Below are 57,671 nucleotides of genomic sequence, written 5' to 3'. Positions count from 1 at the left end.
TCCTTTCGTCATAGCAACCGCTCCCCACAGGCATTGAACGACTCGACCAGATGATCGATCCACGCGCGCACCGCCGGCATCACCCCGCGACGATGCGGGTACACCGCTTGCAGCCAGCCGCCTGGCAGCGACCACTCCGGCAGCATCTGCACCAGCGTGCCGTTTTCCAGTTCGCTTTCGCAATACATCATCGGCAACAGCGTAAAGCCCTGACCGGCCAGTACGCAGGCCTTGCGCACCACAAAATCGTCAATCCCCAGCCGTGCCTCCATACTCAGCTCGAAGCTCTTGCCGTGTTGATCGAGCAAGCGCACATGCACCATGCGATCAGCTTCCAGCGCGCCGAGCACCGGCAGATTTTTCAGGTCTTGCGGATGTTCGATCGTCTTGCCTTCAAGAAAAGCCGGGCTGGCGATCACCACCATTTGCGCCTGACGCAATCGTCGAGTCACCAGCAATGGATCTTCGTCACCCAGTTCTCTGACGCGCAACGCGACATCAATCCCTTCGGTGACCAGATCCACCCGGCGATTGAGCAGCACCACTTCCAGTTGTACCTGCGGAAATTTGCCAAGAAAGTCGCTGATGACCATCGGCAGCATTTCATGGGCCAACCCGGTAGGGCATGACACACGCAATCGCCCGCGTGGCTCGCTGGACATGCTCGCCACGGCCTCGTCAGCCATTTCCGCTTCCAGCAACATCGCCTGACAGTGACGCAGATAACGCTCGCCGACCGCAGTGAGATTGAGCTGGCGTGTGGTGCGCTGCAGCAGACGCGCGCCGAGTCGCTCTTCGAGTTCGGCAATTCGCCGCGACAGTCGTGACTTGGGAATGCCCAGCAAACGGCCCGCCGCCGCAAAGCCACCGGCCTCGACGACTTTGGCGAAATAGTAGAGATCGTTGAGATCTTGCATCAGGGAAATCCAACTGTTCTATCAGTGGGACAAACTATCGCATTGTCGGCGGCTAATCATCCATTGGTTTCTTGCGTAGGATTGTCTCCATTCAGTCGCCACAGGCGATGCATTCCAGGAGATTCCGCATGAAACTGCTGCATATCGATTCGAGCATTCTGGGCGACAACTCGGCCTCCCGTCAGTTGAGCAGCCAAGTCACCAAAGCCTGGCAAGCCGCCGAGCCGAGCGCCGTGGTCACTTACCGCGACCTGGCCGCTGACGCCATCAGCCACTTCTCGTCGACTACCCTGGTTGCCGCCGGCACCACCGCTGAACTGCGCAACGCCGCACAACAGCACGAAGCCGACCTGAGCGCGACCACCCTGGCCGAGTTCATCGCTGCTGACGCGATCGTCATCGCCGCACCGATGTACAACTTCACCGTGCCAACCCAACTCAAAGCCTGGATCGACCGCATCGCCGTTGCCGGCCAGACTTTCCGTTACACCGAAGCCGGCCCTGAAGGCCTGTGCGGTGGCAAGAAAGTCGTCATCGTGTCGACCGCTGGCGGCATCCACGCCGGTCAAGCGAGCGGCGTTGCTCACGAAGACTACTTGAAGCTGGTGCTGGGTTTCCTCGGCATCACCGACATCGAAATCGTTCGCGCTGAAGGTCTGGCGTACGGAGACGAAGTGCGCAACAACGCGATGACCGCTGCTCAAGCGAAAATCAGCGAGCAACTGTTCGCCGCTGCGTAAGGCTTGCGTAAAGAACAGCTGTTGTTCAGGTAACACCCAAAAAACTCTGTATTCTGGTTCTGCAAGGGCCGAATACGGAGTTTTTTGTTTCAGGCTGTTACATAATCTGGCCCGGGTTATGCAGTTAAACGAACAGCGTCTGAGTGTATTGCCATCGCCTAAGGCCGAATCCTCGGCGCTTCGGCCTTCGCAACACGGCGGATCTTTCGATTGAGTAACAACAGGGTGGGGCATCCGATGATGCGTCTTTGTGCAACGTTACTGATTTGCCTGCTAGGCAGCCTGAATACAGTGCACGCCGCCCCCGGGTTGCATCCACGCTGGAGCGTCGGCTATCACGAAATGACGTTCCTCGATCCACTGGATCTGCAACCGATGCGCGCCATCGCTTTCTATCCTTCCAGCGATCGCGAGCACACCGCGCTGATTGAGGGCTACACAGTCGAGGCGGGTGAAGACACCAAAATCGCCATTGGCCGTTTTCCCATGCTGATGTTGTCCCATGGCAACACCGGGACGCCGCTCGCATTGCATGACCTCGCGACCTCACTGGCGCGTAAAGGCTTCGTCGTCGTAGCGGTCATTCACCCCGGCGACAACTCCAAGGATCACAGCCGGCTCGGTACCCTCAGCAACCTCTACGGGCGGCCGATCCAGATATCCGAAGCGATTACCGCCACGCTTGGCGACCCAATGCTTGCGCCATTCGTCAACGCCGACCAGGTCGGGGTGATCGGCTATTCGGCAGGCGGTGAGACCGCGCTGATCCTTTCGGGGGCGCAGCCGGATCTGGATCGCTTGCGTCGCTACTGCCAAGAGCGTCCTGACGATCGCGACGCCTGCAACACTAAGGGCGAGTTGATTGTGGATCGCGATGATTTGCAGCCTGTCGCCGATCCGCGCGTACATGCCTTGCTGTTAATGGCGCCGCTGAGTCTTAAATTCGGCCGTCATACCTTGGCCGACGTGCACGTGCCGGTGCTTCTTTACAGCGGTGATGGCGACAAACTGGTGGCTTTCGACAAAAACGCCGCCGCGCTGGCGCGCAAACTGCCGACCGCGCCGGACTTCAAGTTGCTGGCCGGAGCAGGGCACTTTGTGTTTATGGCGCCGTGCACTGAAGAGCAGCTCATGGCGATGCCGGCGTTGTGTACCGATGCTGATGGCGTGGATCGAGAGGATATTCACCGCAACCTGATCTCCGAGGCAGGCCGGTTTTTCTCGCATGCGCTGGGTAAACCGACGCGGGCGGGGATGCAGACCGCGGATCAATAACCCGATAGATCAAAAGATCGCAGCCTTCGGCAGCTCCTACATGAGAGGGTATTCCTTGTAGGAGCTGCCGAAGGCTGCGATCTTTTGATCTTGATTCAACCCATTGCTCGGCGTTTAAGCAGTAGGGTCAGCCCCAACCCGATCACCGACAGTAGCGCCGCACTGAAGAAAATCCACGAATAGCCCAGATTCAACGCCACCGCGCCCATCAACGGCCCGGCAATCGCCAGCGCCAGATCGAAGAACACTGCATAAGCCCCCAGCCCCGAACCTCGGCTGGAACTCGGCACGCGCTTGATCGCCTCAACCCCCAGCGCTGGATACACCAGCGACAGGCCAAACCCCGCCAACCCGGCGCCAATCAAGGCGAACGCGGTGGAGGGCGCGAGCCACAACATCACCAATCCCACAGTCTCGATGGTCATGCAGGCAATCGCCGAGGTAAAACCGCCGAAACGACTGATCGCCGAGATAAACAGCAGTCGCGACAGAATGAAGCACACGCCAAACACCGTCAGGCAGTACGCCGCGCCACTCCAACCACGGTTGAGGTAATAAAGCGTGATAAACGTGGTGAGTGTGCCGTAACCGATCGACGCCAAGGTCAGGCTCGCGCCGAACGGGGCAATGCGCCCGAACACTGCCCAGAACGGCAGGCGTTCGCCACGAATCACCGGTACCGAAGGTTTGTTGCGGATCAACAGCAACGCGCCGGCGGCCAATACCGACAGGGCAATTCCGAGGCTGGCGAAGCCGTATTCAGCGACCATAACCACGCCCAGCGGCGCGCCAATCGCAATCGCGCCATACGAGGCGATGCCGTTCCAGCCAATCGATTTTGCCGTGTGTTCGACGCCGACCTGGCCCATGCACCAACTGATCGTGCCGACACCAATGAGGCCCTGCGCGACGCCCAACAGCAAACGCCCGAGAATCAGAATCAGCAGGCTGGTCAGTGGAAAACTCTGCAACAGCGTCGAAATCAGGGTGAGCACGCCACTTAGCACAATCCCCAGCAAGCCATACACGATCGCCCGTTTGGTGCCGATGGTGTCCGACATGCGCCCGGCCATCGGGCGGCTGAGCAGGGTGGCCAAGTACTGTGAACCGATGACCAGCCCGGCAATGATTGCGCTGAAACCCAGTTGTTCGTGGACATAGCCGGGCAACACCGCGATCGGCAGACCGATGCAGAGGAAGGCAATAAAGGTATAGAAAACGATGGAAACGATCTGCAGGGTGATCGCCATGGAGCTTTGCGGTGGCAGTTGCTGCGCAGACATGAGGACTCGTTCGCGGGCGGCGGTGGGAGAGTTCGCATGATGGCGTGGCTGTGGGATAAAAGGAAGCAGGCTAACTATTTATCCTTGGATTGATGGCGCTGCTGACGGCCCCTTCGCGAGCAAGCCCGCTCCCACTTTGGAACGCATTCCCCTGTGGGAGCGGGCTTGCTCGCGAAGAAGTCCGCACCGGCCAATCCCTGGCCTTGAATACAAAAAGCCCCGTCACATGGACAGGGCCTTTAACTTGCAGCTAGCAGCTCAAACCTCGCAGCTGCTTTTAAAACACCACACCCTGACTACGCAGGTAGTCATCGTAGGTGCCGCTGAAGTCAGTCACGCCATCCGGGCTCAGCTCGATAATGCGCGTGGCCAAAGACGATACGAACTCACGGTCGTGGCTGACGAAAACCAGCGTGCCCGGGTAGTTTTCCAGCGCCAGGTTCAGCGCCTCGATCGATTCCATGTCCAAGTGGTTGGTCGGTTCGTCCATGATCAGCACGTTCGGCTTTTGCAGAATCAGCTTGCCGAACAGCATGCGACCTTGCTCACCACCGGAAATCACTTTGACCGACTTGAGGATCTCGTCGTTGGAGAACAGCATGCGGCCCAAAGTACCGCGAATCATCTGCTCGCCTTGAGTCCACTGACCCATCCAGTCGAACAGGGTGACGTCGTCTTCGAAGTCGTGCGCGTGATCCTGGGCGTAGTAGCCCAGTTCAGCGGCGTCGGTTCAGCTTGACGCTACCGGCATCCGGGGTCAGTTCGTTGACCAGAGTGCGCAGCAGGGTGGTTTTACCGATACCGTTCGGGCCGATGATCGCCACGCGCTCGCCGGCTTCAACCTGGAAGCTGAAATCTTTGAACAGGGGTTTGCCGTCGAAGCCTTTGGCCATCTTCTCGACGATGACTGCCTGGCGGTGCAGCTTCTTGTTCTGATCGAAGCGGATGAACGGGCTCACGCGGCTCGAAGGCTTGACCTCGGCCAGTTGGATCTTGTCGATCGCCTTGGCACGGGAGGTCGCCTGCTTGGCTTTCGAGGCGTTGGCCGAGAAGCGGCTAACGAACGATTGCAGCTCGGAAATCTGTGCTTTCTTCTTGGCGTTGTCCGACAGCAGTTGCTCGCGGGACTGGGTCGCCACGGTCATGTACTCGTCGTAGTTGCCCGGGAACAGGCGCAGCTCGCCGTAATCCAGGTCAGCCATGTGCGTGCACACGCTGTTCAGGAAGTGACGGTCGTGAGAGATGATGATCATCAGGCTGTTACGCTGGGTCAGGATGTTTTCCAGCCAGCGAATGGTGTTGATGTCCAGGTGGTTGGTCGGTTCGTCGAGCAACAGCACTTCCGGATCGGAAAACAGTGCCTGAGCCAGCAACACACGCAGCTTCCAGCCTGGCGACACTTCGCTCATCGGGCCGAAGTGCTGCTCGATGCCGATACCCAGACCCAGCAGCAATTCACCGGCGCGGGACTCGGCGGTGTAACCGTCCATCTCGGCGAATTCGGTTTCCAGCTCGGCCACGGCCATGCCGTCTTCTTCGCTCATTTCCGGCAGCGAGTAGATGCGGTCGCGCTCGGCCTTGACCTTCCACAGCTCTTCGTGACCCATGATCACGGTGTCGATCACGGTGAATTCTTCGTAGGCGAACTGATCCTGACGCAACTTACCCAGGCGTACGTTCGGCTCAAGCATGACCTGACCACCGGACGGATCGAGATCACCGCCGAGGATTTTCATAAAGGTCGACTTGCCGCAACCGTTGGCGCCGATCAGGCCGTAGCGGTTGCCCGCGCCGAATTTGACCGAAACGTTTTCGAACAGCGGCTTGGCGCCGAACTGCATCGTGATGTTAGCTGTAGAGATCAAGAGTTATTCCTGCGAAGCATTCTGAGTAGCGAGGGTGCGGCCGGAGCGCTTGGCCCGAGTCAAAGTGCGCTGAGGCGGGAAAGTCCCGGCATCAACCAAGGGGGCGCGTAAAGTTTGGCGGCAATTGTACTGGTCTGGCGCTCTTAACGATAGGGCGAACACGCCATGACCGCTGATTGGCGCACACCCGGGACAGTTTTTAACACTTACAGGTTCACTATCGGATACAAAGTGTGGCTAAAATGCCATCCATTCACCCAGCGGCCTTCAACGGCGCGGGCTCAGGGACGTGCCATTTGTAATCCGACCACTGCATCAGACGCCGGGCCAGAGGCCTTCAGGCGCGCAGTTTGTTCACTACTGACATGTGACGATTTCCGTGAAACTCATCATTGCTGCTATTTATGTCATTTCCATTGCATACGTTCATCTTCGTGGACGGGTGCGGCACAAACTCGGTCGTCAATTGAGCGATCATTCGTCGTTTCTCGCGCCGATCAACTGCTTCCTCTACCTGTTTTCGAAAAAACCGAACAAGCCTTATCTGGATCCGTCGGAGTTTCCCGATCTGAGTCCGTTGCAGGAACATTGGCAGGAAATCCGTGAAGAAGGCCAGAATCTGCTGCGTGCCGGCGAGATCAAGCGTTCGGATCAGTACAACGATGTCGGCTTCAATTCGTTCTTCAAAACCGGCTGGAAGCGCTTCTATCTGAAGTGGTACGGCGACAGCCATCCGTCGGCCATGAAATTGTGCCCGCGTACCACTGAACTGGTGCAAAGCATCGGCTCGATCAAAGCGGCGATGTTTGCCGAACTGCCACCGGGCTCGAAACTGGTGCGCCACCGTGACCCGTACGCCGGTTCGTACCGTTATCACTTGGGTCTCGATACGCCAAATGATGCCGGTTGCTACATCAACGTCGATGGCGAAAACTACCACTGGCGTGACGGTGAAGCGGTGATGTTCGATGAAACGTTCATTCACTACGCGGAAAACACCACTGATAAGAACCGCATCATCCTGTTCTGCGACATCGAGCGTCCGATGAAATATCGCTGGGCGGCTGCGTTCAACGGCTGGTTCAGCCGTAACGTGATGTCCGCGGCAGGTGCGCCGAACGATGCCGGTGACCGGACTGGCGGCATCAACCGGCTGTTTGCCAGGATCTACAAGATTCGTTTGCGTGGTAAAGAGCTGAAAAAACGTAATCGCAAGCTTTACTACATGGAAAAGTGGGCGATCTTCGGTAGCTTGTTGGCGATCTTTATCCTGATCTGATGCATTTTTAGCAGTCGCGGACTCCGGTAGGAGCTGTCGAGTGCAACGAGGCTGCGATCTTTTGATCCTGTTCTATAAGGTCAACGGATCGCAGCGTGCCGCAGCTCCTACATCGCTTTTGCTCGGCCGGGTCAAATGACTCTCGCAAAAGCAACCTGTCAGTTGGCTGACGCTTTCTTCGTTTTCTTCGCTGGCGCAGCTTTTGCCTTCGGCTTCGCCGCCGCTTTCCCGCCCAGACTGCGTTTCAGCAGCTCCGTCAAATCGATCACATCGGCCGTCTTACGCTCTTCCTCGCCACCCACCGTTTCGACATCCTCGATCTTGCCTTCATGGGCTTTCTTCTCCACCAGCGCCATGATCTTGTCTTCAAACTCGTCGTTGTAATCTTCAGGCTTCCAGTCCGCGCTCATGTCCTGCACCAGCCGTTTGGCCATGTCCAGTTCACCCTTGGCCAGTTGCGGCTTGGTCACTTCACTCCCAAGCTCTAACGTATCGAGGCTGCGCACCTCCTGCGGCCAGCGCAGCTTCACCAACACCAGCGCTGACTCCAGTGGCATCAGCGCCGCCAGGTACTGACGTGTATGTAAAACGACGCGGGCAAGGGCAACCTTGTTGGTTTTGCTCAGCGTCTCCCGAAGTAGCGCATACACCTTGCCGCCTCGTTTGTCGGGCGCCAAGTAGTAAGGTGTGTCGATGTTTTGCAGGGGAATCTGCTCGGCATCAACAAAAGAAAAGATATCAATGGTTTGCGTAGAAACCGGGTGCGCCGAACGGATTTCCTCTTCGCTGAGCACTACGTAACGACCTTTTTCATAGGCCACACCTTTGACGATATTTTCTTTGGTGACCTCTTTGCCGGTGACCTTGTTGACCCGTTTGTAGCCCACCGGATCCATGCTGCGGCTGTCGAGCCAATCAAAGTCCACGCCTTGGGACGATGTCGCTGAAACCAGCGCGACGGGGATGTGAACCAGTCCAAAACTGATCGCGCCTTTCCAGATTGCCCGAGCCATGGTGATGATCTCCCAAGTGATGATCAGGTGACCTGTGGCCCAGCGTGAAAGTTTCCAGTGATTGCGCGGGCTCTGGGGCCAGCGGTCGTGTCTGATTACATGTTGTTTAAAGCCTGTGACTTAACAAATGCGAACCCTGGGCGTAGCGTGGACTCGAAGGCTCTAATCCACTTGCATCGAGAGGCTGCCCCATGAACCGAATTCTGCTTGGCATCGCCGTCCTCGGCTTGAGCGTGGGTTGGGCTCATGCGGGCGTCTCGGTGCCAGCCTCGACGCTGTTGCTGGCGCAGAGTCCGTCCGGCAACAGTAACAACCCCTACAACAGCCCGATCCGCCGGGCCAACCCCAACAGCATGCAAGGTACTCAGCCGAGCAACCCGCCGATTCGTGGCCCGAGCACTGCGCCGACGCCGCGTACGCCCACCGTGGAAAACCGTGGCATCGGCAACGGCCAGCCGATTCGTTCTGTGCCCAGTACGTCGCCGACTTTCATTCCCAACCCTCCCTCACGAGGCACCGATAGCAACCGTTGAACGGCAGGACTGAAGTTCTGTCAGCCCTTCAAGCGAACATAAGGAAACGTGCATGTTGCGTAAAACCCTCTTGGCCAGCATCTGTGCCGGCATTCTCATCAGTGCTCCGGTATTCGCCGCAGCGCCCAAAGAGCTGAAAAGCGAGCAGGGCATCCTCGAAGTCACCACGATTACTCAAGGACTCGACCATCCTTGGGCGCTGGCTTTTTTGCCGGATCGCCAAGGCATGTTGGTGACCGAGCGGCCGGGCAATCTGCGTGTAGTGGGCACGGACGGCAAGTTGTCCGAGCCAATCAGTGGCGTACCGCAAGTCTGGGCCAAGGGGCAGGGCGGTTTGCTTGATGTAGCGCTGTCCCCGGACTTTAAACAGGATCGCATGGTGTACCTGTCTTACGCCGAAGGTGGTGGCAAGGGCGACAAGGCCGGCACAGCGGTCGGGCGGGGGCGTCTGTCGGATGATTTGAAAACGCTGAAGGATTTCAAAGTGATCTTCCGCCAGGAGCCGAAGCTCTCGGTTGGCAATCACTTCGGCTCACGGCTGGTGTTTGATCGCGACGGCTATCTGTTTATCACCTTGGGTGAAAACAATGATCGATCAACCGCTCAGGATCTCGACAAGCTGCAAGGCAAGGTCGTGCGCATTTATCCCGATGGCCGAGTGCCGGACGATAACCCCTTTGTCGGGCAATCCGGTGTGCGTCCAGAAATCTGGTCTTATGGTCAGCGTAACCCGCAGGGTGCGGCGCTCAACCCTTGGAACGGCACGCTCTGGGAAAACGAGCACGGCCCACGCGGTGGCGATGAGGTGAACATCATCGAACGTGGGAAGAATTACGGCTGGCCGCTGGCGACTCACGGCATCAACTATTCGATGCAGCCGATCCCTGAAGCGCAGGGTAAAACGGCTGAAGGCACGGTTGCACCGCACCATGTCTGGGAGAAATCACCGGGTGTGTCTGGCATGGCGTTTTACGATGCTGACCGGTTTAAACCGTGGCAGCACAACGCGTTTATTGGTGCATTGGTGACGCAGGAGTTGATCCGGTTGCAGTTTGATGGCGATAAGGTGGTGCATGAGGAACGTTTGCTCGGCGAGCTTAAAGAGCGGATTCGGGATGTGCGCCAAGGGCCGGATGGTTATTTGTATGTGCTTACGGATGAGTCGAAGGGTTCGTTGTACAAGCTTGGCTTGAAGTAAGTCGCTGAGAGCGCTCTATACCTGTGGTGAGGGGATTTATCCCCGATGGATTGTGCAGCTTCTCTAGGAAGAGCGGGGCTGCTTCGCTGCCCATCGGGGATAAATCCCCTCGCCACAGGGGTTTTGGTGGCTATAGGTTTTGGGGGAATAGCACCACTGCGGCGCGTAATTTTCCTCGGCCAAATCGGCACATTTTTTCAAACTCGCCATGGCTGACTGGCACGTGCTGGCAGTCCATCGGTTGTCGGTGCTGGCTGTGATCGACATCGGGATCATGCAGGTAAACGAAGTCCTCATCGCAATCGGTTACTACAACCCAGTGCGGTGATTTTGAGCGGGTCAGACGATAGCTGCTGATCAGCACCAAAGGCTGGCCACAGGCGTCGAGCAATCGCGGCAAATCCACTGTTGCGCCGATCACACGTTCCACATCGGTTTCTGCCAGTTGCGCAGTGAACTCTTCATGCACCAAACGCATGACGTCTTTTTTATGCGTATCGCGTACGCCATCAAGGAACAGCGGCCCCTCCAGGCTCAGCTCCAAACGCACGCGAAAACCTCTACGCCACGCCGCCAGTGCCAAACCTTGAGGGCTGCAGCCGCCATGGCCGGAGGTCATGAACACGGTCGTCGCCTCACGCCAGATCTGTAATTCCTCACGACGCTCCAGTAAGCGTCCGGCCTGCAAGGCGCCCATGGCCATCAACAGACAGGCCGGGCCACAGGTGAAGTCGGTGGTCTGCGCGTAGTAAGGCACCGTGATGCTGCGTGAGTCGCGGTGCTGGAGAATGCGTTTCTCCAGACGCAACGCATCGGCGTGGTCTTCGTAGTAATCGTGGATCAGCGCAAAACGTCGGTAACCGTTGCGCTCATAAAGGGCAATGGCGGTGGGGTTGTCGGTACGCACTTCCAAACGCAGATACGCGCAATCATGTTCCAGCGCGCAGGCCTCGATTTTTTCCAGCAATTGCTTGCTCAGCCCTGTGCCGCGAGCCTCGGCAGCCAGGGCTATCGAATACAGCCGCGCCAACGAGGTGCCGCGATGAAACAGCACCAGCGCGTAACCGAGCAGATGTTCATCGCGTTCTGCGACCAGCAACTGCGCATGGGCGCGCGTAATCATCCAGTGAAAACTGCGACTGGTGAGCCGATCCGTGGTGAAACATTGCATTTCCAATGCCAGCAACGCCGGCAAGTCTTCAACTACGGCCAGGCGAAAAACAGTACTCATATGACCACCGTAAAAGTTGCGTAACGAAACGAGACTTTCGTAAAACTTCGTGCTTAATAGAAAAGGTCTTGTTCTCCAACGGATCAATCTCTATGTCAGCGGTACAGGGTCATTGGCGCGAAGTATCCGAGCAAAGTTTGCCGACGGCAACTTATTTAAAACCAGCGGTTAGAACCTCCAGTCAAGTGTTGATCATTGTCGAGCGCAAGGAAGATTGGGCCTCTTATTTTCCCAGCGAAGACATCGTCACCGCTCAGGAATACCTCGAGCAAACACGCGAAACCGAGCCCGGCAAACGGGTTCAGGTGATCAACCTGTGCCGCAGCTACAAGTACTTGGGCCATGGCTATTACTGCTCGCTGCTGGCGGAAGCCCGTGGACACAAGGTGATTCCGTCGGTGCGCACCATCAGCGAACTGACAAAAAAATCACTTTATGGCCTGGCACTGGATGACCTGGATAAAACCCTGGAAAAAGCCCTTAGTCACCACCTCTACAGCGATACCGAAGGGTTTACCCTGACACTGTACTTCGGCAGGACTCATATCGAGCCTTTACAGGATCTGGCGCGGCAGTTGTTTGAAGTGTTTCCTTGTCCGATTCTGTTAGTTGAGTTTCGCCGAACTAACGGTTGGCACATCGAGGGCGTGAAGTCCGGTGCGTTGCACAAGTTACGCGATGATCAGGAAGATCAGTTTGCCAATGCGCTGGACGGTTTCAGCCGTAAAGTCTGGCGTGTGCCGCGCTCGCCGCAAGTTGCGCGTTATGACCTGGCTATTCTTCACGACCCACAGGAAGCCTTGCCGCCGTCGAATCCCAAAGCACTGGAAAATTTCGTCCGGGTCGGCAAAACCATGGGCATCGATGTCGAGTTGATCGAGCGCAAGGATTACGCGCGATTGGCCGAGTACGACGGGCTGCTGATTCGCGAAACCACCAACGTCGACAACCACACCTACCGGTTCGCCAAGAAGGCCGAGAGCGAAGGGCTGGTGGTGATGGACGATCCGACGTCGATCCTGCGCTGCACCAACAAGGTCTACCTGACCGACCTGCTCAACAGCCATCAACTGGGCATGCCCGCCACCGAAATCCTCTACAAAGAGCGACCCGAAGACTTCGAGCGGGTCGGCGAACGCCTCGGTTTTCCCTTGGTGTTGAAGATCCCCGACGGCTGTTTTTCACGCGGCGTGATCAAAGTCGAAAGCCAACAAGCGCTGCTCGAAGCCACCGCCGAATTGTTCGAGCACTCGGTGTTGTTGCTGGCCCAGGAATTCTTCTATACCGAATACGACTGGCGCATCGGCGTGCTCAATCGCAAACCGATCTTCGCCTGCCAATACTTCATGTCCAAGGGCCACTGGCAGATCTACAACCACAAAGCCAAAGGCCAGGACGTCAACGGCGAATGCCGAACCATGGCGATCCATGAAGCGCCGCGTGCGGTCGTCGACCTCGCGGTGAAAACTGCCAACCTGATCGGCGATGGCCTCTACGGCGTCGACCTGAAACAGGCCGGCGACAAAGTGGTGGTTATCGAAGTCAACGACAACCCGAACCTCGATGCAGGCATCGAAGACGCGTATTTACAGGACGATTTGTATTCGCTGGTGCTGGAAGAGTTTGTGCGGCGGCTGGAACTCAAACGTCGCGGGCAAGCGTGGTGATCTGCCGATGATCAGCAGTTTCTCACTGAGCCACGGCGCGTTACAGCAGGTTGAACGATTGGACGCCGAGGTGATGCTGTTCAGCAATCCCGACGCCGCCGAGCGCGATTTGCTGCACAGTCATTTCAAGGTCGATGAGCATGCGTTGGCCTCGGCGCTCGACCCGGATGAAGTCTCGCGCATCGAGTTTCACCCCGACCATTTGTTCCTGATCTGGAAGCGCCCGGAAAACTATTCCGGTGGCGGCAGCCTGGCCTTTGAGGTGTCGTCCTGCGGCTTGCTGTTCGCGCCGGGGCAATTGCTGGTGATCGCCACCGACGACACGCCGCTGCATGGTCTCGGCACTCGGCAGCCATTAACCACGCCGCTGGATGTGCTGCTCGATCAGCTGTTCAACAACATCCATCACTACCTCGGCCACTTGAAGGTGATCAAACTGGTCGCCCGCGAGTTGCAGCAAAAATTCAACGCCTCGATGCAGAACCAGCATCTGGTGCAGATGTTCAACCTCAGCGAGAGTCTGATCTATTACATCAACGCCCTGCACAGCAACGGCGCGGTGCTGACACGGCTGCGTAATCACGCCGAGAAACAGCATTTTTCCAGCGAGGCGCTCGGCCTGATCGACGACCTGATCATCGAAAACAACCAGTGCTACAAACAGGCGGAAATCTACTCAACGGTGTTCTCCGGGCTGATCGACGCGCGCGGTAACCTGATGAACAACAGCATGAACAACCTGCTGCGCAAACTGACGTTGATCAACGTGGTGTTTTTGCCGCTGAACCTGATCGCGAGTATTGGCGGGATGTCGGAGTTCAGCATGATGACGGCGGGGACGCCGTGGTGGGTGTCTTATCCGGTGTTTTTGCTGGTGATGTTGATGGGGGCGGGGGGGATGTTGTTTGGGCTGAGGCGCTTGGCCAGGTGATTTGTGTTGTCTGAGCTGGCCTCTTCGCGAGCAAGCCCGCTCCCGCAATGGATCTGCGCAATGGCATAGATCCCCTGTGGGAGCGGGCTTGCTCGCGAAAGCTATTTCCCAAACGCCAAAAAATCCGGATCAGCCCGCATTCGCCGAACTGCTGATCTTCCTACGCTCCCAAACCCCACGAACCACCAGATACAACAACGGCCCCACCGACACAAACACCGCCGTCAGCAACAGATACGGAACCACCGACCAAACCGACTGCCCGCGAGCCTTGGCATCCTTGACCATCCAAACCCCGGCCAACGTCGCCAGCAGATACAAATCAATCACCACCTGCGCTGTGTCGGGCCGCGACATCAAGCTGATCCCAAAATCAATCAGCGACTGTTCAGCCTGGAGCATCACCGAAACGGTGTAACCGGAAAAAGCCAGCAAAGCCGTGAGGGGCAGGGCGACAGACATCATGCATTCCTTCCTTGAATTGATGAGCAGAATCGCCAGATTACCCGCGCCACGCAAAATTGGCCATTGACGTGCCAGCGGCGTCAGGCTAATTTTCAGGCCATGACTACCTACGTATTGCGCTGCCAGCCAAGCATTATTATTACCGCCATTCCTCACTTGGCGGGCTAGCTCACGACTGCAGCACCCAACCCGCCCTAGAGGCGGGTTTTTACTTTCTGTCTCCAGGGTTCGAAACACCGCTCATGTAGGAGCTGCCGAAGGCTGCGATCTTCAGGATCAAAAGATCGCAGCCTTCGGCAGCTCCTACGCAGGGTGTGTGAAATCGCTATCAAGGAGATCAGCATGAGTTACACCAAAAACCAGCAAGCCCTGCTTGAGCACTACGTGAAAAGGATTCTCGCCGCTCCCGTGTACGACCTGGCTGTGCGTACGCCATTGCAGGCAGCCCCGGCGCTGTCTGAAGCGCTGGGCAACCGCATCCTGCTCAAGCGCGAAGACCTGCAACCGACGTTCTCTTTCAAGATCCGTGGCGCCTACAACAAACTGGTGCAACTGAGCGATGCGCAGAAGGCACAGGGCGTCATCACCGCATCGGCCGGCAACCACGCGCAAGGCGTGGCACTGGCGGCGCGCGAACTGGGCATCGCTGCGACCATCGTCATGCCGTGCACCACCCCTGAACTGAAAGTGCTGGGCGTACGCAGTCGGGGCGCTGAAGCGCGGCTGTACGGTGAAAGCTTTCCCTTTGCGTTGGCCTATGCCCTGCAATTGGCCGAAGAAACCGGCCGCACCTTCGTGTCCCCCTTCGATGACCCGGACGTGATCGCCGGACAAGGCACCGTGGCCATGGAAATCCTTCAGCAACACCAAGGCGTGCTGGATGCCATTTTCATCCCGGTAGGCGGTGGCGGCTTGATCGCCGGCATTGCCGCGTACATCAAATACCTGCACCCGGAAGTGCGGATCATCGGCGTTGAATCCGAACATTCCGCGTGTCTGAAAGCCGCTCTGCACGCAGGCGAACGTGTCGTGTTGCCCAACGTCGGTACCTTCGCCGACGGTGTGGCCGTGGCGCAGATCGGTGAATACGGTTTTGAAGTGTGTCGTTTCTGCGTGGACGAGGTGATCACCGTCAGCAACGACGACCTATGTTCCGCGATCAAAAACATCTACGACGACACGCGCTCAATCACCGAACCCTCCGGCGCCCTGGCCGTCGCGGGCATCAAGCAATACGTGGCGCGAAGCGGCGTGCGCGGTCAAACCTTCGTGGCGATCGACTCAGGCGCCAACATCAACTTCGACAGCCTGCGTCACGTCGCCGAGCGTGCCGCTGCGTGCGGCGTCCCGGCGTAACGGTGTTCAGGGCAGCAGCGGGCGCAGGAACGTGCGCTCGTAGCTGACAATGAACTTCTTCTCGACCAAAGAGCCGACCAGCGCGGTGCTCTCTGGGTCGGTCATCGCGATATGCCGATAGCTTTCGTAATCCGCCAGTGACGGAAAACTGAACAGGCAATACGCAATGTTGCTCGCACCCTCCGATGGCAAAAAATAGCCATGATGGCTGCCGCCCAAGCGTTCAACGATACCGAGCCAGGCCTTGGCGTAAGCCTCGAACTCGGTCAGTTGGTACGGGTCGATCACGTATCTGACGTGGCAAGTAATCACTGCACGTGCTCCTTGCCCGGTTATTCCTGAATGGCTGTGTTGACCTTGTCCGAGGCCGACCAGATGCGGTAGCGCACTTCGACGTCCGTTGGGGCGTAGACCACGATCGGCAATTTGCTGTTGTAACGCACGGTGAAACCATCACCGACGACCGGCACGAACGCGCGCTTCTTCTTGCTGCCGGGCGGGCAGGCCATCAGCGTGCTCATCGGGCCAATGACTTTCTCGAGGCGATAATACGGATAGCCCCAGCCTTGCAGATTTTTCTCGTCGAGCACGCCGCCGAGCTTCGGACGATTGCAGTCCACCTCAAGGGTCTTGCCGGCAAGAATCTCGACCTGGAAGTTTTCTTCATTCTCTTGCTTCGGCAAATGAATGACCTGGCGGGTAAAGCCCGCCTCAGCCTTCGGGTAAGGTGCGACGTCTTCAAGTTTCGCCGCGTGGGCGAGGGTGGACAGGCTGGCGATAATCAGCCCGGTGGTCGCGTAAGCGCGTAAAGAACCCATGGATGCCTCCTTGCGGGTGTAGGGTGGTTTGACAAGCATTCTTACCCTCATGGGTGATGAATGCAAACCCGCAACAGATTGCAAAATGCAATGCGCAAAAGGGATCAACCGGCATTTTGCACGTAGCGAAATACTGGCCTTTGCGCTAAGTGATTGATTTTTATGTGGGTCAGAATGACCCAATGAAAGGCACGCTTTATGCGTCTTTTCAGTGCGGCGCACCGGGTTTGGGCGCCTACACTCCAATGGGCATTTCGCCGTACCACCGTTTGCCGCACCAGGGAAACAGCGGGGACACACCCGTGCAGGCGCAGCAAAGGTCAGCGTGAATACTTGATTGGCAATCTCACAGTAAGGAGAGGGTTCGCCATGTTTCTGTCTGCCTTAGAACTTCGTAACATCGTTGAAAGCAGTTTCCTGCCAAAGCGCTGCCAGTGCACGCTGTCGCCGGACTTGTTGATGACCGTCAAAGTGTTTGGCGATCACCAAACCGATCAGGTCGATCTAATGGTTCGTGACATCGACGCCAGCCACCTCAACGGCTGTCGCGAGATCAATGAGCTGATCGCAGGGCTGCGTTCGGATCTGAACAAGCAAAGTACACCGCACCACTACAGTCCGCGATCCAGAGCCGTTTAACCCACTGTTTCAGCCAGTTCGACCGTCACGCGCCGGGCCTGCACAAAACCAAGGCCCAGCGCGAGCTCGACCAGCACCGCCAGCAAAATGCCGGGGCCGGCATGGCCATTGAGCCATTCGCCAAAACCCAGCACAGCCAAGCCAAAACAACCGACGATAAAGCCGTTACTCAGCGCACTGCGCGCCACCGACGGCGGTGCATGGCGCACCAGAAAAAACATCACCCCCAACGCCGCAAACAACACCGCGCTGCGCCGCGCGACAAATCCGACTGCGGTCGAATACTCAATGCTCCAGATCGCCAGCAACACCTCGGGGAAAAAGCCCCAGGCCAGCGCCAGTAAAAAACACAATGAAGAGGTAATGCCCGACAACGCGCGAAACGACAACTGCATGGCTAATCCTTGCGGCAGTGAGGAGGGCCCCGAGCATAACCCCCGAAACACCCCACGCCTACCGCAACGCCAAAAATCAGAACGTTCTGTCAGTTTTGGAAACTGCACGCGTCAGACATTTTCCGATAACTGATCTCCTCAGGCTTGCCGGCGTTATCGATGTACTTCATATCAGCCGTAATCACCTTGCATTGCTGAGTGGCCGGCTCAGTCAACGAAATCACCTTCGCCACATGCAGCGGCATGCCGTACTCATAAGGCACCGCTTTCGACGTGGCTGACGTGTCATTGGCCTGCGCCAAACCGGCAAAAGCCGTGCAGGCGAGGGCGGTGGTGAGCAGAAACGGACGAATGTTCATGAAAAGACTCCCGTGCGACGCAAAGAGAGTTCGGTGCTATACAAACCGAACCTGCCGCACTGGGCGTCAGCCAACGGCTGAGGGCGTGCGGTTCAGTACAGTTTTCGACCACGGCGTTAAGCGATGGTTAACCCGGCTGAACGCCGGCTGTCAGGGAGTGAGGCGGTTTTCTTCGCGCGGTTTGGCGAATTCCTACAAAGGCTGCTGCTTTGTCTGCTTTCGGGGTCTGGAGCGGGGCGGGTATTGTCGGGTGTCGCTGCAAAATCAGCGCCTCAGGTTTGGTCACTTGAGAATAATCCATTGCATATGTGCCATCATTTGCGCTGCGGATTTTTACGTCCGTGAAGTGCATTGCTGTGGCGGCTGTGTGCAGGACGCCTTCGGGCGAGCTGAGTTGGATTGTTCTCGGTTGACCAAGCCTGTACACGGCCGCCTCCCACCGTTTGGTCACGGTTATGGCGGTTACTTTCGAAACAATCGAGTAATCAAAATGCCAAAACTGAATCCGCTGCCAAACCGCTACCACCCACTAAACAGCAACATCACTGAAAGCCCGACGCTGCTAATAGACACCGAAGCCAACCCCAAAGACATCCTTGAAGCCGCTGTCCAGCGCATCCGCGCCTGCAGCGACCTGCTCGAAACATTGCACTGTCTGTGCTTCAAGCAAGCCGACGTGGAAGACATTCCGCACATTACCCATGCGCTGTATCTGCTGGCGCAGGATGGCAATGATTTGCTGCAGGTCGCGCAGCAACAGATGGTGAGCTGGAAGGCGCCGGTTTGATGGGGTAGGGAATTTGGCAGGAGTGAATGGCTGATAAATGTAGGCTGATTCACTGCTGCCGACTGGCAAAGGCAAGGCGCTGCGCGTTGAAATATTGAATCCCGATTACCTTCCGAGCTTGTCAGGGAAAAAAGACAGGGGCGGGTGTGTTGCTTTCCATTCTTTCGCAACGGTCTCTGCTTCTTTGATTTGTTCTGGAGTCATTTTTTCGCCAATTTTCTCGATTTTTCGGTCAACGTAATCTTGTACTCCACCGCTATCACCCAGCTCTTTCAGCAATGAAATGAGTGCGTAACCTTTAACCAAGTCTAATGGGTAGCTAATTTTGTCTGGAGTGTGCGAGATATAGGCGCCGTAATTACTGATTGCGGCTTGGCTCCCGGTGGCAGCCGCCACTTCAAGCCAGCGGCGAACACTTTCCATGTCTCCCTCGCCATACAGGATTTCCAGATAATCCATCATTGCTTTCGGATTACCCCCCTCAGATGAAAGCATAAGCCATCGTTTTACGGATGCTTCACGCTTTCCTGGGATTAAGAAGAATCCTTCCCCTTGTCTTTCATTTACAGCCATCCAGTATTGCGCAAGCGGATAACCAGCGGTTGCAGATTTCTTCAACCACTCAAGATCTAAGGTGATTTCATACATCATATATAACGATTCAGGGTCACCTTTCTGTGCCTTTGGTTCTACTAGCTTTTTGGCTAAAGCGAACCACTCTGCTTGGGTTTTTTGATTCGGAGGGCAATTTCCCATTTTTACACAAAGGTCGTTTTTTGTTCGTCCAAGTTGGATCATTGCATATGTGTTGCTGTTGTCTGCGGCGGACTCGTACCAATATTGAGCTTCGGGTGTCATGTAGCGATTTTTTTTCTTAGGGCTTCGCCTAGATAATATTGCGATTCAGCATCGCCCATTTTTGCTTCTTGCTCTAGTTGGGGGATGGCGGCATCTATTTTCAATTGATTGTAGAGTACGATGCCTTTTTGTTCATTTTTGTCGTTTTCCGATTCTGTGTTGGCGATGGCACTGCACGTTACTATGGATAGACTAAAAAGCAGGGCGATTTGGTTTAGTTTCATCTTTAATATGCTATTCATTAGTAATTCTTCAAATATGGCGTCGCACCGCTAGGTGAGTAGCTTGGCTGCGGGATGTAGTTTTTTTGACAATAATCGGCCAGGTTGGCGCCGAGCAGTTTAACGTGGGATTTGTAGTTCTCTCGCGCGTCTATACCGGTGTCATCAAAGAGGCTGCGAACGCTTTCAGCCATGAAACTGTCCAGTATCGAACGATTTTGGCAGTAACTTTGCTCCGCATCGGTTTCCTTGATGCCGAATTCGTTCATTGACATACAAGAGAGTTCGAACTGACTTTGCGCCTTGTCAATGGTGTTGGTTTTCTTGGCGTTGCTCACTATCCAACGCAAAATTCGTTCAATGGCTTTTTGCTGCAATAGGTGTGCTTCTGCCTGGCTATAAGCTCTTGTTTTTTCCGTGGTTCCATTACTTTCTGAAGCAGAAACAGTGACGGTAAATGATTCAGGTGGACTAGCCAATGTCTTAAGTAAGGGGCCAAGAGCCCCGGGGATAGCATTGACGCACCAATCCTGTAGCTCAGCGTCATTAACGTAATTCATAATCGCATCCGCAATCGGCCCACCTTTACCACTACGCGTCAGCGCGTGATACAGGTTCATCACAACATCCCAACGCAGCATGTACGCCATCGCCACATTCAAGCCGGCTGCACCCAACGCATTAAGCGCAGACGCATATTCACTCGCCTCAGGATCCATCCACTCTACATTTCGCCCCTTAGTCTTATGCAGTTCCTTGCGATAAAGGTTAATGATATCAACCACCGCCTCATACCCAATCTCAAACTTGAAGCTCCCGTTGGCACCAGGCCCAAGTACCACGGTCGCTTTCAGGTTGAGAATGAATCGTCCTTATATCCAAAGAAATCTGCGCAGTGCCCTGGAACCCGGCACCCAACGCCACCCCAACGGATCCACTTAACTTGGCGAGCGTCAGCCACGGGTTCGTGCTTTTCGCATCTTTGTCGCTGCCAACTCCCATCGTCGGCGCAGTGCGCAGTGCGACGAGATCTTTTGGTGGAGCCCAATTCAATGCGCCGGTCAGTTCGATGGCGCCTTGCAAGCCTCCGAATACGTTGAAGGTCGCCTTCGCCCCGTTTTCGACCTGGACGTTGGCCAAGCGCCCGGTGAGGACTTGATCCGAGCTTTTAGTGGCGACAGCGGTGCCGGACTTCGACTTGTGTTCAAGGTCGGGGGTAGGGCTGGTGTCGCCGCTGTCGGTCTTGGCTTTCTTCGCGGCTTCGTGATCTGCGCGTTCTTCTTTGGCTGATGCGTCTTCGCGCTGTGCGCGTTTGACGGGGCTGAGCGTTGCGCCGTATTTGACGTTGCCGAGGATCGGGCTCAATTCGACGCTACCGGCCAGCAACAACGATGCGCCGGCGTAGCCCCAGGCCCTTACGCCAAAATGGAAGGAGAAGCGGCCAAAACTCATGTGTTCGGAACGAGGTAGTAGCGCTGTTTTTATCAGAGCCTTCAGTAAAGTTTGTATCGTTCAAGAAAATAAAATTCTTTTCGATAGATCAATATCCGAATTTTGAGCCCGTAACAAGGTATGCCTCCTGTTACGTCGATACATCCGAAAACTCTGTTGATGGTTTTCGCATCATCTGTTCCATATAGTCTGGCGCCATTCCTTTAGTTTTGTTCAAGTCAGGGGTGTCGAATTCTCTAACTAAAAAGTATTTTATCGAGCTTGGAGATTGCGATATTTGGCTAATCATGAATTTGTCATTCACGTAAAACTCAAGTAGATCCTCAATGTCGAAGCTGAGACTCGTTGGCTCAGTTCTAAACCATTCGTCAAGCAACACTTTTTCAGGTTTTGTTGCAAGACCAATGCTCAAGCGCTTGGCTTCTCGATCAACCTCCTCGAGCCAACCAAGTTCAGCGCAAAGTCGTTCTTTGCTCTTTCGCGTTTTTCTGAGCGCTGAATCACGCTTATTTGCTTGGATTTCAGATTCACTGCCCATACCCAACATGCGTTTAAATGATCCGGTGGCACCCAGAAATGGCCGCGACAAGCGATCCTCTTCATTGCTATAGGCACGGTGTTGTTCACTATACAACTCCCACAGTCCGCGGAGTCTTTGAATGTACAGGCGGCGATGGGCGAGAAAGGCGTCCGCGGAAACGTTATTATTGCCAGCTATGGAAACGTATCTGTTATTCGACTCGATGGCATTAGTGCCATTTATGTGGTCACGCAACTCGAAGAAACTGGCCACGTATCTATCTTTTTCTTGAAGTTTTTTTATTGAGGGAAAAGGAACCCCTGCGCCATAAGCAGCACGATACATTTCATGCAGAGCTGCCAAGTGTAATTCTCGGCTATGGGGGGCGCAGTTTTTTAATAATCCACCCCCAACGTCAAAACTAGTACCTGGAACCAAGCGTTCTTCCCACCGAGGTGTAAGTGACCCAGTGCCGATCAAACGGGCACGTCTGTCATTTCTGCACTCATGTGCAGCAATTAAGTGAAGTGCTGATTTCACGGGGCCTGGCAGGCACTCTCCGTCATCAACTGTATTGGAAATCGGCAGTAAAAAATCCCGTACGACAGATGCTTCCATGCTTCGATCTACCGCATCGAATAGCCCAGCAAATACGATCTCCAGCTTCGCACCCTTATAGGTGGTAGTGCCAGGATCGCACGCCTCGAACAGCTTATGAGCGAACGCTCGCGCGAGCGTGGCACCATAATCGAACCCGAAAATAGATACTGAAATATTCTTGATCGTAACCGAATTTTCTTTTTTAACGTCCTCAGCGAGTTTTTCAAAACGGTTCGTCGCAGCTTCTAATCGAGTGTCCACACCAGTTTTAAGTAAGCTGAAAGCAGTTTCATGGTCACGGACTGGTGAAACCCCCTCGACTGATGCCTTTGCCGCTGTAGTAGCAATGGCAGAAATAATATTTTTCGGCTTTAAATTGTTTGTAAGGTTGTCCCACCAATTTTTTCCGGTTAACAAGTCTTTGCCGACATCAACAGCAGCTTCTGTAGAATTATCTTTCGGTAATTTGGATAAGTCATCCTTGATTTTGCTAGCTGCGCCGTTGAAGTCGACAGCGCTAGTAGTCGCGTTTGTACCTAAAGTAGTGTCGAAAGAAGTAGCAAGTCCGGAAATATAGAATTTATGATACTGGTTGGCCGGGTCGGAAGGTACAGAACCCTGCTCATAAGGGTAGGCGAGAAAAAGTCGACCAATATTTGTAACTCGGTCTTCCCTCAAGTCCTCTTCAAGATTTCGACTGACACCGTCAAAAAAGAACCCGACATGTAGTATTCCTTCACATGGTAATACCGAGCTTTTTTTGCCCCCAGCGGCTTTATTGGCGCGCAAGCTAATGGCTTGTGCATCACATAAGTTTTTCGGTGCGCTCATGGATGACTTCCTTGCTCATGGGTTTTTTGATTAATTGCTGATTTTTCAGAGGAAGACTTTGTATCAAGGGTTGTTGCGGACCACATGAGCTCAATTTTATTACCGGGGAGGAAATAGATATGCAACGTATCATCTTCTGGCTTTCGCTTTGGCATCGGTAGTAGTGCTTCATGCCTTTCTATTTTCATTCCTTGATCTTCCTGAGCTTTTGACATGCTCAGAATCCAAACTACTTTGGCAGTGTCCTCGGGCATCTTCCAGCAACAGGTCACGCCACCATTACCTCCCCAGTTATCATTGACCCAATAGCTGCCTATAGGCCTTTCCATATAGTTGTGGGATGTGAGGGCTGCACCGGGTGTTCGAGTTTTATTGTAGATATAGACTGCCATGACAAAGATGCCGACTATCAGAATGCCGATTGCTAACGATCGGCGTTTCCATTTGCGTTGATTCAAGCTATTCAAGGTCAGCGACATTGAAAATTCCCAAGGCTCATATTCGTAAACGACTGTGTATAGAAAATTCCCAATTCACTCAGACAACTGCTGTATCACAACTCCAAGCGGTAGATTGTCCGTAGAGTTGCGCTTTTTAGCCTCAGTCCACATTGGCCAGTTACTTGGGAACTCGGAATCCATAAGTTTCAAGCTGGCAAATAGGCTTACGTCCTCGGGCTCTGTCAAACCTTCATCGCGGCCAGCGTCTAATGCTTCTTTGACCTGCTTCAATCGCGCGCTGTGGCAGGTGCTCGTAAACACTTTTGGCGCTTCTTTTTCAAGTTCAGTGGTAAGGGTATAGGGCAGGGGGTCAATCTCCATTTCCGTCCACAGCTTGGCGTCGAGAACAATGGGGTCGTATTTTCCGGGTTTTCCAAGGTTGAGTCCCGACAGGCATTCCCATTGGTCCTGATCCGTTGGCACCCACCAATCCTGAATCGGACCGAACAGCCACGCGTGCCATGGCAAATCTTCGCGCGCGTAAAGCATCGGCAGCACTTCGGGCGCATAGCTGCGGATCATCAGCACTTCGCCAGCTTCGTTTTTTGCCAGCAATGCGTCACTCAGGTGCGCAGCGAGCTTTTCAGCCGGGCAGTCGGTGCGAATCCAGCCGACCATCCCGGTGCAGCCAGTAAAGTATTCGTGAGCGAGAAAGGCCTCGAACTCCATATTGCTGACGTCGACCAGCCACGGGCCATAGTTGCGCAATTCAGCAAATTCCGGTTGAAGCATCAGTGGCCGTCGCGACGGATTCGACCTCAAAAACTCCTGTCGAGACGGTTCTGAAAGCAGGCCTGTTTCAACAATGGCGAATCGTGATTGTGAGTTGTGCTTGGCCGCTTCCCAAGCGTCTGCAGCTTCAACTTTAGTCATCAATTAGCTCCCGACTGTAGAGCCAGTTTCTCTCGCATGGCTTTCTTAAGGCATTCGACGCAGATACCTTTAGGGGCCTTCAGTTTTTCAACCACAATCGCCTTATTCGTGCGGGTTTGCAGTAGTCGTCCGGCTTTATCGACAGCTGCCATACTTGGGATAAGCGGTTCGAGGATAGCAATGCCGGTACCCGCACCCGGCCCACCGCCAGAGTTGACCTTCACCTCGGCCCCGCTGATGGTCACACCCCCGGCATCTACCTTCACAAAACTCCCGCCAGCCTTGGCCGTGAGTTCCATGCCGCCTTCCATCACAACTTTCTCGCCAGCGTTGTAGTGAATCTCCGTCCCGGCCTCAACAAACTGCGCCGTGCCAACCTTGACGTGCTGAGTCACCGCAACCGTCAGGTGGTCGTTCGCGCGCATTTCGCTTTTGCGGTCGAGGTGGGTGATGCGGTGTTCTTCGACTTTGAATTCGCTGTAGGTGTTGGCTTCGACGGTGTCGTGGCGTTCGTTGCCGACGCGGATTTTCTGGTCGTGTTCGATGTTTTCGTCCCAGTCGCGCTGGGCGTGCAGGTAGATCTGTTCGGCACCTTTTTTGTCTTCGATGCGGAATTCGTTGTAGCCCTTGCCGCCCGGGGAGCTGAGGGTTTTGAAGGTGCTGCGGGTTTTGTTCGCCGGCAGGTCGTAGGGGACGACGTTTTCCTTGTGGTACAGGCAGCCGGTGACCAGTGGCTGGTCGGGGTCGCCTTCGAGGAAGGTGACGAGGACTTCCATGCCGATGCGCGGGATGGCGATGCCGCCGTAGGCTGCGCCGGCCCAGCCGCTGGCGACGCGCATCCAGCAGGAGGTGTTGTCGTCGGACTGGCCTTCGCGATCCCAGTGAAATTGCACTTTGATGCGGCCGTATTGGTCGCAGTGGATTTCTTCACCTTTGGGGCCGGTGACGACGGCGGTCTGGCTGCCGAGGACTTTCGGTTTTGGGTGTTCGAGGGCAGGGCGGTAGTGCGCGTCCCACGGGGTCGCGAGGAAGCTGTTGCGGTAGCCCTGGTGGAAATCGCTTTTGTGGTCAGTGACGTCGCGGGTGACGTTTTCGCCGAGCACTTGCGGTTGTTTGCCTTCGTGGAAGACTTCCAGCAGCAGCCACAGGTCGTTCCATTCGGCGCGCGGGTGTTCGGCGAGGGTCAGGAAGTGGCCGCTGGTGAGGGTCGGCTCATCACCTTTGCCGTCGGCGAGTTTGTAGTCGCTGCGATGGCGTTCGAGGGCGCGGGTGGTGAGGAATTTGCCGCGCTCGCGGGTGGTGAAGCGGCCGGGGTAATCGTAGTCTTCGAGATCCGGGCTGAACTCGGTTTTGTTCGCGGCCTCGGGGAGGATCTTCGGCTTCTCGAAGTCGTAATCGCGGCGGCTGACGCGGGTGGTGCGGGTTTCCAGGCGCAGGTTGAAGCGCTTGATCACTGGTTTTTCCGCGGCCATGCCGGAGTCTTGCTGGTAGCTGACGGCTTTGAGTTTGCGGAATACGGTCTGATCGTCGCCAAACACCAGTTTGTGGCCGCTGCTGCTGTGCTGGAAGTGGAAGTGGATGCCTTCTTCTTCGCACAGACGCTGAATAAAGTGCAGGTCGGACTCGTCGTACTGCACGCAGTATTCGCGTTGCGGGTATTCGGCGCCGAGCTGGAAGCTATAAGCGTCGGCAAGAATGCCGCGTGCTTCGAGCACCTGACCGATGATTTTCGGCACGGTCAGGTTCTGAAAGATTTGCTGATCGTGGTTGTGGCGCAGGTAGGCGAGTTGCGGCACCAGGCTGATGCTGTAGCGGGTCAGCGTCTTGCCGGAATCGCCTTGCTCGATGCGATAGACCAGGCCGTGGATGATGCCTTCACCGGTGGCGCCGAAAGTCAGAACGCCGGGTTTGTGCAGCAGCTCTTCGAGTTTCAGGTCGGGGCGGGCGCTGACCAGTTCGAGGTCAAAACGGAAGGGCTGATTGAGGGCTTCGCGACCGGTGAAGCTGAGTACTTGCAGGTCAGCGGAGGCGCCTTCGAGCGTGAGGGTAATGTGGGTTGCGTTGGCGTCCAACATGCCTTGAATTCCGTCCTTGAATAAGCAGAGCCCGGATGGTGCAGCATTCAACCGCCTCGTTCAAGGCGCAAATGCCGTAGACGTTGGCCCTTGTCGGTATGGGGGAAACCCTTAGTTGGGGGCTTTCGCTCAATAAAACCGGGCGCTTCGCTGCACTGAAAAGCGCGTGCGGCGAGGGCATCTATCCGACCGGGCGCACAGGAAATCGTCGCTCAGATTCAGACTAAAGTCGTCTTTGGCGCGTCAAAGCCATCTGCCATCATTGTCGTTCACCCCCGTGTTTCCACTTCTGTCCGGCTCAATTTTCTGACTCGGATCGGGAGCTATTTCTGGCTTATTGCGCGCTTGCGCAAACGCTGCAGTGTTGGAGTTTTTCATGCGTCCCCCATTTCCCCTCATCACCCCGCGCCAGTCGTTTGGCTTCGGAGCCTTTGTCCTGTGCGCCGGTTTTACCGCGCCGGTTCAGGCCAGCGGTTTTCTCGAAGACACCACGGCGAAAATCGAATCGCGCACGGTGTACTTCAACCGCGACTTCCGTGATGGGCACACTTCCAACGAGCAGGGCGCGTCGAAGCGTGAAGAGTCGGCTCAGGGTTTTATTCTCGATCTGCAATCGGGTTACACCGAGGGTACGGTGGGCTTTGGTATTGATGCGCTGGGCATGCTCGGTTTCAAACTCGATTCCAGTGCTGACAGCAGCAACAGTGGTTTGCTGCCATCGAGCGGTCAGGATCCGCGCGGTTCGAAAGATCAATACGCGAAGATGGGCCTGACCGCCAAAGTGCGCGTTGCCGATTCGGTGTTGAAGTACGGCGCGTTGCGGCCGGATCTGCCGCTGCTCAAGTACAACGACGGGCGACTGCTGCCGACGATGTTCAACGGCGCGATGTTGACTTCGAAAGAGGTGAAGGATCTGACCTTTATGGCGGCGCGTCTGGACAAGTACACCGCGCGCGATTCCACCGATTCGCAAGACATCCGCGTGCACTGCAAGAACAAGCGTTACGCGTGTAACACCACGGCCGATCATTTCGACATGTACGGCTTCGATTACAAGATCAATGATCGTCTGACCGGCCAATATCACTACGCGGAACTGGAAGACATCTACCGTCAGCACTTTGTCGGGTTGTTGGCCAATCAGCCGTTGGCGGGTGGTGTATTAAAGGCTGATCTGCGCTTGCTCAAGAGTGCTGACAGCGGCGATGCAAAGGCTGGTTCCATCGATAACCGTGCGTTGAGCGGTTTGCTGTCTTTCGCGCACAGCGGTCATACGTTCAGCGCGGGTTGGCAGCGTATGAACGGCGATAACTCGATGCCGTACCTCGATGGCAGTAATCCATATCTGGTCAACTATGTGCAGGTCAACGATTTTGCCGCAGCGCAGGAGCGTTCGTGGCAGTTGCGTTATGACTATGACTTCAAGGCAATTGGCATTAATGGTTTGAGCTTCCTGACCCGTTACGTCAACGGTGATCACATCAAAGTGCTGGGCAGTGATCAGGAAGGCAAAGAGTGGGAACGTGACAGCGAGTTGAAGTATGTGATTCAGGAGGGGACGTTCAAGGATGTCAGCGTGCGGTTGAGGAATGCGACGTATCGCACGAACTACAAGCAGTTTGCGCGGGATGTGGATGAGACGCGGGTGATTGTGAGTTATAGCTTTTCGGTGTTGTAGGGCTGGGATTTGTAGTGCCTGATCGGGCGCTTTCGCGAGCAAGCCCGCTCCCACATTGGACTTCTGTCGTACACAAAAACTGAGCTTGCCGCGTACTTTGTAGGAGCTGCCGAAGGCTGCGATCTTTTGATCTTGCTTTTTTAAAGATCAAAAGATCGCAGCCTTCGGCAGCTCCTACAGGGGGATTCAGAGCCAATGCCAGAACCGGCTCCAGAACCCGCGATTCAGCTCTTCCTTACACCCGGCATATTGCTGGGCGTACATATTCGAGCGGGCTTGCACCTTGCGCGCCGTCGGCAGTAGCCAGGCTTTGCTCGCATAAGTCTTGTTGCGGAAACCACCCCAGCCCTCGTGGTAGTTGAGGTACTGGTTGTAAGCGTCGTACTTGTAGACGCCATTGATCGTGGTGGTCTTGTCCATGTACCAGCCAATAAAGTCGATGGCGTCGTCGAAGTCTTCACGATCGGCCCAGTTGCGGCCGGTGCTTTTCTGGTAGTCCGACCAGACTTCATCTTTCGCCTGCGCATAACCCGAGGCGGTGGTCACGCGGCCCCACGGAATCACCCAAAGCAGATATTTGCGCGGGGTTTTGGCGTCGTAACGGTAGCCGGACTCTTGGTACATGATCGCGAAGGGCACCTGAATCGGCACCCCCCAGCGTTTTTGCGTGACTTGCGCCGCGTCGTACCAGTCGCTTTTTTCACGAAAGATATCGCAGAGATTTTCCGGCGAACGCGGCGGTGAAGTGCCGCAACCGGTCAATAACCCTGCGAGTGTCAGTAGTCCAAGCGTCTTTCCGTAATTCAAAAGCCGTTATCCCGTCATGCGCAAAAAAGGCGACAGTCTACGCGTTCAGGACAGTTGATGACGATAAGGCAAGTCTGGGCCGGTTTTGCTGCACGTCAGCGCGGCGGCTTGCACGGCGAATTTCAGCATCGCGTCGATCTGCTCGCGCGTCAGTTGCTGCACGCCTTCTACAGAGTCCAGACCGTGCTCAGTCAGCCAGGTAATCAGCGCGGCCTGGAAAGTGTCGCCAGCGCCAACGGTGTCGGCGATTTTTACCGAACAGGCCGGTACCGACCACGAACCATGCGCGCGACTGAACACGGTTGCGCCTTCACCGCCACGGGTGAGGAAGACAATTTGGCAGCGGTGCTCCAGCCAGCTTTCGATCACCCGCTGCGGATCCTGCTCGGGGTAGAGCAGGCTCAAATCTTCGTCGCTGACTTTGATCAGATCGGCCAGTTGCACCAGCGTGGCGATGCGCTCGCGCCACAACTCGATGTTCGGTTCCGGGTTGAGGCGCACGTTCGGGTCGAGGCTGATCAGGCGTTTACTGCTTTCACGCTGGACGAGTGCCAGCAGGGTGTCGGCAATCGGCTGCACCACCAATGAGAACGAGCCGATGTGCAGGCCGCGCACCTCCGGGCCCAGCGTCGGCAGATGCGCGAGGCTCAGTTGTCGATCCGCGCAACCTTCGCCACGGAAGCTGTAATGCGGCGAACCGTTGGCACCGACGGCGACCATCGCCAGGGTGGTCGGCGCGGCGAACTCCACCAGGTAATCCGGACGCACGCCTTCGTCCTGCAACACTTGCTGCAAGCGGCGGCCGAGGTAGTCGGTGGACAGACCGCCGAACAGCGCCGAGTCCACGCCCAAACGGCGCAAACCCACGGCGACGTTGAACGGCGAGCCGCCGGCAATCGCCTTGAAATTCACTTTCGAGGCCAGACCGCTGGCATCGTCTTCGCTGAAGAAATCAAACAGGGCTTCGCCACACACCAAATACATAATTGTTTGCTCTTTATAGGGTTGCGACATGCTGTTGATAGCGTTCATAGACCTGCTGAAACGCCGCGACGTTGGCGGCGATCGGCAGGGTTTCACTGCTCGGATCGAGTTTGACGCAACGCTGACACAGATCGGCCAACGTTTCTTCGTGGCCGTTCGACCAGGATTTGCACCACGCCGCCTGAATCGCTGCGCCAAGGGCAGCGGCTTCGCTGTGTTCGGTGCAGATCACCGGGGTGTTCATGATGTCGGCGACGATCTGTCGCCACACCGCGCTTTTCGAGCCGCCGCCAATCAGGCAAATGCTGCGGCTTTGTAAACCATTCTGCCGTAGCAAATCCAGCCCGTAACGCAAACCGAAGGTCGTGCCTTCGACGGCGGCGCGGCACAGATTGGCCTGGGTCAGGTTGTCCATGGTCAAACCGTGCAGACTGCCGGTGGCGTGGGGCAGGGCGGGGACACGTTCGCCGTTGAGGAACGGCAGCATGCTCACCCCGTCGGCGCCAATCGGGGCTTGGGCGACGAGGTCGTTGAAGCGTTCGAGGTCGAGGTCGAACAGCTCGCGTATCGCGCCGGTGGCGTTGGTCAGGTTCATGGTGCAGATCAGCGGCAACCAGCCGCCGCTGGAGGAACAGAAGGTGGCGACGGAGGCGTCGGGGCTGACTTTCGGTACGTCGGAATAGGCGTACACCGTGCCGGATGAACCGAGGCTCATGGTGATCGCGCCGGGCTGAATATTGCCGGTGCCGATGGCGCCCATCATGTTGTCGCCGCCGCCGCTTGCGACCAATGCAGCGGGGTTGATGCCCAAGCGCTCAGCAATCGACGGCAGGATGGTGCCGACGACTTGGTGGGCGTCAATCAGTTCGGGCAACGCTGCTTGCAAGCGGCCGCTGGAGTCGATGTCGCGCAGCAGCTGCAAATCCCACTGGCGGGTGCGCACGTTGAAATAGCCGGTACCGGAGGCGTCGCCGTATTCGCTGCACGCGCGGCCGGTGAGCCAGAAGTTGAGGTAATCGTGGGGCAGCAGGATGCGCGCGATGCGGGCGAACACGTCGGGATGCTGTTCTTTGGCTCACAGCAATTTAGACACGGTGTAGCCCGGCGCGATGACCACGCCGAGGCGTTCCAGCGAGCCTTTTTCTCCGCCCAGATGTTTGAGCAGGCGATCGTTTTCGGCGCTGGTTTCGGTGTCGCACCAGAGCTTGGCCGGGCGCAGAACCTGGCCTTGGTCGTCGAGCAGCACCAGGCCGTGTTGCTGGCCGGAGACGCCGATGCCGAGGATGGATTGGCCATCGACGTTTGCCGCGAGGAGTGCGCGGCGGGTGGCGAGGGCGAAGGCTTCCAGCCATTGATCGGTGTGCTGCTCGCGGCGGCCGTTGGCGCCACTGATCATCGTGTGATTGGCGGCGCCCTGGCCGAGGACTTGACCGCTGGCGGCGTCGAGGATGATGGCTTTGCTGCCTTGGGTGCCGCAGTCGATGCCGAGGAAGAGGTTTTGGGTTGTCACAGTGGGTTCCTCAGGGTGTCAGGTATTTCCGGGTATGGCGGCCATTCGCGAGCAAGCCCGCTCCCACAGGGGAATGCATTTGAAAATGTGGGAGCGGGCTTGCTCGCGAAGGCGTAGGTCGCAGCACCGCGAAAAATCAGGCCAGAACGCGTTCAATCGTCCGCGTCACGCCCACCTCTCGCAAACTCTCACAGCACCACTCAAACGCCGCAACAAACTCCGTCGAACGCGCTATCGCCGTGCCGAAAATCTCCTCAACCGCCAACAACCGCTCAGTCATCAGCCCATCATCCGCCACCAACGCCTGACAAAACGTCGCCCGTGGATCAGGAATCGAATACGTATCCCCATTCTCGTCGACCCCCTTCAAATACAGCGCCCAGGCCGCCACCACCAGCGCCGCACGTTTGGTCTCGCGACCATCGGCAATCAACCGGTTAATCGTCGGAATGGTGAACTTGGGAAACTTCGACGAGCCATCCGAACACACTCGCTCAAGCTGATCGGCAATCGCCTGATTGGAAAACCGCGCGACCAGCGTGTCCTTGTATTCACTCAGATCAATGCCCGGCACCGGCGCCAGTTGCGGGGTGACGTCCAGATCCATATAAGCGCGCATATAACGCACGAACAGCGGGTCGTTCATGGTTTCGTGGACAAACCGATAACCCTTCAAAAACCCCAGATACGTCAGCGCCAGATGACTGCCGTTGAGCAATTTGATCTTCATCTCTTCGTAGGGCGAAACGTCGTCGGTGAACTGCACGCCCACCTTTTCCCACGCCGGCCGACCGTTAACGAATTTGTCCTCCAGCACCCACTGCACAAACGGTTCGCAAACCACCGGCCAGGCATCGTCCACGCCGTGTTTGTCGGCCAGTTGCAGGCGATGCGCGGTGCTGGTCATCGGCGTGATGCGGTCGACCATGGCGTTGGGGAAACTGACGTTTTGATCGATCCACTCACACAGATTCGCGTCGAGTAAACCAGCAAAGGCCAGCAGTGCTTTGCGCGTCACCGCGCCGTTATGCGGCAAGTTATCGCAGGACATCACGGTAAACGCGTCAGTACCCGCCCCACGGCGTTTGGACAGCGCCGCGCAGAGGAAACCGAACACGGTTTTCGGCGATTGCGGATTCGCCAGATCGTGCTGAATCTGCGGCAGATGTGCCATGAATTCGCCGTTGCTGTCGTCGATGCAATAACCGCCCTCGGTGATGGTCAACGAGACGATACGAATCGCTGGATCGGCGAGTTTGTTGATCAGCGCCTGAGCATTGTCCTGCGCCAGCATCATGTCGCGGATCGAGCCGATCACCCGCACTTCGGTGTCGTCGCTGTCACCCAGTTCGAACAGGGTGAACAGGTAATCCTGCTCTTTGAGATCGTCGCGGGCACGCTGGTCTTCACCGCGCAAGCCGACGCCGCAGATCGCCCAGTCGAGCGCTTCGCCAGTGTTCATCAACGCATCGGTGTAGTACGCCTGATGCGCGCGATGAAAACCGCCGACGCCAATGTGGGCGATGCCCTGGCGGGTGTCGCTGAGGTTGTAGGCCGGCAGTTTTACTTCGCGTGCCAGGCCGTGGAGATTCTGTTGGTTGAGTTTCATTGGGCAAGTCTCTTGAAAATCAGGCTGCAGCGCGCAGGGGACGGGTCAGCGCCACGCCTTCGGCATCGAATAAATGGCAGTGGGCGGCGTCGAGGTGCAGGCTCAGTTGCTCGCCGTAACGGCTGGCCAGATCACCGCGCACGCGCATGGTCAGGGCTTCGCCGGCGCTGGTGGTGACGTGGCAGAAGGTGTCGCTGCCCAAGCGTTCGCTGACGTCGGCGGTGACTTGCAGCGTGCAGTCGCCCGGTTGTGCGAGCTCCAGATGTTCCGGGCGAATGCCGAGGGTTACCGCGCTGCCGACGCTGAGGTTGGCGGCGTTGAACGGCAAGGTGACGCGGGTGCCGGCGTCCAGCGAGACTTCGCAGCTTTGCGCATCGACGCGGGCAATCTTGCCTTTGAGGAAGCCCATTTTCGGCGTGCCGAGGAACCCGGCGACAAACAGGTTGGCCGGTTGGTGATAGAGATCCAACGGCGAGCCGACCTGCTCGATCTTGCCGCCATTGAGTACCACGACTTTGTCGGCCATGGTCATCGCTTCCACCTGATCGTGGGTCACGTAAATCATCGTCGCTTGCAGATCTTTGTGCAGGCGCAGCAACTCCAGGCGCATTTGCACGCGCAGGGCGGCGTCGAGGTTGGACAGCGGTTCGTCGAAGAGGAAGATTTTCGGGTTGCGCACGATAGCGCGGCCAATCGCGACACGTTGACGCTGGCCGCCGGAGAGCTGTTTCGGTTTGCGCTCAAGCATCGGCCCGAGTTCGAGAATGCGCGCGGCTTCGCCGACTTTCTTCTCGACTTCGGCTTTCGGCACGCCGGCCAGATCGAGGGCGAACGACATGTTCTTTTTCACGGTCATGTGCGGGTACAGCGCGTAGGTCTGGAACACCATCGCCAGATCGCGCTTGGCCGGGCTGACTTCGGTGATGTCGCGGCCATCGAGTTCGATGGTGCCGCCGCTGACTTCCTCCAGCCCGGCGATCAGGCGCAGCAGGGTGGACTTGCCGCAACCGGACGGGCCGACGAAGACCACGAATTCCTTGTCGTTCACCTCAAGGTCGATGCCTTTGATGATGGAAAAACCTTCGAAGCCTTTTTGCAGATTCTTGATTTTCAGGTTGGCCATGATGATGGGCCTCCGCCATTTATTATTGGGTTAAACCAGATCGGCTTTTCTGTAGGAGTGAGCCTGCTCGCGATGAGGCCGTTTCAGCCGACATCATTGTTGAATGACACTCCGCTATCGCGAGCAGGCTCACTCCTACAGGGGGAATGTGTTGGTTTGGGGGATTCATTTCACGGCGCCGAAGGAGAGGCCGCGCACCAGTTGTTTCTGGCTGATCCAGCCGAAGATCAGAATCGGCGCACAGGCCAGCGTCGACACCGCCGACAACTTGGCCCAGAACAAGCCTTCGGGGCTCGAGTACGAGGCGATCAACGCGGTCAGTGGTGCGGCTTTCGACGAGGTCAGGTTCAGCGACCAAAACGCCTCGTTCCAGCACAGAATCAGCGACAGCAACACAGTCGAGGCGAGGCCACCCTTGGCGATCGGCAGCAGCACACGCACCATTTCCTGCCATAACGTGGCGCCGTCGAGACGGGCGGCTTCGAGGATGTCTTTGGGGATGTCCTTGAAGTAGGTGTAAACCATCCAGACCACGATCGGCAGGTTGATCAGCGTGTAGATCACGATCAGTGCGATGCGCGTGTCGAGCAGGCCGAACGTCTTGGCCAACAGGTAAATCGGCATCAGCACGCCCACCGGCGGCAGCATTTTTGTCGAGAGCATCCACAACAACGTACCTTTGGTGCGCTGGGTTTCGTAGAACGCCATCGAGTACGCCGCCGGCACCGCAATCAACAGGCACAGCGCGGTGGCGCTGAAGGAAATCACCACTGAGTTCCAGGCGAAACTGAAGTAGTCGCTGCGTTCGTTGATGTGCAGGTAGTTCTCCAGCGTCGGCGTGAAGATGAACTGCGGCGGCGTCGCGAACGCGTCGATTTCGGTTTTGAAACTGGTCATCACCATCCAGAAAATCGGGAAGAAAATCACGATCGCGATGGCCCAGGCCAGGGTGCCGAGCAGCAGGCTTTGCAGCCGGCGGGATTGTTGAAGAGTCATGGCGGGCCTCAGGCTTTGTCAGTCAGGTTTTTGCCGATCATCCGCACCAGAATGATCGCGGCGATGTTGGCGATGACCACGGCAATCAAGCCGCCCGCCGAGGCCATGCCGACGTCGAACTGCACCAGCGCCTGGTTGTAAATGAGGTAAGCGAGGTTGGTCGAGGCATAGCCGGGGCCGCCGTTGGTGGTGGTGAAAATCTCGGCGAACACCGACAGCAGGAAGATCGTTTCGATCATCACCACCACGGCAATCGGTCGTGCCAGATGCGGCAGCGTGAGGTGCCAGAAGATTGCGATCGGCCCGGCACCGTCGAGGCGCGCGGCTTCTTTCTGTTCCTGGTCGAGTGACTGCATGGCGGTCATCAGAATCAGGATCGCGAAGGGCAGCCACTGCCACGAGACAATGATGATGATCGACAGCAGCGGGTAGTGGGCGAGCCAGTCCACCGGTTGCGCGCCGAACAGTTTCCAGATGTAGGCGAGAATCCCCGAGACCGGATGGAAAATCAGGTTCTTCCAGATCAGCGCACCGACCGTGGGCATGATGAAGAACGGCGAAATCAGCATGACCCGCACGATGCCGCGACCGAGAAATTCGCTCGCTTCGAGCAGCGCACTGATGAGCACGCCGAGCACCACGCTGATCAGCAACACACTGCCGACCAGCAACAATGTGTTGGTCGCACCGGGCATGAACCCCGAATCCGTCAGGAAGTAAGTGAAATTCTCCAGCCCGACGAATTCGTTTTCACCGGGGTAAAGCAGGTTGTAGCGGATCAGCGAGAAATAAATGGTCATGCCCAGCGGCACGATCATCCACAGCAGCAACAGGGCCACCGAAGGGCTGACCAGAAACCAGCCGGGATTGCGCACGCGCACTTTGCGCTGCGGCTGGGACAAGTCGATGTGGGCTTTGGCAGTTGAAGTATTCATTGCGATCACAACCGAGTCATACAGACCTATGGAGATCCCATGTGGGCGCGGGCTTGCTCGCGAATACGGTGGGTAAGTGTCATGTGTATTGGCTGACACGACGCTTTCGCGAGCAAGCCTGCTCCCACAGGAGGCAGGAGCGAACGGTGCGGGTTACTTTGGATAACCGGCGCGCTTCATCTCGCGTTCAGTGGATTGCTGCGCGGCAGCGAGGGCTTGATCCACCGTGGTCTGGCCGATCAGCGCCGCCGAGAACAGCTTGCCGACCTGGGTGCCCACCGCCTGGAACTCAGGAATGGTCACCAGTTGAATGCCGATGTATGGCACCGGTTTCAGCGTCGGTTTGCTCGGATCGACAGCCTTCAGCGATTCCAGCGTGATCTTGGCGAATGGCGCGGCGCTCATGTACGCATCGCTGTAGGTAGAGGCGCGAGTACCCGGTGGAACGTTGGCGATGCCATCGGTCTTGGCGACCAGTTCGCCGTACTCTTTGGACGTCGCCCAGGCGCTGAATTCTTTCGCGGCGTCTTTCTCCTTGGAACTGGTCGGAATCGCCAGTGCCCACGAATACAGCCACGCCGAGCCTTTGTCGGTCACCTGATGCGGGGCGAAAGTGAAGCCGACATGATCAGCCACTTTGCTTTGAGTCTTGTCGGTCACGAACGAGCCGGCGACGCTGGCATCAACCCAGATCGCGCACTTGCCGCTGTTGAACAGGGCGAGGTTTTCGTTGAAACCATTACTTGTAGCGCCCGGTGGGCCGGACTTCTTCATGGTGTCGACGTAGAAGTTCAGCGCATTTTTCCATTCGGGGCCGTTGAATTCCGGCTGCCACTTCTCATCGAACCAGCGCGCGCCGTAAGCGTTGGCGACGGTGCTGATCAGCGCCATGTTCTCGCCCCAACCGGCCTTGCCGCGCAGGCAGATGCCGTACTGCTCTTTATCTTTGTTGGTGAGTTTTTCCGCGAAGCCGGCGATCTCTTCCCAGGTCGGCCGCTCCGGCATGGTCAGCCCGGCGTCCTTGAACAGGTCGGTGCGGTAATAGGTGATCGAGCTTTCGGCGTAGAACGGCAGGGCGTACAGCGAACCCTTGACCGACAGGCCTTCACGCACTGATGGGAAGACGTCGTCGAGGGCGTAACTGGCCGGCAGATCTTTCATCGGCTCCAGCCAGCCTTTTGCGCCCCAGAGTGCAGCTTCGTACATGCCGATGGTGAGCACGTCGAACTGGCCGCCCTGGGTGGCGATGTCGGTGGTCAGGCGTTGACGCAAGACGTTTTCTTCGAGCACCACCCAATTGAGCTTGATGTCCGGATGCTCGGTCTCGAAGGTCTTCGAGAGCTTCTGCATGCGGATCATGTCGCTGTTGTTGACGGTGGCGATGGTCAGGGTCTGGGCGCCAAGGCTGACGCTGCTGAGGGTCATGCAGGTGAGGGCAAGCAGAGCTTTTGCAGTGGGTTGCATCGTGCACTCCTTTTCTGCACCCGGCGGGTGACAGAAGGACAGTTATTGTTTTTGTGTCTTCCGACTGCAGGAAGAATGTGCACTGATTACAGCCTTCAATGGCCGGGCTGACAAATCATCCCTAGCACTGGAATCGATACTTTTTTGCACTGGGGTTTGAAGGGGTAAACGCAGGGAAGGGGTTTTCAGCGGTGCGGGGCGATCGGATGTGTACAGGTTTGTATGGATTGTGTGGGAGCGGGCTTGCTCGCGAATGCGGTGGGTCAGTGCCATATAGGTTGGCTGACACGACGCTTTCGCGAGCAAGCCCGCTCCCACAGGGGGGAAAGCGTGTCAGCCGTGGTTCTGTTCGGTCAGGCGCTGCACCGCCAGGCGGCGATAGTGCGACGGCGTCATGCCTTTGAGTTGCTGAAAACGCCGATTGAAGTTGGAGATATTGTTGAACCCCGACTCGAAACACACCTCCGTCACCGGCTTATCGCCATCGGCCAGCAACTCGCACGATTTACTGATGCGCAGTCGATTGACGAATTCGATGAAATTACGCCCCGTCGCCTGTTTGAACACCCGGCTGAAGTAGGTCGGCTTCATGTTCAGATGCTCGGCGACTTCTTCCAGTGTTATCTCGCGGGCGTAGTGCGTGAAGATGTAATCGACCGCGCGGTTGGTGCGATCAATGTTGTGCTCGTCAGCCAGTTGCGGGGTCGTCGCGCCGGACAGCAACTGAAAGTCATCACTGGCTGCCAGCAGCTCCATCAGAATGAAAAAATGCCCGAGCCGCGTGATGCCTTTGGTGTCAGCGATTCGTTGCATCAATGTCATGGCTTGACGAATGGTGCGTTTGCAGCGGAATTCGATGCCGTACTGCGCACGCTCCAGCAACGGCGCCAGAGTTTTCAGCTCGGCGAAAATCTGATTGCCGCTTTCGAACAGATCGTCTGTGAAGTTGACCAGCATGTCGCGCTTCTCCACGACTTCATCCTCCGCGACCTGGCTGATCCAGTTGTGCGGCAGATTCGGGCCGGTGAGAAACAGCGTTTCCGGGTAAAAGTTACCGATGTAGTCGCCAATGAACACCTTGCCGGAACTGGCAACGATCAGGTGCAGTTCGTATTCCTTGTGAAAATGCCAACGCACCAATGGGCAAGGGAAACCGTGCTGGCGGTAAATGATGGACAACCCGTTGTGGTCATCCATCAACTCGTAAGAGGGGTCGGTCACTCGGGCTGTTCGGGACATGGCTGGGCGCTTTTTTTGTTATCGCAGGCCAATCATGCCCCTTTCTGGTCGCGTTCTACCACCCGCTTGTCACGGCCGTTCAGTTCCGGGTGTGCAGGGCGTCGCCGTAAACCGCCTTCATGCTGGTAGCACTCCAGCAGAGACGGACGATTTCCGACTCTTCAAAAAAGTCGGTGCTGATAATGCTGCAGCGCGTGACCCAGTCGCGGGTGGTGTGAAACCAGTCATTGATGTGGTTTTTGATGTGCTGCGGGCCGCCCAGTACCGAATAGCTGGTCGCCGATAGCGACCAGAGTGACAGGGGATAGGGCGCGCCTTCCAGTGACGTGCGGATGTGCGTTTGCAGATCTGTGGTGTCGGTAAAACGTTTGCCGCTCCATTTGTGTTTGATTCGGAACCAGAAGTAGTCCTCGTCGAGTTCACGTTTGGCAGGCGCCGCCATGATGATGCGGCGTTGCGTGCTGTTGCGTTTCAACTGGTCGATGGTCAGCAGTGCATCCGAGTGCGGTATGGCGCGGGAGCCGAGGCGTGCCATGACCAGCTGATTGAAACGCTGGAAATCGAACGGCTTTTCAGCGTCGCCCAACTCATGAAAATCAAGCACGATGAATTCATCGCGGTTCTGATCAAGGAACGTGGTGATTGCCGTCATCAGTTCATCGAGTGTACGACCGGATGAATAGCCGTTGTGGTGAAAGTAGAACTGCGGATGCTGCCAGTTGGCGGTGTAGCCGAGGCGCAGGTCGAATGCTCTGGCGCCATTGGCCAGTTGCCAGGCAAAGGAGTCGTTCTGGCACGTTGTCCAGTTGCCGAATACGCTGTCGTAATCAGGCGCTTTACGATCCATGCCGCTGTTATGCGTGCCGGGCCAGACGATATCGGTCAGCCTCAAACGCCCGATATCCAATACGTTGCTTAACCAGGTGTTTTTGTCGAGTGCGCCTGTTGCAATGCTGTTCATGAGCCGTCCTTGTCGTTGCTATCACACAATTCCATGGTGCAATGCATTCATGGTGCGGATGTGACGGTGTCGCACATCCGCTGTTTACCGATGGTTACCGGGTGTCATGAACCAGCGTAGAGCCTGTCAGTACTTTTGCCAGCGTTTGACATATCTGCACAAATATAGCGATTTAATATTGCTCGGGTAGCGCTCAACGTCCCTTGAGCAGATTGACGACTCGGCAGAAGTTGACGATCTGCGATTCTTCAATGAAGTCGATGTTAATAATATTGCACTTTCGCGCCCATTCACTTTTCTGTGGGTCAAACATTAAATCCAGTTCTGTGTGTATGTCGACTGGTCCGCCGATGCCGCTGTAACAGGTAGCAGAAAGTGTCCAGTTGTCGTAACTGCCGGGCGGGTTATCCATCACGCCGGTGATAAAGTTTCGTAGATCGCTGACGTTCGGGGTGGAGAGTCCAGACCATTTACTTTTCACTTCGTCATGAAACAGGTTGCCGTCAAGGTCGCTGTGCCGGGGAGTACAGACCAGCACACGTTGCAGCGGGCTGATTCTCTTCAGATCGCCAAGCGTGAGGTGCTTGTTACGGGCAGGAATCATGCGTGGCCCCAGCGCTTGCACGAACCAGCCTGTTGAACAACGCGAAATCAAAGGTATCTGTGCCGGTTTTGAAGTTTTTAAAGTCGAGGATAATAAACTCATCAGGGTTCTCGGACAGGAAGTCCCAAACGTCTACGACGAGGTTTTTCAGCGTGCGCGACGACAGGTACTCGTTATGGTGGAAGCGGAATCGATCGAACGCTTCCAAGGCGCTGGCGTCATAACACAAGCGCACATCCAGCGCTCGGGAGCCATGGTTCAGCTGGCTAGCGAATGACTGGTGCTGACAGGCAAGCCAGTGTTTGCCCGGTATCAGTGCATAGGAGGCTTGCCAGTCACAACCGGCGTTGTGAGTGCCAGGCAGTGTCATCTCGCTGAGTGTCAGGCGATTAACTTCCCGCGTGGCAGCCATCCATCTTTTGTTTGGGTAGTCGGTGGAGGTGTTGTTGTTCAAGTGTTGGCATCCCTGCATGGGTTAGTTGGTTAAGTTGCGCGTTTAATGCGGATTGCAATCGTGCGCTATATGCAGGTTTTTTATAGCGCCTGGCGCATTGCGCGCCAAGCATTGGGTTAATGCAAAGTGTGTGGTTTACCCGGAATTCGAGTTTTTTGCTTCAATCCACTGCGACATGTATTGGGTGCTCTTATGCAAGTGATGACGCAACATGCTGCCGGTGAAGTTGCCTGTTCTAAGTTTGCGCAGGTTGGTTTGGCAGTGTTGTAACTTGCGAATAAGTTCGGGGCCGTGCACGGAGTTTTTATAACGATCCGCCAATAGTAAATACCCGGCCGACTGCGCCTGTTGCCAGTGCGCCTCGTCGCGGTACAGCCGAACCGCTTCATCCGCCAGTGCTTGCGCCGAAACGCCGACAGCCCCTGGCCATGAATGATCGCCGTGCATGGCTTCTGCACCGATGGGGGTGGTGACGCTCGGTGTGCCACACAGCATCGCATCGACCAGTTTGCCTTTGATACCGGCGCCGAAACGCAGCGGCGCCAGGCACACACGGGCAGCGGACATCACTTGCAATGCATCTTCGGCCCAGTTCATGACATGGAAGCCTTGCGCAGGATTGTGCAGCGCCGTGGCTTTCGGCGGTGTGTAGGCACCATAAAGGTGTAGTTGCGCCTTGGGCAGTTGCGCGCGGATCAATGGCCAGACCGTCGACTTCATCCAGAGCACAGCGTCCCAATTGGGTGCGTGGCGGAAGTTGCCAATGCTCAGAAAGTGCTCTCGATCGTCGAATGCGCGAGGTGTGGCGGTTGGCGGATCGATCATCAGTGGACACCAGTGCAGCAGCTCCGCCGGCAAGCCGAATTGCTCTCGCAGCAGCTGGATTTCCACTTCGGAGATCATCAGGTTCAGGTCGCAGCGATACAACGCGGCGATTTCTCGCTTGGCCAGATCGGTATCAGCCATCAATTCGAATTCTTCGCGCAGTGCTGGCGTGAACAGTTCGCTGAAATCGTTTTCGTCGGCACTGGCTTTGAGACGATCCTTGAGTCGCTGATGACGGGCATGTCGCAAGCTCTGCAGATCGGAAGTCTCGAGTATGCGCAGGGCATCAGGGCAGTGCTTTTCAACACGCCAGCCGAACTGCTCTTCCATCATGAACTGATCGAACAGCACGATATCCGGGGCCAGCTCCGTAATAAAGGCATCGAAAGAACTGCTGTTGAGCTCGATAGGTACTTCGCGAATGCCCAGCTCGGCCAGATCAGCCTTGTGTTCGCCGGGGCCAGCAGGGCTGCTGAAGGTGATCTGCCAGCCTTGCTGCAAAAACGTTTCAAGGATTTGCATGACATGCCCACTGGCTGCCGAAGAGCGTGGTTCCGGCCAGACGTAGCCGATTACCAGGACTTTGGTGGGGTGGGGCTGGTGCATGCAGGTATTCCTTGAGGCGGGCTGTGGCAAAAAACGGCGCGCAATTAAACCACAGCCGGCCCGGGCCTTAGTTGTCCAGATTCAGGACAGCCTTGACCTTGTCGCGCAGTTGATCGATCGAAAACGGTTTGCCGATCACATGCATGTCCGCGGGTACATCGATGGTTTCGGCGTAACCACTGGCGAACAGGATCGGCAGAGAAGGGCGCAGCGCGCGTGCTTCGGTGGCCAGTTCGCGACCGTCCATGCCAGGCAAACCAACGTCGGTCATCATCAGATCAATGTGCTGACCGCTATCCGCGAGTTTCTCCAGCGCCTGCTCGCTGCCGTCCGCCTCGAGCACACTGAATTCCAGTTCCTCCAACACATCGACGATGAGCATGCGCACGATGTCGTCGTCTTCTACGACAAGGATGGTGGCGGAGGTGGCGGGCATAATAAAGGCTCTCAAGGGGTGAATTCGGGGGCGCCGGTCGATCAAAAATGCCGGGCTCTTGCATGAGTAAGTGGCGCATAGCCACAAGTTCCCGAACGGATACAAAAAAGAATAGCGGCAAGGATACCGGTTGGTCGCTGTGATAGCGCTGGCAAATGTAGAAAAATGCGCCAAAAACGATGAGAAAAATGGATCCATGCTGGGGTTTTGGGGCAAACTCTCGGGTTTTCAACAGTTCGACAAGGCTGCCCCATGTCCACTCCGTCTTCGGTTGATGAGCAACGGTTTCGCAAACTTCTGAGCCGCAACATCGGTCTGCCGCTGGGCGTCGGTGTGCTCAGTGCCGTGTTTTTCGTGTCGCTGATCACTTATTTGCTGTCGGTCATCCAGTGGGTGGAACACACCGACCGGGTGATCAATAACGCCAACGAAGCGGTGAAACTCACCGTTGACCTGGAAACGGGCATGCGCGGCTTCCTGCTCAGCGGCGACGAGCATTTCCTTGATCCGTACGAGACGGCCAAGCCGCGCATAGCCGTAGCGCTGAAAACCCTGACCGAGCTGACCATCGACAACCCAGTGCAAACCGATCGTTTGCGCAGGCTGGAGGCCTTGCAGACTGAATGGGCCAATTACGCGCAATCGATGATCGATCTGCAGCGATCCAGCGGCGATTATCGGGGCGCGGTGAAGGCTGGGCGGGGCAAGCGCCTGACCGACGAAATCCGTAAGCAATTCGAAGACGTGATTGAAACCGAGCAAGTCCTGCGCACTACGCGTAATGAGGACGTGCGCCGCACTACAGTCTGGAGTATCAGCCTTTACCTGCTGTTTATTGCCGGTATCAGCGGTTTACTGGCGTACATCGGTCGTCGTGACCTGATGACGTTGTCGGGAAACTACAGCGCCAATCTCGCCGCACAACAGGCCAGCGCCGAACGTCTGGAGCAGCAGGCATGGCTGCGCAACGGTCAGACCGAACTGGCCGAACAAGTGCTGGGGCAACTGACCCTCAATCTGCTGGGCCGCAATATTCTGCAATTCTGCGCACAATACCTCGGTACCGCCGTAGCCGCTCTTTATGTACGTGAAGAACACGGCGGGCTCAAACGCGTGGCCACTTACGGCTTCTCCCGCGAGCAGGAAGAACAGGATCAATCGATTTACAGCGGCGAGGGCATAGTGGGCCAAGTGGCACAAACGTCGCGTCTGATCCGTCTGGATTCTGTACCGGTCGACTATTTCAAGGTTAGCTCCGGGCTGGGTGAGGGTTTGCCGCACAGTGTGCTGGTGGTTCCGACCAGCGATGATGATCGGGTCAATGGCGTGATCGAACTCGGTTTCCTGCGCCCGCTCAACGACCGTGACATCGAATTGCTGGAGCTGATTGCCGGCAACATTGGCACCTCCATCGAGGCCGCGCGTTACCGTCAGCGTTTGCAGGAAGTGCTGGCCGAGACCCAGCAGCTCAACGAAGAGTTGCAGGTACAGCAGGAAGAGCTGAAAACCGCCAACGAAGAGTTGGAAGAACAATCGCGGATTCTCAAGGAATCCCAGGCGCATCTGGAAACCCAGCAAGTCGAGCTGGAGCAGACCAACGAGCAGCTCGCCGAGCAGGCGCAGACACTGGCCGAGCAGCGCGACGCCATGGATGAGAAGAACACCGCCCTCAATCAAGCGCAGGTACAGCTCGAAGAGCGCGCCGAAGAGTTGCAGCGTTCAAGCAAATACAAATCCGAATTCCTCGCCAACATGTCCCACGAACTGCGCACGCCGCTGAACAGTTCGTTGATCCTGGCCAAACTGCTGGCGGAAAACCCGCAGGACAATCTCAGCGCCGAACAGGTCAAGTTCGCCGAGTCGATCTATTCGGCTGGCAACGATCTGCTCAACCTGATCAACGACATTCTGGACATTTCCAAGGTCGAGGCCGGCAAGCTTGAAGTGATCCCGGAGAACACCAGTGTTGCGCGTCTGGCGGATGGCCTGCGTGGCGTGTTCGAACCGATGGCCAAAGACAAACAGCTGACCTTCACCGTCGATTTGCAGCCGGGCACGCCAGGCATGATGTTCACCGACCGGCAGCGTCTGGAGCAGGTGATCAAAAACCTGCTGTCCAACGCCGTCAAGTTCACCGAGAAAGGCGCGGTCAGCCTGACCATTGCCGGCCAGCCGAATGACCAGATCGCGTTTGTTGTGCGTGATTCGGGGATCGGCATCGCGGCGGATCAGCAGGAAAGCATTTTCGAAGCGTTCCGTCAGGCCGACGGCACTACTAACCGCAAGTACGGCGGAACCGGGTTGGGCCTGTCGATTTCCCGCGATCTGGCAACGTTGCTTGGCGGTTCGATCAGCGTCAGCAGCACGCCGGGGCAGGGCAGTGTGTTCACCCTGTTGCTGCCGTTGCAGTACAGCGAGTCGGGCGAAATCTCGACTGCACCTTTAACGTTTACGCCGCCAGCGCCGACCGCGCCTGTACCTTTGGCGCCCGTGGTTTCGCCATTGGCTCCGGTGCATATTCCGCGTTTTGCCGATGACCGCGATAAAGCTCCATTCGCCACACGCTGCATTCTGGTGGTGGAAGACGAGCCGAATTTCGCCCATATCCTTTATGACCTGGCCCACGAGTTGGGCTATCAGTGCCTGGTTGCTCACGGCGCGGATGAAGGCTATGACCTGGCGAAAGAGTTTATTCCGGACGCCATCCTGCTCGACATGCGCCTGCCCGATCACTCGGGTCTCACTGTCCTGCAGCGACTGAAAGAACGCGCCGAAACCCGCCACATCCCGGTGCACGTGATTTCGGTCGAAGACCGCGTTGAAGCCGCGATGCACATGGGCGCCATCGGTTACGCGGTCAAACCGACCACCCGCGAAGAGCTGAAAGACGTGTTCGCGCGTCTCGAAGCGAAGCTGACGCAAAAGGTCAAACGCGTGCTGTTGGTTGAAGACGACGATTTGCAGCGCGAAAGCATCGCGCGATTGATTGGCGACGAGGACATCGAAATCACCGCCGTCGGTCTGGCGCAAGACGCCCTGGAGCGGCTGCGCGAGACGGTTTACGACTGCATGATCATCGACCTGAAGCTGCCAGACATGCTTGGCAACGATCTGCTCAAACGCATGGCCACTGAGGACATCTGCTCGTTCCCGCCGGTGATCGTTTACACCGGTCGCAACCTGACCCGCGATGAAGAGGCCGATCTGCGCAAGTATTCGCGCTCGATCATCATCAAGGGTGCGCGTTCGCCTGAGCGTTTGCTCGACGAGGTCACACTCTTTTTGCACAAAGTCGAATCGCAGTTGTCCCATGAACGGCAGAAGATGCTCAAGACCGCGCGCAGCCGCGACAAGGTCTTCGAGGGTCGCAAGATCCTGCTGGTGGACGACGATGTACGCAACATTTTCGCCCTGACCAGTGCTCTGGAAACAAAAGGCGCAGTCGTGGTGATCGGCCGTAATGGCCGTGAAGCGATTGAAAAACTGAATGAAGTCGAGGACATCGATCTGGTGTTGATGGACGTGATGATGCCGGAAATGGATGGTTTCGAAGCCACCATTGAAATCCGCAAGGATCCGCGCTGGCGCAAGCTGCCAATCATTGCAGTGACGGCCAAGGCCATGAAGGACGATCAGGAGCGCTGCCTGCAAGCGGGTTCGAACGATTATCTGGCCAAGCCCATTGACCTGGATCGCCTGTTCTCGCTGATTCGTGTGTGGTTACCGAAGATGGAACGTATTTAGTGGAAGGCAGCAGTCCAGCCGAACGAAACAGCGAAATCGAATTACGTTTGCTGATTGAGGCGATCTACCTCAAGTACAGCTACGATTTTCGCGATTACTCTGGCGCTTCGATCAAGCGCCGGGTGCAGCACGCGTTGAGCCAGTTCGAGTGCGCGACCATTTCGGCGTTGCAGGAGAAGGTTCTGCACGACCCGACCGCGTTCATGCAGTTGCTGCAACTGCTGACGATCCCGGTCAGCGAGATGTTTCGTGATCCTTCGCACTTCCTCGCGATTCGCAAGGAAGTAGTGCCGTTGCTGCGCACCTATCCGTCGATCAAAATCTGGATCGCCGGCTGCAGCACGGGTGAGGAGGTCTATTCGATGGCGATACTGCTGCGCGAAGAAGGCCTGCTCGATCGCACGATCATTTACGCCACGGACATCAATCCGCGCTCGCTGGACAAGGCCAAGCAGGGCATTTTCTCGATGGAGAACGTCCGTGCCTATACCGCCAACTACCAGCAGGCCGGCGGTCAGCGTTCATTTGCCGAGTACTACACTGCCGCGTATGGCTACGCGATATTCGACAAAACGCTGTGCGAGAACGTGACGTTTGCCGACCACAGTCTGGCGACCGACAGCGTGTTCTCCGAAACCCAGCTGATTTCTTGCCGCAACGTGCTGATCTATTTCAACAAGAAGCTGCAGGATCGCGCCTTCGGGCTGTTCCATGAATCGCTGTGCCATCGTGGTTTTCTGGTGCTCGGCAGTAAAGAGACGCTGGATTTTTCCAGCTATGCCAATCAGTTCGAGCCGTTGGTCAAACAAGAACGGATTTACCGCAAAACATGAACGAGGCCGTGGCTTTACCTCGCGTCGAGGCGATTGTGGTCGGTGCTTCCGCCGGTGGCGTTGAGGCGTTGCTGAGCGTACTCGGCCCATTGCGCAGCGGGTTTGTGCTGCCGATTATCGTTGTGCTGCACTTGCCCGAAGAGCGTCGCAGCCAGTTGGCCGAAGTCTTCGCGCGGCGTCTGGACATGCCGGTGCACGAGGCGATCGACAAGCAGGACATTGCCGCCGGTACCGTATATTTCGCCACGCCGGGCTATCACCTGTCGGTGGAGCAGGATCGCAGCCTGTCGCTGAGCCTTGAAGATCGCGTGCATTACTCGCGGCCTTCGATTGATTACCTGTTCGAGTCCGCCGCTGATGCCTACGGCTCAAAGCTGGCCGCTGTATTGCTGACCGGCGCCAATCACGACGGTGCGCGCGGGCTGGCGCAAGTCAAACGTCGCGGAGGCCTGACCATTGTCCAGGATCCGCAAGAGGCGCAAGTCGCCACCATGCCTCAGGCTGCTCTGAACATTCAGCAGCCCGATCATGTCCTAACCCTTAACGGCATCGGCCGTCTGCTTGTCGAGCTGGAACGAATCGCATGCTGAGTAATATTCAAGCCAAATTGCTGATCGTCGACGATCTGCCGGAAAACCTGCTGGCGCTCGAAGCCTTGATCAAACGCGAAGACCGTACCGTCTACAAGGCGTTGTCGGCGGACGAAGCGTTGTCGTTGCTGCTGCAGCACGAATTCGCCATGGCCATCCTCGACGTGCAGATGCCGGGGATGAACGGCTTCGAACTCGCCGAGTTGATGCGCGGCACCGAGAAAACCAAGAACATCCCGATTATCTTCGTCAGCGCCGCCGGTCGTGAATTGAACTACGCGTTCAAGGGTTACGAGAGCGGCGCGGTCGACTTCCTGCACAAGCCGCTGGATATCCACGCGGTGAAGAGCAAGGTCAACGTTTTCGTCGATCTGTACCGCCAGAGCAAGGCGATGAAACAGCAGGTCGAAGCGCTGGAGCAGGCCCGTCGGGAGCAGGAAGCGCTGTTGCAACAGTTGCAGAGCACTCAGTCGGAGCTGGAGCAGGCGGTGCGGATGCGCGATGACTTCATGTCAATCGTCGCCCACGAAGTGCGTACGCCGCTCAATGGCCTGATACTCGAAACGCAGCTGCGCAAGATGCACCTGGCACGGGACAACGCGTCGGCGTTCACCCTCGACAAGATGCACGCCATGGTCGATCGCGACGAGCGGCAGATCAAAAGCCTGATCCGCTTGATCGAAGACATGCTCGATGTTTCGCGCATCCGCACCGGCAAGCTGTCGATTCGGCCGAACCGTTTCGATCTGGTGCAGTTAGTCAGCAATCTGTTGCAGAACTTTGCGCAACAGATTGACGCGGCGGAAACCGAAGTATCGTTCACGGCGCCAGAGCCGGTCGAAGGTCACTGGGACGAGTTCCGCATCGAGCAAGTGGTGTCGAACCTGATCACCAACGCCCTGCGCTACGGCGGTCGCAGCCCGGTCAAGGTGCGTGTTTACCGCGAAGGCGATGAGGCGCGCATCGAAGTCGAGGACAATGGCATCGGCATCAGCGCCGATAATCAGAAGCGAATTTTCCAACAGTTCGAACGGGTGTCCGCCAAGACGGTAGTCGCCGGGCTCGGGCTGGGTCTGTTCATTTCCGAGCAGATCGTCGCCGCCCATGGCGGCTCCATCGTCGTCGAGAGTGAAATCAACGAGGGCGCCCTGTTTCGCGTTTGTCTGCCGATCGAGGAAAACGGCAAATCTGACGCAACCTCTGATTGACCGCACGGTCGTATCAGCAGCTATTGACCGAACAAAGGCTTCCCATGAGCGTAGATGCACAAGATGTAGTACTCGTCGTCGAGGACGAACCGGTTATCTTGATGGTCCTGACCGATTACCTGTCGGGCCAGGGTTACCGCGTGTTGCAAGCGGAAAGCGGCGAGCAGGCGTTCGAGATTCTGGCGAGCAAGCCGCATCTGGATGTCCTGATCACTGACTTCCGGCTGCCTGGCGGTATTTCCGGCGTGCAGATCGCCGAGCCAGCCGTCAAATTGCGACCGGATCTAAAAGTGATCTTCATCAGCGGTTACCCGCAGGAGATCCGCGAAACCGGCAGCCCGATCACGCGCAAGGCGCCGATTCTGGAAAAACCGTTTGATCTGGATGTCTTGCAGGAGAAAATTCAGGAGCTATTGGCCTGAAAACAGGGCGGTTGGCGGTGTACCTGTAATTTCTGACAGTTGACGACGCGATCGTAATGGATCGTTATAAACCCTGAAATCCGTTTCGGGGTTGAGTTTCATGGATCGTGGCACACCGGCATTAGCCGTGATTGACCCCTGTGGTGCGCCCATTCGCGCCGTAGTTTATTGGCGGCAGTCCGCACTCGATGCACCTCAGGCGCGTATTACTCAAACGATCCTTGATCGCCACACCCGTACCAGCCATAGCCGCGATCCACGGCTCTTTTCGCTGTTTAAAAGCGCCTCTGCGCCTGCCAATCAGACGACCCTGACTAGCCTGTCCGGCGTATCCTTGCTGTCCGTCAATGTTGATGCCGGTTGGCGCTTGAGCCTGACCGGCGCCAGTGGGCAGCCACTGGAAAGCTGGGATCAGAAACTCAGCCACCGTCGTGTTGTGCATGATGCGTTACTACGCCCAGCGTTTCTTTTCGAGCAGGAAGCGGGCGAAGCGCTACAGCGCAGTGAGTGCTTTGACTATGCCGACGGCAGCCCCGAATCTGCACAGCACAATCTTTGCGGTCAGATCGTCCGCCATGATGATCGGGGAGGGACGGTGTTTCTTCACGAGTGCAGTCTTTCCGGTTCCGCCCTTGAGCAGTCCCGACGCTTTCTTCAGGCGCTTGATGCCCCTGACTGGCCGGAAGATGAAATCGGACGGGACAACCTGTTGGAACCTGAACGAGCGCTAACGCGCACGGACAACAACGCCGCAGGTGAACAGATCCGTCATGTTGATGCGTTGGGCAATGAACAACTGCTGCGGCAAACGCGGGCTGGAGAGTTGTCAGAAACTTGCCTGAAACTGCATGACGCTGCCGGGTTCAGCACGCTGGTGGGCAACATTCGCTACAGCGCCGAAGGGCAGATCGAGCAACAAACCGCAGGAAATGGCGTGGTCACGCGCGCTACTTTTGATGCGGAAAATGGCCGTTTGAGCACGTTGATCACGCAAGTCACGAACGAGTCGGCCATACAGAACCTGACATATGCCTACGATCCCGTCGGCAACCTGCTCAGCATCAGTGATAGCGCCCAACCCATCCGCTACTTCCGCAATCAGCGAGTCGCGCCACTCAACACTTACCGTTACGACTCGCTTTATCAATTGATCGAAGCCAGTGGCCGGCAGTGCGTCAACACTCCGGGCGGGGCATTGTTGCCGGAATTCATATCGCCGCCCGACTCAAGTCAGCTGGAAAATTATCGTCAGACGTTTGCTTACGACAGTGGCGGGAATTTGCTGACGTTGCAGCACGTGGCTGACAGTGGTCAGCGCAGTGAGCGCACCGCCGTTGCCGCGGCAAGCAATCGGAGTTTGCCGTACTCAGCGAACGGTGAGCCGCCAGGGGAGGGCGAAATCAACGCCGGATACGACGCCAACGGCAACCTTAAATTGCTGCAGCAAGGCCAGAATCTGCTGTGGAATGGCCGTGATCAGTTGTGTCAGGTCGATCAGGTTCTACGTGAAGGTGAGCCCAACGATTCAGAGCGCTATGTTTACGACGGCGCAGGCCAGCGTCTGCGAAAAATTCGCACGGCCTACAGTTCTCGCCGAACCCGTACTCATGAAACCCGCTATCTGTCAGGCGTTGAAATTCGCACAGCTCCCGAAGAAATCGTACACGTCATCAGCGTTCAGGCCGGGCGTTGCACCGTGCAGATCCTGCACTGGGAAAAAGGCCGGCCAGCGCATGTTGCTGATGAACAATACCGTTATCTTTTGACCGATCATCTGGCTTCCAGCAGTCTGGAACTGGATGTCGACGCCCAACTCATTAGCCAGGAAAGTTTCTACCCCTATGGCGGAACAGCCTGGTGGGCCGGGCGAGACAAGGTTGAAGCCGGTTATCGGACGTTGCGTTATTCGGGGCAGGAGCGGGACACAACCGGACTGTATTACTACGGGTTTCGCTATTACATGCCTTGGCGCCAGCGATGGCTGAGTGCGGATCCTGCGGGTGTGAGCGATGGGTTGAATTTGTATCAGATGGTGGGGGGCAATCCGATCGGGTTTGTCGATTCTCAGGGGTTGGCGAAAACGCGTGTCACCGGGCAGGAAATTGCGAAAGCGATGCCTGTCGGGATGCTCCGGGGAATTGTCAAAGGGGCTGCAGGGTATGGTTTGAAGTACCTTGCAAAGGAGGGGATGAAGCAAGCGGCGAAAGAGGCTCTGAGGGGGCCGGCGATAATATTCAATGCCGCTTCCTGGGGTTACGCATCATGGGGGCTGGCTTCTCATTGGCTTAACGTTGCTGGAGTAAGCGGCCTTCCAAAAGCCTTAGGTGCAGGCACGGCTGCATTGGTCGGCTCTGGCGTAGGTGTAGCCGCAGCGTCCTTGTCTGATCCGGTTGAAGTGTTTGGCGAAATTGCCAAAAACTTCGGCAGCGGCATTGTCGGCAGGCTTATTTCCGGTGTGGGTGGTTCCATTGCGTATGACGGTAATGCCACAGTAAGGTCGCAAGCCGTCAATATCGCTACCGATCTGACTGTGAACTTTGCCGAGGGCGCGATCTTCAAAGTACTGCCGAGCAGTATTCCTGATGTGTTCAAATCCATGTCCAACGGCGCGATGAAAAGCTTTACCGGTGATGCAATTCGCTCTGCGGCATCTGTCCCTGCCAGTTATCACGAGAGTAATTTGGCGTGGCCGACGCTAGCGGATGCTAAAACGCTCGGTAAAGGACTCTTGCATGATACGGCGATGTCTGCGGTTTACGGTGCGGGTGATGCGTTGATAAACCAGGGGATCGATCGTGGTATTGGCGATAAACAAGTGGATCAGGCGCTGCGAGCAGGTTTTGAAAACTTGCAGATTCCGGGCCAGTTCGACGCATTGTTGAGTGAGAGGGTTTTGTCAGGCGCGAATCTTTACGACGTCAATGCGATTCCCAATGTGACAACGCCCATCGCCAGTACACAAAGGAATCTTGCTGCTGCTGCCGAAAGACATCGACGTCACCGGCAAAGCAGGCCGCGCCAAGACAACCAGCAACTGATGATGACCCTCAGACCCCGTGCTGTTTAATAAGTGTGAGCAGAGGTCACTGCCGGATCATCTCCCTGACCTTCGCCGTCAACAAATCAAAGGTGAACGGCTTGGTGATCATCTGCATTCCCGGATCGAGGAACCCGCCGCGCACGGCCGCGTGTTCGGCGTATCCAGTGATAAACAGCACCTTCAACCCCGGACGATATTGACGACCAATCTCGGCCAACTGCCGACCATTCATGCCGGGCAGGCCAACATCGCTGATCAGAAGATCAATACGCTGCGCCGAATTCAGAATCGGCACAGCACCGTCGGCATCTCCGGCCTCGACGAAGGCATAACCCAACTCACTCAAAACCGCGCTGACCAGCACGCGAACGGCGGGGTCATCTTCGACGATCAACACTGTTTCACCGTTGATTGCATCCGGCGCTTGCTGAATATCGGTATCGGGTTGTTCCAGCTCTTCACCACGGAAGCGCGGCAGGTAGAGTTTCACCGTGGTGCCTTGATCGATTTCGCTGTCAATCGAGACATGCCCGCGTGACTGCTTGCTGAAGCCGTAAATCATCGACAGGCCGAGCCCGGTGCCTTGGCCGATTGGTTTGGTGGTGAAGAACGGATCGAACGCGCGATTGATCACGCTTTGCGGCATGCCGCTGCCATTGTCGGTGACGCTGAGCATCACGTAATCGCCGGGCTCAAGGTTGCTGTAGGCCTCGGTGAATTCGCGATGCAGCACCTGATTGCTGGTTTCGACGATCAATTTGCCACCCTCGGGCATGGCGTCGCGGGCGTTGATTACCAGGTTGAGCAGGGCGCTTTCCAGTTGATTCGGATCGGCCTCGGCGACCCACAATTTGTCGTTCAGGCGCATGTCCAGCTGGATGCTTTCGTTGAGGCTGCGTTGCAGCAGCTCGCCCATCGACAGCACAAGGGTATTCATCTGTACGGCTTTGGAATCAAGCGACTGCCGACGAGAGAACGCCAGCAGCCGATGGGTCAGGCCAGCGGCGCGGTTGGCAGAGGTCACGCCCAGATCGATCAGGCTATCGAGATCATCCAGGCGCCCACGCGCAAGTCGCCGGCGCAGCAACTCAAGGCTACCGATGATCCCGGTGAGCATATTGTTGAAGTCGTGAGCAATACCGCCAGTAAGTTGGCCGACCGCTTCCATCTTCTGCGACTGGCGCAACGCTTCTTCGTTGTGGCGAAGTTGCGCGGTGCGTTCCTCGACCTGTTGTTCGAGGGTTTCCAGCGTCGATTGCAGACGCCGTTCGCTTTCACTCAGATCGATCAAGCGGTCGCGGGCTTCATATTGTCGTCGTCGACCGCGCAGGGCGGCGGAGACCATACTGACCAACGTGGCCGGGTGGAAAGGGCGCTCAAGGAAGCTCACATTGCCCAGTAAAGTGCTCAGGCGTGAGGAGGGACCTTGTTCCTGTCCGCCGTGATGGGTGAGCAGCACGATCGGTAGATCCGACCAGGCCGGTTGTTGCTCCAGATGCTGGAACAACACCTCCAGCTCCGGGCCACGCAACGCTTCGGCGGCAATCAACAACAACCCGGCGCCAGATTCCAGTTGCGAACACAGTGTCGCCAGATCCGGCGTGATCAAACCACCAAATCCAGCTTCATTGAGGATCATCAGCGCAATTTGGCTGTCGCGACCCACGGGCGCCAGAATCAGCGCCCGTTCGGCCAGCGGCGTAGTCACCGTCACAAGTTATCTTCCTGCAGCAGCGGTTTGCTCGCGCCGAGGTAAGTCGGGACGCCACGAAGCACGCCCTGGAAGGCTTCCAGCGGTTCACCAATGGTCATGCCTTGCGTGGAAATTCGGTATTCGCGAATGGTCGATTCGTGGCTGCCGGTGCGTTTCTTGATGATGGAAATCGCCCGCCGGACTTTGCCGAGGGCTTCGAAGTAACGCAACAGAATCACCGTGTCGGCCAGGTAAGTGATGTCGACCGGCGCTTGCATATCGCCGACCAGACCATGTTGGGCGACCGTCATAAACGTCGCCGCGCCTTTGCGGTTAAGGTACAGCAGCAACTCGTGCATGTGCAGCACCAGGGCATTTTCTTCCGGCATCGCGGCTTGATAGCCGTTGATGCTGTCGATCACCACGGTTTTGATTTGGCCTTCATCGACGCAGCGTCGCACGCGGTGGGAAAACTCGCCCGGCGACAGTTCGGCGGCGTCTACCTGTTCGATCAATAGATTGCCGGTCGCTTGCAGGGCCTTGAGGTCGATGCCGATATTTCTCATGCGCTCGAACAGCAAACCCAGTTCTTCATCGAAAATGAACAACGCAGCTTTCTCGCCACGCGTCACTGCCGCAGCGGCAAAGATCATCGAGATAAGCGATTTACCGGTACCGGCCGGGCCCAGAATCAATGTACTGGAACCGGTTTCGATGCCACCGCCGAGCAGGGCGTCCAGCTCTTTGATGCCACTGGTAAGCTGCAGGCGTGCATATTCTCCACGGTGTTCGGCGGCGACCAGCCTTGGGAATACGTGAACGCCGTCACCCATGATGGTGAAGTCGTGGAAACCGCCGCGATACTTCTGACCGCGGTATTTGACCACCCGCACGCGGCGGCGCTCGGCGCCATAATTGGGGGTCAGCTCTTCCAGACGAATCACGCCGTGGGCCACGCTGTGCACGGTTTTGTCGAGGGACTCGGTGGTCAAGTCGTCGAGCAACAGTACGGTAGCGTTGTAGCGCACGAAGTAATGTTTGATTGCCAGAATCTGCCGGCGATAGCGCAAAGAGCTTTGCGCCAGCAGACGGATCTCCGACAGGCTATCGAGCACGACGCGGGTCGGTTTGAAGCGTTCGACCGCTTCGAAAATCTGCTTGGTTGCTTCGCCCAACTCCAAATCGGAGGAATACAGCAAGCTCTGCTGATGCTCGGCATTGAGCAGGCTTTCCGGTGGCGTCAGCTCAAAAATCTTGATGTTCTCATCCAGCTCCCAGCCGTGGGAGAGCGCACCCTGGCGCAATTCATTCTCGGTTTCCGACAGCGTGATGTACAACGAGCGTTCGCCGGCTTTCGCGCCGGCCATTAGAAAATGCAAAGCGACCGTGGTTTTACCGGTTCCGGGTTCTCCTTCCAGCAGGAAAACATGCCCGCGCGATAAGCCACCGGCCAGGATGTCATCCAGGCCCACAATGCCGGTGGCGGCTTTTGCACTGATCAACTCGTTAGATGTAGACAAAAAATGCCCTCTCATGACTAGGGGAAGCGAGGCAGCTGACTCGATTGAGCTGCCTGATTACTTGACCTTGGGCCGTGATGGCAGTTCCGCTCTTTCTACTTGAAAGTTTACGGCGAACACAAAAAGCTTAGGCAGGATTTTGTGGCGAGGGGATTTATCCCCGTTGGCGTGCGCAGCAGGCCCTGCTTTTGGTGAAGAGGGGCCGCTGCGCGACCCAACGGGGATAAATCCCCCTCGCCACAGGCAGTGGTGAATTCGGTCAGTGTGCTTGAGGTTTAGAGGCCCTGTTGCAAAGCAGGATCATCCGGATTGAGCTGTTCCAGTTGTGCCAGCAAAACCTGCACGTTCTGCAATTGACCGCTTTCTTTCCAGTAATTGATCAGCAACACCCGCGCCTTGCGGTCGGCAGGATGGCGCTGAACGATTTCCTGCAACTGATTCTGCGCGGCTTCCAGTTCTTCGGCGCTGTGCAGGGTGGTCGCGAGGTCGTAGCGATAATCCTTGTTGTCGGGTTCAAGTTCGACGGCTTTGGATAAGCCGAGCAAAGCAAATTCGAGCTGATCATGGTGCAGCAGCCATAGGCCGAGAGCATGTTGCAGATACGCCGAATCGGGCTGGGCTTTGAGCTGCTGCGCAAGCAATTGTCGGGCAGCGTCGCTCTGGCCCTGACGGTCGAGCACATCAATCTGCATGACCAGCGCCGGCAAGTTGCCCGGCTCCAGGCGCAAAGTGTTTTCCAGCGCGTCTTGCGCTTGCTTGAGTTCGGCATTGTGCAAGTGCAGGCGCGCCAGTTGCGCGTAGGTCGCAGCACTCGGTGGTTGCTCCTTGAGGACTTGCTCCCAGCCGTCGATCGCTTGCTCCAGCGGCGCGAAGTACAACCCCAGCTCATCCGGGGTCAAACCGAGCAGGGCATTGATCGCGGCAAAGCGAACGGTTTGATCCTCGTCCTCCAGCAGCGGCCCGAGCAATAGGCTGCGCTGGCCGCCGGGCACCAGGCCCACGACACTTTTGATCGCCGCCAGGCGAACATCGGCCGCTTCGCTCTGCAAATCCGCATCGGCCAGTTTCAACGCCTGCGGGCTTGGGTAATTGGGTAATTCGGCATGCAGCCACACGCGGCGTTTCACCGACAGATCAGGACGCCCCAATTGCTGATACAACTGCCGCGCCGCTCCCGGCTGACCGGCACGCGCCGCCGACAAAGCTTCGCTGTAGCCATGCTTGATCGCTTCGGGGACAACCGGAGTGGTGCTGCGCAGTGACAACCAGGCGACGATCACCATCAATGCGAGGCCAAGGCTGATGAGCAGGTAGCGGCGGGACTGGGGCATGCAGGTATCCGGAAACGTGCTGACTTGAGCAGAGCGGCAAGCTTCGGTCAGCTCGGCGCGGGAGTCAAACCTTGTCCTTGTTAAACGTCCTACAACACGCGTCGAATGCATTACTCGTCCGGCTACTAAAAATCAAAAGATCGCAGCCTTCGGCAGCTCCTACATGTTGATTCGGCAGGCACAAAAAAGCCCCGCGACCGAATGATACGCGGGGCAAAAAATTTGGTTGGTTGCGGCCAACCAAAGGAGCTCTTTAACAATCGATTACTTGCTGGCAACAGTCTCCGGTTGCCAGCCACCGCCGAGGGCTTTGTAGATCGCGACAATGCCGCGATACAAATCGACTTCGGCCTGCGCCTGCGTGTCTTCAGCGTTCAG

Annotated in this window: 51 protein-coding genes and 3 pseudogenes (2 of these 54 cut by a window edge); 17 read left to right on the top strand and 37 right to left on the bottom strand. The window is 56.8% G+C overall.

Annotation, left to right across the window (positions count from 1 at the left end; genetic code table 11):
- Both ACZZ0D_RS11630 and ACZZ0D_RS11625 read right to left on the bottom strand, forming a co-directional pair.
- Positions 1–12, bottom strand: partial view of an MmcQ/YjbR family DNA-binding protein gene (locus ACZZ0D_RS11630; protein ID WP_159811356.1) — the 5' end (the start) only. 348 nt of this gene lie to the left of the window's left edge; the window shows 12 of its 360 coding nt (coding positions 1–12); its start codon is at positions 10–12; the stop codon falls past the left edge of the window.
- Complete coding sequence (locus tag ACZZ0D_RS11625) at positions 9–917, bottom strand: LysR substrate-binding domain-containing protein (protein WP_159811355.1); 909 nt, start codon at positions 915–917, stop codon at positions 9–11. Before ACZZ0D_RS11625 ends, ACZZ0D_RS11630 begins: the two co-directional genes overlap by 4 nt.
- A 128-nt stretch (positions 918–1,045) precedes the next feature.
- On the opposite strand from ACZZ0D_RS11625, the gene ACZZ0D_RS11620 reads away from it, so the two are divergent.
- Both ACZZ0D_RS11620 and ACZZ0D_RS11615 read left to right on the top strand, forming a co-directional pair.
- Positions 1,046–1,657, top strand: a complete 612-nt coding sequence (locus ACZZ0D_RS11620) for an FMN-dependent NADH-azoreductase (RefSeq protein WP_053119839.1) — start codon at positions 1,046–1,048, stop codon at positions 1,655–1,657.
- Between the two features lie 237 nt (positions 1,658–1,894).
- Positions 1,895–2,932 carry an alpha/beta hydrolase family protein gene (locus tag ACZZ0D_RS11615; protein WP_159811354.1) on the top strand — a complete coding sequence of 346 codons (1,038 nt, stop codon included), beginning with the start codon at positions 1,895–1,897 and terminating at the stop codon, positions 2,930–2,932.
- Between the two features lie 95 nt (positions 2,933–3,027).
- Here the strand turns inward: ACZZ0D_RS11615 and ACZZ0D_RS11610 are convergent, their stop codons facing one another.
- Positions 3,028–4,215, bottom strand: coding sequence for an MFS transporter (locus ACZZ0D_RS11610; protein WP_400646916.1), 1,188 nt, complete (start codon positions 4,213–4,215; stop codon positions 3,028–3,030).
- Between the two features lie 277 nt (positions 4,216–4,492).
- Positions 4,493–6,080: pseudogene (locus tag ACZZ0D_RS11605) on the bottom strand (ABC-F family ATPase).
- Positions 6,081–6,459: 379 nt separating this feature from the next.
- On the opposite strand from ACZZ0D_RS11605, the gene lpxO reads away from it, so the two are divergent.
- On the top strand, positions 6,460–7,359 hold the full coding sequence (gene lpxO / locus ACZZ0D_RS11600; RefSeq protein WP_053120461.1) for a lipid A hydroxylase LpxO: 900 nt from the start codon (positions 6,460–6,462) through the stop codon (positions 7,357–7,359).
- 158 nt (positions 7,360–7,517) lie between these two features.
- Here the strand turns inward: lpxO and ku are convergent, their stop codons facing one another.
- Positions 7,518–8,372, bottom strand: coding sequence for a non-homologous end joining protein Ku (gene ku / locus ACZZ0D_RS11595; protein ID WP_400646914.1), 855 nt, complete (start codon positions 8,370–8,372; stop codon positions 7,518–7,520).
- A gap of 191 nt (positions 8,373–8,563) precedes the next feature.
- Here ku and ACZZ0D_RS11590 point away from each other — a divergent pair, with 191 nt between their 5' ends.
- Positions 8,564–8,905, top strand: a complete 342-nt coding sequence (locus ACZZ0D_RS11590) for a hypothetical protein (protein ID WP_463553303.1) — start codon at positions 8,564–8,566, stop codon at positions 8,903–8,905.
- Between the two features lie 52 nt (positions 8,906–8,957).
- Complete coding sequence (locus ACZZ0D_RS11585) at positions 8,958–10,103, top strand: PQQ-dependent sugar dehydrogenase (protein ID WP_463553302.1); 1,146 nt, start codon at positions 8,958–8,960, stop codon at positions 10,101–10,103.
- 130 nt (positions 10,104–10,233) lie between these two features.
- On the opposite strand, the gene ACZZ0D_RS11580 is transcribed toward ACZZ0D_RS11585, so the two are convergent.
- A complete protein-coding gene (locus tag ACZZ0D_RS11580; RefSeq protein WP_463553301.1) occupies positions 10,234–11,334 on the bottom strand; it encodes a GNAT family N-acetyltransferase/peptidase C39 family protein in 1,101 nt (366 codons plus the stop codon).
- A gap of 92 nt (positions 11,335–11,426) precedes the next feature.
- Here ACZZ0D_RS11580 and ACZZ0D_RS11575 point away from each other — a divergent pair, with 92 nt between their 5' ends.
- Positions 11,427–13,001 (top strand): RimK family protein, encoded by a 1,575-nt coding sequence (locus tag ACZZ0D_RS11575; RefSeq protein WP_463553300.1) that lies wholly within the window; start codon positions 11,427–11,429, stop codon positions 12,999–13,001.
- Positions 13,002–13,008: 7 nt separating this feature from the next.
- Positions 13,009–13,932, top strand: a complete 924-nt coding sequence (locus ACZZ0D_RS11570) for a magnesium transporter CorA family protein (protein ID WP_463553299.1) — start codon at positions 13,009–13,011, stop codon at positions 13,930–13,932.
- Positions 13,933–14,061: 129 nt separating this feature from the next.
- Here ACZZ0D_RS11570 and ACZZ0D_RS11565 read toward each other — a convergent pair whose 3' ends face one another.
- Positions 14,062–14,397, bottom strand: coding sequence for a DUF2834 domain-containing protein (locus ACZZ0D_RS11565; RefSeq protein ID WP_463553298.1), 336 nt, complete (start codon positions 14,395–14,397; stop codon positions 14,062–14,064).
- 342 nt (positions 14,398–14,739) lie between these two features.
- Here ACZZ0D_RS11565 and ilvA point away from each other — a divergent pair.
- Positions 14,740–15,729: pseudogene (gene ilvA / locus ACZZ0D_RS11560) on the top strand (threonine ammonia-lyase, biosynthetic); the annotation flags it as partial.
- A gap of 30 nt (positions 15,730–15,759) precedes the next feature.
- Here the strand turns inward: ilvA and ACZZ0D_RS11555 are convergent.
- The gene (locus ACZZ0D_RS11555; protein WP_463553297.1) at positions 15,760–16,065 is read right to left on the bottom strand and encodes an NIPSNAP family protein; all 306 of its coding nucleotides are present in this window, start codon (positions 16,063–16,065) and stop codon (positions 15,760–15,762) included.
- 20 nt (positions 16,066–16,085) lie between these two features.
- The gene (gene eco / locus ACZZ0D_RS11550) at positions 16,086–16,571 is read right to left on the bottom strand and encodes a serine protease inhibitor ecotin (protein ID WP_053119858.1); all 486 of its coding nucleotides are present in this window, start codon (positions 16,569–16,571) and stop codon (positions 16,086–16,088) included.
- Positions 16,572–16,940: 369 nt separating this feature from the next.
- Here eco and ACZZ0D_RS11545 point away from each other — a divergent pair, with 369 nt between their 5' ends.
- Positions 16,941–17,210 (top strand): DUF1652 domain-containing protein, encoded by a 270-nt coding sequence (locus ACZZ0D_RS11545; protein WP_053119860.1) that lies wholly within the window; start codon positions 16,941–16,943, stop codon positions 17,208–17,210.
- Here ACZZ0D_RS11545 and ACZZ0D_RS11540 read toward each other — a convergent pair.
- Both ACZZ0D_RS11540 and ACZZ0D_RS11535 read right to left on the bottom strand, forming a co-directional pair.
- Positions 17,207–17,605, bottom strand: a complete 399-nt coding sequence (locus ACZZ0D_RS11540) for a hypothetical protein (RefSeq protein WP_212549430.1) — start codon at positions 17,603–17,605, stop codon at positions 17,207–17,209. The genes ACZZ0D_RS11545 and ACZZ0D_RS11540 overlap by 4 nt on opposite strands.
- Positions 17,606–17,694: 89 nt before the next feature.
- Positions 17,695–17,964 (bottom strand): DUF2790 domain-containing protein, encoded by a 270-nt coding sequence (locus ACZZ0D_RS11535; RefSeq protein ID WP_463553296.1) that lies wholly within the window; start codon positions 17,962–17,964, stop codon positions 17,695–17,697.
- A gap of 490 nt (positions 17,965–18,454) precedes the next feature.
- On the opposite strand from ACZZ0D_RS11535, the gene ACZZ0D_RS11530 reads away from it, so the two are divergent.
- Complete coding sequence (locus ACZZ0D_RS11530; RefSeq protein WP_426619942.1) at positions 18,455–18,751, top strand: hypothetical protein; 297 nt, start codon at positions 18,455–18,457, stop codon at positions 18,749–18,751.
- 105 nt (positions 18,752–18,856) lie between these two features.
- Here the strand turns inward: ACZZ0D_RS11530 and ACZZ0D_RS11525 are convergent, their stop codons facing one another.
- The 8 genes from ACZZ0D_RS11525 to ACZZ0D_RS11490 all read right to left on the bottom strand — a co-directional run bounded on the left by ACZZ0D_RS11525 (position 18,857) and on the right by ACZZ0D_RS11490 (position 26,681).
- Positions 18,857–19,609 (bottom strand): tetratricopeptide repeat protein, encoded by a 753-nt coding sequence (locus tag ACZZ0D_RS11525; RefSeq protein WP_463553295.1) that lies wholly within the window; start codon positions 19,607–19,609, stop codon positions 18,857–18,859.
- Entirely contained in the window at positions 19,606–19,851 is a 246-nt protein-coding gene (locus tag ACZZ0D_RS11520; RefSeq protein ID WP_463553294.1) for a hypothetical protein, read from the bottom strand. Before ACZZ0D_RS11520 ends, ACZZ0D_RS11525 begins: the two co-directional genes overlap by 4 nt.
- Positions 19,851–20,615 (bottom strand): hypothetical protein, encoded by a 765-nt coding sequence (locus tag ACZZ0D_RS11515; protein ID WP_463553293.1) that lies wholly within the window; start codon positions 20,613–20,615, stop codon positions 19,851–19,853. The genes ACZZ0D_RS11520 and ACZZ0D_RS11515 overlap by 1 nt, the downstream gene beginning before the upstream one ends.
- Positions 20,616–20,631: 16 nt before the next feature.
- Positions 20,632–21,282 carry a hypothetical protein gene (locus ACZZ0D_RS11510; protein ID WP_463553292.1) on the bottom strand — a complete coding sequence of 217 codons (651 nt, stop codon included), beginning with the start codon at positions 21,280–21,282 and terminating at the stop codon, positions 20,632–20,634.
- Positions 21,283–21,412: 130 nt separating this feature from the next.
- Positions 21,413–23,233, bottom strand: coding sequence for a hypothetical protein (locus tag ACZZ0D_RS11505; RefSeq protein WP_463553291.1), 1,821 nt, complete (start codon positions 23,231–23,233; stop codon positions 21,413–21,415).
- Positions 23,230–23,712: a DUF3304 domain-containing protein gene (locus ACZZ0D_RS11500; RefSeq protein ID WP_463553290.1), complete on the bottom strand. Its 483-nt coding sequence runs from the start codon at positions 23,710–23,712 to the stop codon at positions 23,230–23,232. Before ACZZ0D_RS11500 ends, ACZZ0D_RS11505 begins: the two co-directional genes overlap by 4 nt.
- A 54-nt stretch (positions 23,713–23,766) precedes the next feature.
- Positions 23,767–24,606 (bottom strand): DUF4123 domain-containing protein, encoded by an 840-nt coding sequence (locus ACZZ0D_RS11495; RefSeq protein ID WP_463553289.1) that lies wholly within the window; start codon positions 24,604–24,606, stop codon positions 23,767–23,769.
- On the bottom strand, positions 24,606–26,681 hold the full coding sequence (locus tag ACZZ0D_RS11490) for a type VI secretion system Vgr family protein (RefSeq protein ID WP_463553288.1): 2,076 nt from the start codon (positions 26,679–26,681) through the stop codon (positions 24,606–24,608). The genes ACZZ0D_RS11495 and ACZZ0D_RS11490 overlap by 1 nt, the downstream gene beginning before the upstream one ends.
- 376 nt (positions 26,682–27,057) lie before the next feature.
- Here ACZZ0D_RS11490 and ACZZ0D_RS11485 point away from each other — a divergent pair, with 376 nt between their 5' ends.
- A complete protein-coding gene (locus ACZZ0D_RS11485; RefSeq protein ID WP_463553287.1) occupies positions 27,058–28,359 on the top strand; it encodes an OprD family porin in 1,302 nt (433 codons plus the stop codon).
- A 186-nt stretch (positions 28,360–28,545) separates the two neighbouring features.
- Here ACZZ0D_RS11485 and ACZZ0D_RS11480 read toward each other — a convergent pair whose 3' ends face one another.
- The 14 genes and pseudogenes from ACZZ0D_RS11480 to ACZZ0D_RS11415 form a co-directional block, all read right to left on the bottom strand.
- Complete coding sequence (locus tag ACZZ0D_RS11480; protein ID WP_053119875.1) at positions 28,546–29,166, bottom strand: transglycosylase SLT domain-containing protein; 621 nt, start codon at positions 29,164–29,166, stop codon at positions 28,546–28,548.
- 45 nt (positions 29,167–29,211) lie between these two features.
- Positions 29,212–30,150, bottom strand: coding sequence for a carbohydrate kinase family protein (locus ACZZ0D_RS11475; protein ID WP_463553286.1), 939 nt, complete (start codon positions 30,148–30,150; stop codon positions 29,212–29,214).
- A gap of 13 nt (positions 30,151–30,163) precedes the next feature.
- A pseudogene (gene xylB / locus ACZZ0D_RS11470) lies at positions 30,164–31,660 on the bottom strand (xylulokinase).
- Positions 31,661–31,796: 136 nt separating this feature from the next.
- Positions 31,797–33,269, bottom strand: a complete 1,473-nt coding sequence (locus ACZZ0D_RS11465) for a mannitol dehydrogenase family protein (RefSeq protein ID WP_463553285.1) — start codon at positions 33,267–33,269, stop codon at positions 31,797–31,799.
- Positions 33,270–33,288: 19 nt separating this feature from the next.
- A complete protein-coding gene (locus ACZZ0D_RS11460; RefSeq protein ID WP_159811331.1) occupies positions 33,289–34,392 on the bottom strand; it encodes an ABC transporter ATP-binding protein in 1,104 nt (367 codons plus the stop codon).
- 165 nt (positions 34,393–34,557) lie between these two features.
- Complete coding sequence (locus ACZZ0D_RS11455; RefSeq protein WP_159811330.1) at positions 34,558–35,388, bottom strand: carbohydrate ABC transporter permease; 831 nt, start codon at positions 35,386–35,388, stop codon at positions 34,558–34,560.
- A gap of 8 nt (positions 35,389–35,396) precedes the next feature.
- Positions 35,397–36,323 (bottom strand): carbohydrate ABC transporter permease, encoded by a 927-nt coding sequence (locus ACZZ0D_RS11450; protein WP_053119886.1) that lies wholly within the window; start codon positions 36,321–36,323, stop codon positions 35,397–35,399.
- Between the two features lie 153 nt (positions 36,324–36,476).
- Positions 36,477–37,787 (bottom strand): ABC transporter substrate-binding protein, encoded by a 1,311-nt coding sequence (locus tag ACZZ0D_RS11445; protein WP_463553284.1) that lies wholly within the window; start codon positions 37,785–37,787, stop codon positions 36,477–36,479.
- A gap of 333 nt (positions 37,788–38,120) precedes the next feature.
- On the bottom strand, positions 38,121–39,026 hold the full coding sequence (locus tag ACZZ0D_RS11440) for an AraC family transcriptional regulator (protein WP_159811328.1): 906 nt from the start codon (positions 39,024–39,026) through the stop codon (positions 38,121–38,123).
- 79 nt (positions 39,027–39,105) lie between these two features.
- The gene (locus ACZZ0D_RS11435) at positions 39,106–39,987 is read right to left on the bottom strand and encodes a PI-PLC domain-containing protein (protein ID WP_463553283.1); all 882 of its coding nucleotides are present in this window, start codon (positions 39,985–39,987) and stop codon (positions 39,106–39,108) included.
- 193 nt (positions 39,988–40,180) lie between these two features.
- Positions 40,181–40,591 carry a hypothetical protein gene (locus ACZZ0D_RS11430; RefSeq protein WP_463553282.1) on the bottom strand — a complete coding sequence of 137 codons (411 nt, stop codon included), beginning with the start codon at positions 40,589–40,591 and terminating at the stop codon, positions 40,181–40,183.
- Positions 40,575–41,045 (bottom strand): hypothetical protein, encoded by a 471-nt coding sequence (locus ACZZ0D_RS11425; protein WP_463553281.1) that lies wholly within the window; start codon positions 41,043–41,045, stop codon positions 40,575–40,577. Before ACZZ0D_RS11425 ends, ACZZ0D_RS11430 begins: the two co-directional genes overlap by 17 nt.
- 135 nt (positions 41,046–41,180) lie before the next feature.
- Entirely contained in the window at positions 41,181–42,476 is a 1,296-nt protein-coding gene (locus tag ACZZ0D_RS11420; RefSeq protein ID WP_463553280.1) for a glycosyltransferase, read from the bottom strand.
- Positions 42,477–42,543: 67 nt separating this feature from the next.
- Positions 42,544–42,912 (bottom strand): response regulator, encoded by a 369-nt coding sequence (locus tag ACZZ0D_RS11415; protein ID WP_463553279.1) that lies wholly within the window; start codon positions 42,910–42,912, stop codon positions 42,544–42,546.
- Positions 42,913–43,164: 252 nt separating this feature from the next.
- Between ACZZ0D_RS11415 and ACZZ0D_RS11410 the strand changes: the two genes are divergently transcribed.
- The 6 genes from ACZZ0D_RS11410 to ACZZ0D_RS11385 all read left to right on the top strand — a co-directional run bounded on the left by ACZZ0D_RS11410 (position 43,165) and on the right by ACZZ0D_RS11385 (position 52,776).
- Positions 43,165–46,656 carry a response regulator gene (locus ACZZ0D_RS11410; protein ID WP_463553278.1) on the top strand — a complete coding sequence of 1,164 codons (3,492 nt, stop codon included), beginning with the start codon at positions 43,165–43,167 and terminating at the stop codon, positions 46,654–46,656.
- Positions 46,656–47,489, top strand: coding sequence for a CheR family methyltransferase (locus ACZZ0D_RS11405; RefSeq protein ID WP_053119903.1), 834 nt, complete (start codon positions 46,656–46,658; stop codon positions 47,487–47,489). The genes ACZZ0D_RS11410 and ACZZ0D_RS11405 overlap by 1 nt, the downstream gene beginning before the upstream one ends.
- Positions 47,486–48,079: a chemotaxis protein CheB gene (locus ACZZ0D_RS11400; protein WP_053119905.1), complete on the top strand. Its 594-nt coding sequence runs from the start codon at positions 47,486–47,488 to the stop codon at positions 48,077–48,079. Before ACZZ0D_RS11405 ends, ACZZ0D_RS11400 begins: the two co-directional genes overlap by 4 nt.
- On the top strand, positions 48,073–49,287 hold the full coding sequence (locus ACZZ0D_RS11395; RefSeq protein ID WP_463553277.1) for a hybrid sensor histidine kinase/response regulator: 1,215 nt from the start codon (positions 48,073–48,075) through the stop codon (positions 49,285–49,287). Before ACZZ0D_RS11400 ends, ACZZ0D_RS11395 begins: the two co-directional genes overlap by 7 nt.
- Before the next feature lie 44 nt (positions 49,288–49,331).
- Positions 49,332–49,709, top strand: a complete 378-nt coding sequence (locus ACZZ0D_RS11390) for a response regulator (protein ID WP_053119909.1) — start codon at positions 49,332–49,334, stop codon at positions 49,707–49,709.
- A 100-nt stretch (positions 49,710–49,809) separates the two neighbouring features.
- Positions 49,810–52,776: an RHS repeat domain-containing protein gene (locus ACZZ0D_RS11385; protein WP_463553276.1), complete on the top strand. Its 2,967-nt coding sequence runs from the start codon at positions 49,810–49,812 to the stop codon at positions 52,774–52,776.
- A 16-nt stretch (positions 52,777–52,792) separates the two neighbouring features.
- Here ACZZ0D_RS11385 and ACZZ0D_RS11380 read toward each other — a convergent pair whose 3' ends face one another.
- The 4 genes from ACZZ0D_RS11380 to ACZZ0D_RS11365 all read right to left on the bottom strand — a co-directional run.
- Positions 52,793–54,463: an ATP-binding protein gene (locus ACZZ0D_RS11380; protein ID WP_463553275.1), complete on the bottom strand. Its 1,671-nt coding sequence runs from the start codon at positions 54,461–54,463 to the stop codon at positions 52,793–52,795.
- Positions 54,460–55,962 carry an ATPase domain-containing protein gene (locus ACZZ0D_RS11375; RefSeq protein ID WP_463553274.1) on the bottom strand — a complete coding sequence of 501 codons (1,503 nt, stop codon included), beginning with the start codon at positions 55,960–55,962 and terminating at the stop codon, positions 54,460–54,462. The genes ACZZ0D_RS11380 and ACZZ0D_RS11375 overlap by 4 nt, the downstream gene beginning before the upstream one ends.
- Positions 55,963–56,237: 275 nt before the next feature.
- Positions 56,238–57,293, bottom strand: a complete 1,056-nt coding sequence (locus tag ACZZ0D_RS11370; protein WP_463553273.1) for a tetratricopeptide repeat protein — start codon at positions 57,291–57,293, stop codon at positions 56,238–56,240.
- Between the two features lie 264 nt (positions 57,294–57,557).
- On the bottom strand, positions 57,558–57,671 hold the 3' end of the coding sequence (locus tag ACZZ0D_RS11365; RefSeq protein ID WP_212549452.1) for an efflux transporter outer membrane subunit. The gene runs 1,308 nt beyond the window's last position; only the last 114 of its 1,422 coding nucleotides appear in the window; the start codon falls outside the window, past its right edge; the stop codon is at positions 57,558–57,560.

It is taken from the genome of Pseudomonas sp. AC193 (assembly GCF_979258075.1).
The sequence above is the reverse complement of the archived record's forward strand: the minus strand, read 5'-3'. Positions and strand labels throughout refer to the sequence as shown.

Coding starts and splice junctions, on each gene's coding strand:
- ACZZ0D_RS11625 (WP_159811355.1), bottom strand. CDS start 917: ATGCAAGATCTCAACGATCTCTACTATTTCGCCAAAGTCGTCGAGGCC.
- ACZZ0D_RS11620 (WP_053119839.1), top strand. CDS start 1,046: ATGAAACTGCTGCATATCGATTCGAGCATTCTGGGCGACAACTCGGCC.
- ACZZ0D_RS11615 (WP_159811354.1), top strand. CDS start 1,895: ATGATGCGTCTTTGTGCAACGTTACTGATTTGCCTGCTAGGCAGCCTG.
- ACZZ0D_RS11610 (WP_400646916.1), bottom strand. CDS start 4,215: ATGTCTGCGCAGCAACTGCCACCGCAAAGCTCCATGGCGATCACCCTG.
- ku (WP_400646914.1), bottom strand. CDS start 8,372: ATGGCTCGGGCAATCTGGAAAGGCGCGATCAGTTTTGGACTGGTTCAC.
- ACZZ0D_RS11590 (WP_463553303.1), top strand. CDS start 8,564: ATGAACCGAATTCTGCTTGGCATCGCCGTCCTCGGCTTGAGCGTGGGT.
- ACZZ0D_RS11585 (WP_463553302.1), top strand. CDS start 8,958: ATGTTGCGTAAAACCCTCTTGGCCAGCATCTGTGCCGGCATTCTCATC.
- ACZZ0D_RS11580 (WP_463553301.1), bottom strand. CDS start 11,334: ATGAGTACTGTTTTTCGCCTGGCCGTAGTTGAAGACTTGCCGGCGTTG.
- ACZZ0D_RS11575 (WP_463553300.1), top strand. CDS start 11,427: ATGTCAGCGGTACAGGGTCATTGGCGCGAAGTATCCGAGCAAAGTTTG.
- ACZZ0D_RS11570 (WP_463553299.1), top strand. CDS start 13,009: ATGATCAGCAGTTTCTCACTGAGCCACGGCGCGTTACAGCAGGTTGAA.
- ACZZ0D_RS11565 (WP_463553298.1), bottom strand. CDS start 14,397: ATGATGTCTGTCGCCCTGCCCCTCACGGCTTTGCTGGCTTTTTCCGGT.
- eco (WP_053119858.1), bottom strand. CDS start 16,571: ATGGGTTCTTTACGCGCTTACGCGACCACCGGGCTGATTATCGCCAGC.
- ACZZ0D_RS11545 (WP_053119860.1), top strand. CDS start 16,941: ATGTTTCTGTCTGCCTTAGAACTTCGTAACATCGTTGAAAGCAGTTTC.
- ACZZ0D_RS11540 (WP_212549430.1), bottom strand. CDS start 17,605: ATGCAGTTGTCGTTTCGCGCGTTGTCGGGCATTACCTCTTCATTGTGT.
- ACZZ0D_RS11535 (WP_463553296.1), bottom strand. CDS start 17,964: ATGAACATTCGTCCGTTTCTGCTCACCACCGCCCTCGCCTGCACGGCT.
- ACZZ0D_RS11530 (WP_426619942.1), top strand. CDS start 18,455: ATGCCAAAACTGAATCCGCTGCCAAACCGCTACCACCCACTAAACAGC.
- ACZZ0D_RS11525 (WP_463553295.1), bottom strand. CDS start 19,609: ATGACACCCGAAGCTCAATATTGGTACGAGTCCGCCGCAGACAACAGC.
- ACZZ0D_RS11520 (WP_463553294.1), bottom strand. CDS start 19,851: ATGAATAGCATATTAAAGATGAAACTAAACCAAATCGCCCTGCTTTTT.
- ACZZ0D_RS11510 (WP_463553292.1), bottom strand. CDS start 21,282: ATGAGTTTTGGCCGCTTCTCCTTCCATTTTGGCGTAAGGGCCTGGGGC.
- ACZZ0D_RS11505 (WP_463553291.1), bottom strand. CDS start 23,233: ATGAGCGCACCGAAAAACTTATGTGATGCACAAGCCATTAGCTTGCGC.
- ACZZ0D_RS11500 (WP_463553290.1), bottom strand. CDS start 23,712: ATGTCGCTGACCTTGAATAGCTTGAATCAACGCAAATGGAAACGCCGA.
- ACZZ0D_RS11495 (WP_463553289.1), bottom strand. CDS start 24,606: ATGACTAAAGTTGAAGCTGCAGACGCTTGGGAAGCGGCCAAGCACAAC.
- ACZZ0D_RS11490 (WP_463553288.1), bottom strand. CDS start 26,681: ATGTTGGACGCCAACGCAACCCACATTACCCTCACGCTCGAAGGCGCC.
- ACZZ0D_RS11485 (WP_463553287.1), top strand. CDS start 27,058: ATGCGTCCCCCATTTCCCCTCATCACCCCGCGCCAGTCGTTTGGCTTC.
- ACZZ0D_RS11475 (WP_463553286.1), bottom strand. CDS start 30,150: ATGTATTTGGTGTGTGGCGAAGCCCTGTTTGATTTCTTCAGCGAAGAC.
- ACZZ0D_RS11465 (WP_463553285.1), bottom strand. CDS start 33,269: ATGAAACTCAACCAACAGAATCTCCACGGCCTGGCACGCGAAGTAAAA.
- ACZZ0D_RS11460 (WP_159811331.1), bottom strand. CDS start 34,392: ATGGCCAACCTGAAAATCAAGAATCTGCAAAAAGGCTTCGAAGGTTTT.
- ACZZ0D_RS11455 (WP_159811330.1), bottom strand. CDS start 35,388: ATGACTCTTCAACAATCCCGCCGGCTGCAAAGCCTGCTGCTCGGCACC.
- ACZZ0D_RS11450 (WP_053119886.1), bottom strand. CDS start 36,323: ATGAATACTTCAACTGCCAAAGCCCACATCGACTTGTCCCAGCCGCAG.
- ACZZ0D_RS11445 (WP_463553284.1), bottom strand. CDS start 37,787: ATGCAACCCACTGCAAAAGCTCTGCTTGCCCTCACCTGCATGACCCTC.
- ACZZ0D_RS11440 (WP_159811328.1), bottom strand. CDS start 39,026: ATGTCCCGAACAGCCCGAGTGACCGACCCCTCTTACGAGTTGATGGAT.
- ACZZ0D_RS11435 (WP_463553283.1), bottom strand. CDS start 39,987: ATGAACAGCATTGCAACAGGCGCACTCGACAAAAACACCTGGTTAAGC.
- ACZZ0D_RS11430 (WP_463553282.1), bottom strand. CDS start 40,591: ATGATTCCTGCCCGTAACAAGCACCTCACGCTTGGCGATCTGAAGAGA.
- ACZZ0D_RS11420 (WP_463553280.1), bottom strand. CDS start 42,476: ATGCACCAGCCCCACCCCACCAAAGTCCTGGTAATCGGCTACGTCTGG.
- ACZZ0D_RS11415 (WP_463553279.1), bottom strand. CDS start 42,912: ATGCCCGCCACCTCCGCCACCATCCTTGTCGTAGAAGACGACGACATC.
- ACZZ0D_RS11410 (WP_463553278.1), top strand. CDS start 43,165: ATGTCCACTCCGTCTTCGGTTGATGAGCAACGGTTTCGCAAACTTCTG.
- ACZZ0D_RS11400 (WP_053119905.1), top strand. CDS start 47,486: ATGAACGAGGCCGTGGCTTTACCTCGCGTCGAGGCGATTGTGGTCGGT.
- ACZZ0D_RS11395 (WP_463553277.1), top strand. CDS start 48,073: ATGCTGAGTAATATTCAAGCCAAATTGCTGATCGTCGACGATCTGCCG.
- ACZZ0D_RS11390 (WP_053119909.1), top strand. CDS start 49,332: ATGAGCGTAGATGCACAAGATGTAGTACTCGTCGTCGAGGACGAACCG.
- ACZZ0D_RS11385 (WP_463553276.1), top strand. CDS start 49,810: ATGGATCGTGGCACACCGGCATTAGCCGTGATTGACCCCTGTGGTGCG.
- ACZZ0D_RS11370 (WP_463553273.1), bottom strand. CDS start 57,293: ATGCCCCAGTCCCGCCGCTACCTGCTCATCAGCCTTGGCCTCGCATTG.